Below are 57,671 nucleotides of genomic sequence, written 5' to 3' on the forward strand. Positions count from 1 at the left end.
CGACACGACGGGCGGTCAGGGCGGGTCGCGTTGCAAGGCGGCCCGTATGCGCACGATCGTGTCGTCGATCCGGGCCTTGGTGGAGACTTCCAGCCCCAGCTTGCGAGCGATGTCGTTGACGCGGGCCGGGTTGAGCGGCAACCCGCCGGCGTCGATGGCGGCGATGAGATCGAGGGCCCGTTGGCGCTCGGGGGATGCCGCCGGGCGTCGGGTCAGCCAAGCCTTGAACCATTGCATGGGCCGAGTTTAGGGCGCGCACCGCCGTTTCTGCCGCATGCATCGGCCTCTGTCGCCAGCTGACCCAGGGGCCTTCCCGCGGGCGCTTCGGCTTCGCAAGGCGTCGGACACGATCCCTACAATCGCGCAGCCGCCGCTCATGCGAACCGGCCAGCCGTGCGTCGAACCGGCGCAGCAAGACACTTACACGCCACCCGCGGCGCAGCACCGTCCGGTCCGAACCCATGATCGATTCACGAGCACATCAACAACCCGGCATCGCCCCCGAGGCCTGGCGCCTGTCGGTCGCCCCGATGCTGGACTGGACCGACCGCCACTGCCGCCACTTCCATCGCCTGCTCACGCGCCGCACCCGGCTCTACACCGAGATGGTCACCACCGGCGCCCTGCTGCACGGGGATCAGGCGCGCCACCTCGACTTCGACGCCATCGAGCACCCGGTGGCGCTGCAGCTCGGTGGCAGCGATCCGGCCGATCTGGCCGCCTGTGCCAGGCTGGCGCAGCGCTGGGGTTATGACGAGGTCAACCTCAACTGCGGCTGCCCGAGCGAGCGGGTGCAGAAGGGCGCGTTCGGCGCCTGCCTGATGGCCGAGCCGGCGCTGGTGGCCGATGGCGTCAAGGCGATGCGCGACGCGGTGGACGTGCCGGTGACCGTCAAGCACCGCATCGGCATCGACCGTGGCGAGAGCTACGACTTCGTGCGCGACTTCGTCGGCACGCTGGCGGATGCGGGCTGCGAGGTCTTCATCGTGCATGCGCGCAATGCCTGGCTGCAGGGCCTGAGCCCGAAGGAAAACCGCGACATCCCGCCGCTGCGCTACGAGCAGGTCTACCAGCTCAAGCGCGACTTCCCGCAGCTGACGATCGTCATCAACGGCGGCATCAGGACCGACGACGAGATCGCCGCGCACCTGGCCCATGTCGACGGCGTGATGGTGGGCCGTCAGGCCTATCACGAACCCTGGCAGATGGCGGGCTGGGACCTGCGTTTCTTCGGCGAGGCCGCGCCGGCGGGCGAGCGCGCGCAGGTCGAAGCCGCCTGGATGGACTATCTGCAGGCCCAGCATCTGGGCGGGCGGCCGTGGCCGCAGGCGATGCGCCATGCGCTGGGCCTCTGGAACGGCGTGGCCGGTGCGCGCAGCTGGCGGCAGTTCTGGTCCGACCATCATCACAAGTTGCGCCCGCCGCACGAATTGAGCGCGCTTTCGCCGCGCCCCGGGACGGCCGCCGGACGCGAACGGATTGCCCCTTAAACTCGCGCACGTCGCTTGATGGCACGCAGGTGTGCCGGGCTGACACAACCGGGGTGAGGACGGCATTGGTGCAAGCAGCTGGCAACTGGCGCGGAGTTTTTGCGCGCAATGAACGCATCGCCGTCCAGGCGATGCTCGAGAACCTGCGTCGGCTCTGGTGGCTGGCCTGTCTGCTGGTGCCGCTGAGCGTGTTGCACGTGACGGTGTCGTGGGTCGATGCGCCGCAGCACGCCGCGCGTTCGATGGGCCTGTCGGCCGCACCCGACGCCCGCCTCGATGCGCAGGCCGACGGTTCGGCGGCTGCGGCCGCCGCGGCCCGGGCCGCCAACGTGGCGCGCTGGAAGGAAGCCGTGGTGGTGGTGCACCTGGGCATGGCCGCGAACCTGCTGATCGTCAGCGCGATGATCTGGTGGGCGCGGCGCCAGGCGCCGCACGTGCGCGCTTTCCAGGGCGTGCTCGAAGCCTGGGGGCTGATCAGCGCGCTCGGTTTCACGATCGTCGTCGCCAGCATCGATCAGTGGATCTCGGCCGGCATCACGCCGTTCCTGATCGGCTGCGTGCTGGTCGGTTCGCTGTTCCTGCTGCGACCGCAGCGGGCGGCCCTGTTGTACGGCTGCGCGTTCCTGGTCTACGCCTGGGCGATGGGGCTGACGCAGGGCGACGACGCGCGCCTGCTGTCCAACCGCGTCGACGGCCTGATCGCGGCGGTGCTGGGCTTCATGGTGAGCCTGATGATCTGGCGCAAGCACGTGCTCAAGGAAACGCTGGTGTCGGAGCTGCAGGTCACCCGCATGGCCTTGCAGGAGCGCAGCACCGAACTGCAGTCGATGGCGGTGCGCGACACCTTGACCGGCTTGTGGAACCGCGCCGAGATCATGCGGCTGGCCCAGCGCGAGCTGACCCGCGCCCAGCGCCACGGCGGCGAGACCTGCTTCATCATGGTCGACCTCGACAGCTTCAAGCTCATCAACGACCGCTGGGGCCATGCCACCGGGGATCGCGTGCTGGCCGCGGTGGCGAGCCTGCTGCTCGAGGAGCTGCGCGCCACCGACGAGGTCGGCCGCCTGGCCGGCGAGGAGTTCGCGGTGCTGCTGCCGCAGACCAATCTCGAGGAGGCCCGGCTGCTGGCCGAGCGCCTGCACCTGGCGGTCGCGCGCTTGCGCGTGCCGCTGGGCGACGCCACCGTGCGCCTGACGGCCAGCATCGGCGCGGCCTCGCAGACCGGCCGCGCGCTGGTGCCGGTGCCGCAGCAGTTCGAGCGGCTGTTCGGCTCGGCCGAGCAGGCGCTGTCGTCGGCCAAGTCGCAGGGGCGTGACCGCGTGGTGGTCGCCCCGCCGATGGCGCCACTGGTCTGAGCGATGGGCAAGCCCGCGCCGCAGCGTACCGGTGCCTTGCACCCGCCGTTGCCGGTGTGGCTGCCGTATTTCCTGTCGGCCTTGCTGGTGACGGTGCTGGTGGTGGTGCTGGCCGGGCTTTCGCTGTGGCAGGAAAAGCTGCGCCAGCGCGAGCGCGCGGCGGTGGCGGCCCAGAACGTCGTGCGCCTGCTCGAGGCCCATGTCGCCGACGTGTTCCGCCATTGCGACACCTGGCTGCATGTGGTGAGCCGGCTGATCGCCGAGCGCGAGCCCGGCGTGTCGCTGAACTCGCCGGTGCTGCAGCGCAACCTGGAGATCGAGCAGACCGCGGTCGGCGAGTTGCGCCGCGTTCGTGTCACCGATGCCGGCGGGCAGGTGGTGGTCGGCGACACCTGGGCCGATCCGGCGGCGCGCGACCTGTCGTCGCGGGCCGATTTCCGCCGCGCGATGACGGTCGCCGATGCCGGCCTGATCGTCACCGGCCCCAAGCGTGACACCGCCAGCGGTGAATGGTCGATGAGCCTGATGCGCGCCGTGCGTGGCGCCGACGGACGTTTCCAGGGCGTGGTGGTGGCGGATCTGCCGGTGCGCCATTTCGCCGCCCGTTTCGCGGCACCCGAGCTCGGGCAGCGCGGTGCGGCGACCATCCGCACCTCGGGCCTGGCCCTGGTGCTGCGCGAGCCGTGGCCGGGCGACGACAGCCGCCTGATCGGCAGCACCGAGGTCTCCCGGCAGCTGCGCGAGGTGCTCGCCAATCCGGCCAGAGAGGGCAGCTACATCGCCGCCACCGCGCTCGACGGCATCGAGCGGGTCAACGCCTACCGCAAGTTGCGCGACTACCCGCTGACGGTGATCGTCGGCCTGGCCACCGACGACTTCGCGCCGGCCTGGAACACCATCGCGCTGATGATCGGCCTGCTGTCGGCGATGAGCGTGGGCACGGTGATCCTGGCGGCCGTGCTGCTGTACCGCGGCTCGCGCCGCCAGATCGATGCCGCGCAGCAGCGCTTCGATTCGGTCGTGCGCTACTCGCGCGATGCGATCGTCTGCAAGTCGCGCGCGGGCATCGTCACCAGCTGGAACGCCGGCGCCGAGGCGATCTTCGGCTACACCGAGGCCGAGATGCTGGGCCGACCCGTCACCGTGCTGCTGCCGCCCGAGCGCCAGCACGAGGAGGCCGAGATCCTGGCCTGCGTGGCGCGCGGCGAGCGGGTCGAGCCCTTCGAGACCGTGCGGCTGCACAAGAACGGTCAGCGGCTGGCGATCTCGATCTCGGTGGCGCCGCTGGTCGATGCCGAGCAGCAGATCGTCGGCGCCTCCAGCATCGCGCGCGACGTCACCCGTCAGCGTGCGATGGAAGAAGAGATCCGCAGCCTGGCCTTCGACGATCCGCTCACCCGTTTGCCCAACCGCCGCCTGCTGCTCGACCGCCTCGGCCACGCCCTGGCGGCCGCACGCCGCAGCCACGTCTGCGCGGCGGTGATCTTCATCGATCTCGACCACTTCAAGCAGCTCAACGACCTGCACGGCCACGCGGCCGGCGACCGCCTGCTGGTCGACGTGGCCCGGCGCCTGCGCGCCACCGTGCGCGAGAGCGACACCGTGGCGCGGCTGGGTGGCGACGAGTTCGTGGTGGTCTGCACCGACCTGGGCGCCGACGTGGCGCAGGCCCATGTCGAGGCACAGGCACTGGAGGCCAAGATCGAGGCCGCGATCAGTCACGACATGCCGGTGGGCGAGGCGGTTTTCGTCTGCCGTGCCAGCGTCGGCTACCGGCTCTTCTGCGGCGGCGACGACACGATCGAAACCCTGCTGCGCGACGCCGATGCGGCGATGTACGCCACCAAGGCGACCCACCGCGCCAGCGAGTGGGGCGGCGACGACCTGGCCGGCACCCCTCAGTCGCTGGCGCGCTGACCGGCCGGCCAGGTGGCCAGCGCGACGCCCAGCAGGGCCAGCGCAAATGCGCCGGCCTGGGCGCCGCTGACGTGTTCGCCGAGCAGGCCCACGCCCACGCCGGCGGCGGCCAGCGGCAGCATCACCGTGAACACGCCCGCCTGCGCAGCCGGTACCTGGCGCAGCCCGGTCATCCACAGCCAGACCGTGGCCACGCTGGCCGCCAGCGCGTAGAACACCAGCAGCCCCCAGGTGCCGTCGCCGACCGCGCCGAAGTCGAACGACCGCGCCTGCCACAGCCCCAGCGGCGTGACCAGTGCCAGGCCCCATGCATTGACCAGCGCGCTGATGCGCTTGGGGCCGAGCGGGCCGCTGAGCTTCTTGCCGATCACCACGTAGCTGGCTTCGCACAACACCGCGCCCATCAGCAGTAGGTTGCCGAGCAGCACCGCGTGGCCGGGCTCGGTGACGGTGTCGGCGGCAGCCGGCTTGGCCAGGCTGACGAGCATGATGCCCGCCACCGCGCAGCCGATACCCGCCAGCACCTGCGGTGTCAGCCGCTCGCGCAGGAACAGCCGCGACAGCAGCGCCACCACGCCCGGCAGCGCCGCCATGATCACGCCGGCCGCCAGCGCGGTGCTGAGCAGCACGCCGTAGAGCATGCAGACCGAGAACAGGAAGTTGCCGAGAAAGCTCTCGAAGAACAGCAGCACGCGGTCGTGGCGCGACAGCGGCTGCTCGTCGGCGGGCCGGCGCAGCCAGCCGGCCATCGCGACCGCGGCGATGCCGAAGCGCAGCCACGCCAGCAGGAAGATCGGGAACACGCCGACCAGCAGCTTGGACAGCCCGACGTAACTGCCCACCAGCGCCATGCTGGCGCCCAGGCAGGCGTAGGCCAGCCACGGCGGCAGCGGACGGCGCCTCACGGCGTCAGCCCTTCAGGGCCGCCTGCTGTTCTTTCCAGAGCCGGCGCTCGCGCTGCGCGATCAGGTAGCTCGACAGCACCACGAACACCGCGACCACCGCGATCACCACCGTGGCGAGCGCGTTGACGGTGGGGTCGAGGCCGAGCCGGGCGCGCGAGAAGATCACCAGCGGCAGCGTCGTCGAGCCCGGGCCGGACAGGAAGGCCGACATCACGACGTCGTCGAGCGAGAGCGTGAAGGTCAGCAGCCAGGCCGCCAGCAGCGACTGCGCGATCATCGGCAGCGTGACCAGGAAGAACACCTGGATCGGCCGGGCGCCCAGGTCCTGCGCGGCCTCCTCGAACTGCGGATTGAGGTCGCGCAGGCGCGCCGAGATCACCACCGTGGCGTAGGCCATGCCGACCAGCAGGTGGCCGAGCCAGATCGTCATCAGGCCGCGCTCGGGGAAACCGAAGACACGCTGCACCGACACCAGCATCAGCAGCAGCGACAGGCCGACGATGACCTCGGGCATCACCAGCGGCGCGTTGATCATCCCGGAGAACAGCGTGCGGCCCCTGAAGCGCGGATAGCGCTCGAGCGTGAACGCCGCCAGCGTGCCCAGCACCACCGCGCCGGTGGCCGAGCCGGCCGCGACCTGCAGGCTCAGGAACAGCGCGGCGCGGATGTCCTCGTCGCCGACGAGCTTCTCGTACCAGCGCAGCGAGAAGCCGCTCCAGACGTTGGGCACCGGCGACTCGGTGAAGCTGAACACCACCAGCGAGACGATCGGCAGGTAGAGGAAGGCGAAGCCGCCGAACAGCCACAGGCGGCTGACCCAGCGGGCGGTGGGGGTGGTGATCATTTGTGCGTCGCCTGCGCCTGGCTGCGGTTGAAGATGGCCAGCGGCACCAGGATCATCATGACCATCACCACCGCCACGCTCGACGCCATCGGCCAGTCGTTGTTGGCGAAGAACTCGTCCCACAGCACGCGGCCGATCATCAGCGTCTCGGGGCCGCCGAGCAGTTCGGGGATCACGTATTCACCCACGCACGGGATGAACACCAGCATGGCGCCGGCGACGATGCCCGCGCGCGACAGCGGCACCGTCACGCGCCAGAAGGTCTGCCAGGGCGTCGCGCCCAGGTCCTGCGCGGCTTCGAGCAGGCGGATGTCGAGCTTGGACAGCGTGCCGTACAGCGGCAGCACCATGAACGGCAGATAGGTGTAGACCATGCCGATCACCAGCGAGAACGGGCTGTACATGAACTGCCCCTCGGCCGGGATGGCGCCGAGCGCGAACAGCACCTGGTCGATGCCCAGCGCCTTGAGCGCCGTGCCGACCCAGCCGGTGTCGGCGTCGAGCAGGCCCTTCCAGGCGTAGACGCGCAGCAGGAAGCTGGTCCAGAACGGCAGCATCACGCCCATCAGCAGCAGCGGCTGCAGCGATGCGGCCGAGCGCGCCATGAAGTAGGCGAACGGGTAGCCGATCGCCAGGCACACCAGCGTGGTGACGCCGGCGTACAGCAGCGACAGGCCGTAGGTGCTGATGTAGAGGTCGTCGGTGAACAGCAGCTGGTAGTTGCCCAGCCGCACGGTCAGCGTCAGCTCGGTCTCGGTCCAGTGGACCAGTTCGGTGACCAGCGCGCCGTCCATCGACGACAGGCTGATGCGCAGCAGGATCAGGAACGGCAGCAGGAAGAAGATCAGCAGCCACACATAGGGCACGCCGATCACGCTGTTGCGCCCGCCCAGCGCGCGGGCCCGTTCGGCCAGGCGCGCGATGCGGGTGGTGTGGATGCTCATGGCCGGATCCTCACTGCGTCAGCACGACCTGGGCGGTCGGCGACCAGTGGGCCCAGACCTGATCGCCCACCACCGGGTTGTCGGCGGTCAGGCGCTCCTCGTTCTCGACGTTGACCTTGAGCGTCGCGCCGCTGGCCAGCCGCAGGTGGTAGATCGTGAAGCTGCCGAAGTACGACAGCGCGTGCACCGTGCCGCTGACCTGGTTGTGCGGCAGCGCCGCACGTTCGCGCGTGAGGTGGATCTTCTCGGGCCGCACCGCCACCGTGACGGGCATGCCGAGGTAGCCGGTGATGCCGTGGCCGACGTGGTGGGTCACGTCGCCGCACTCGACCTCGACCCGGTCGGGCTCGTCGAGCGTGATCTTGCCGTCCATCAGGTTGACGTTGCCGATGAAGTCGGCGACGAAGCGGCTGGCCGGCGTCTCGTAGATGTCGGCCGGGCCGCCCACCTGCAGGAAACGGCCTTCGCTCATGACGGCCAGACGCGAGGCCATCGTCATCGCCTCTTCCTGGTCGTGCGTGACCATCACGCAGGTCACGCCGACGCTGTGGATGATGTTGACCAGCTCGATCTGGGTCTGCTCGCGCAGCTTCTTGTCGAGCGCGCCGAGCGGCTCGTCGAGCAGCAGCAGCTGCGGCCGCTTGGCCAGGCTGCGCGCCAGCGCCACGCGCTGCTGCTGGCCGCCCGAGAGCTGGTGCGGCTTGCGCCTGGCGTACTTGCCGAGCTGGGTCAGGCGCAGCATCTCCTCGACGCGCTGCTCGATCTCGACGCGCGGCAGCCCGTCGCGCTTGAGGCCGAAGGCGATGTTGTCCCACACCGTCAGGTGCGGGAACAGCGCATACGACTGGAACATCATGTTGACCGGGCGCCGATACGGCGGCAGCCCGGCCAGGTCGGCGCCGTTGAGAACGATGCGCCCCGAGGTGGGCGACTCGAAACCCGCCAGCATGCGCAGCAGCGTGCTCTTGCCGCAGCCCGACGAGCCCAGCAGCGCGAAGATCTCGCCGCGCGCGACGTTCAGGCTGACCTGATCGACGGCGCGGAACTCACCGAAATCCTTCACCACGGCTTCGATCCGCAGAAAGGCCGAGTCTTCTTGTTGCTGGACAACGCTCATGCGGATTCCTCGTCCTCGGTGCGCGCGCGCCGCCTCAGCGGTTGGCCTTGAAGTTGGTGAAGGTGCGCGTGATCAGCTTGCGCGTGGCCTGGTCGGGCGTGCCGGGCGGGATCATCGTCGCCATGGCGGCCTCGTTCGGGAACACCGCCGGATCCTTGGCGATCGCCGCGTCCACGAACTGCAGCGAGGCCTTGTTCGGGTTGGCGTAGAACACCGAGTTGGTCAGCGAGGCATGCACCTCGGCGCGCAGGATGTAGTCGATGAACTTGTGCGCGTTGTCGGGGTGCTTGGCATCCTTGGGGATCGCCATGGTGTCGAAGAACAGCAGGCCGCCCATCTTGGGCAGCAGCACTTCGAGCTGCTGCGGCTTCTTGGCCTTGGCCGACTTGTCCTTGGCGATCAGGATGTCGCCCGACCAGCCGACCACCGCACAGAGCTTGCCGCTGGCCATCTGGTCGATGTAGTCGGAACCCGAGCCGGCGAAGCGCGTCACCGACGGGCGGATCTGCTTGAGCATCTCGGCGGCGGCCTTGTAGTCGTCGGCGCTCTTGCTGTGAGGATCCTTGCCCACGTACTTCAGCGCGATCGGGATGATCTCGGAGGCGGTGTCCAGGAACGACACGCCGCAACCCTTGAGCTTCTTGGCGTACTCGGGCTTGAAGACCAGGTCCCAGGCGTTCTCGGGCATGGGCATGTCGCCCAGCGCCTTCGCGACCTTCTCCTTGTTGATGCCCACCGTGGTGTAGCCCCACAGCCAGTCGACGATGTGCTCGTTGCCCGGATCCATCTTGGCCAGCTGGGCCTGGATGGCGGGGTCGAGGTTCTTGTAGTTGGTCAGCTTGCTCTTGTCGAGCTTCATCAGCAGGCCGGCCTCGATCTGCTGCTTGGCGAAGTGCGAGCCGGGGACCACGATGTCGTAGCCCGACTTGCCCGCCACCAGCTTGGCGTGCAGCGCCTCGTTGCTGTCGAAGTTGTCGTAGCGGACCTTGATGCCGGTTTCCTTCGTGAAGTTCTTGATCGTGTCTTCGGCGATGTAGTCGGCCCAGTTGTAGATGTTCAGGACTTTTTCTTCCTGCGCGTGAACGCCGGCAGAAGCGGCAACCGCCATGGCGGCCACCAGCATGTTGAGCAACTTCGTGGGCCGTGAGGACTTCAGTGTCATGAATGCTCCTGAGCAAAGGAAAAGAGAGGAAGAAAAGCCTGCAACGTGGCGGTCAGGAAGACGGATGACCGCGATCCCTGCCTTGCCGCGGCGCGAATTATGGTGCAGCGCAACGGCATTTCAGACCGGGGCTCGCCCTGCCTGCAACGCCGTTGCGCCGCGCGGGTTCAGTCGTCGATGCGCAGCCAGGTGGTCTTGAGTTCGGTGTACTTGTCGAGCGCGTGCAGCGACTTGTCGCGGCCGTTGCCACTTTGCTTGTAGCCGCCGAACGGCACGGTGATGTCGTCCTCGTCGTACTGGTTGACATGGACCGTGCCGGCTCGCAAGGCGCGTGCCACGCGATGGGCACGGTTGATGTCGTGGCTCCAGACGCTGGCCTGCAGACCGTAGGGGCTGGCATTGGCGAGTGCCACGGCCTCGGCCTCGGTCGAGAAGCGCAGCACCGACAGCACCGGGCCGAAGATCTCCTCGCGGGCGATGCGCATCTGCGGGCTCACCTGGTCGAACAAGGTCGGCTCGACGTAGTAGCCGCCGGTCTCGGCGCGCACCTGGCGGCCACCGGCTGCACACACCGCGCCTTCGGTCTCGGCCGAGGCGATGAAGCCGAGCACCGTGTTCATCTGGCCCTCGTCGACCAGCGCGCCCATCACGCTGCCAGCGTCGAGCGGATCGGCCGGCGCGTACTTCGGCATCTCGGCACGCACCGCGGCGACGAAGTCGTCGGCGATGGATTCATGCACCAGCACCCGCGACGGTGCATTGCACGACTCGCCCTGGTTGAAGTACAGGCTGGCCGCGACGGTGCAGGCGGCCAGCGCCGGATCCTGGTGGTCGGGGAAGACGATGAACGCCGACTTGCCGCCCAGCTCGTTGAACACGCGCTTGAGGTTGGAGCGGCCGGCGTACTCGAGCATCTTGCGGCCCACCCGGGTCGAGCCGGTGAAGCCGATGGCGTCGACATCCATGTGCAGCGCCAGCGCCTCGCCGGCCTCGTGGCCGTAGCCCGGCACGGCGTTGAAGACGCCCGGCGGCAGGCCGGCATCGAGCGCCAGTTCGGCCAGCCGCAGCGCGGTGAGCGGCGACTTCTCGCTCGGCTTGATCACCACCGAGTTGCCGGTGGCCAGCGCCGGCCCGAGCTTCCAGGCGGCCATGATCATCGGGTAGTTCCAGGGCACGATGGCGCCGATCACGCCCATCGGCTCGCGCGTGATCAGCGCCAGCGCGTGGCGGCCGGTGGGCGCGATCTCGTCGTAGACCTTGTCGATCGCCTCGGCGTACCAGGTGATCGTGCGCGCGGTCGACGGCACGTCGACGGCGAGCGAGTAGCGGATCGGCTTGCCCATGTCTAGGGTCTCGAGCAGCGCCAGTTCCTCGCGCGCGGCGAGGATCTTTTCACCGAAGCGCTGCAGGATCTTCTTGCGCTCGGCCGGTGCCTTGCGGGCCCAGCGGCCGTCGTCGAAGGCGGCGCGGGCCGAGGCCACCGCGCGGTCGACATCGGCCTCGCGGCAGCGCGCCACCGCGGCCAGCCGGCGGCCGTCGATCGGCGAATGGCAGGCGAAGGTCTCGCCCGCCAGCGCGTCGCGGCGCTCGCCGTCGATGACGGCGCGGCCGTCGATGCGCAGGGCCAGGGCGCGGGCGTGCCAGTCGGTGTCGGGGCTGTTCATCGGCTTGCTCCTTCGGTGCCGCGTTCAGAGCGCGCCGCGTTGGCGCAGGTCGGCCAGCGTCAGGTCGAGGCAGCGGCGGATCAGGCCCATCAGCTCGTCGATCTGCGCGCGCGTGATCACCAGTGGCGGCGCGATGATCATGCGGTCGCCGACCGCGCGCATCACCAGGCCGTTGGCGAAGCAGTGGCCGCGGCACAGCATGCCGACTTCGAGCGACGCGTCGAAGGCCACCGGCGCGCCATCGGGACCGGCCTTGTCCTTGCACAGCAGCATCGCGCCCATCAGGCCGCAGGTCTGGGTGTCGCCGATCAGCGGGTGCGCGCGCAGCGCCTCGAACTGCTGCGCCAGATACGGGCCGACGTCCTCGCGCACATGCTCGACCAGGCCGAGCTGCCGGATCAGCCGGATGTTGGCCAGCGCCACCGCGCAGGCCACCGGGTGGCCCGAGTAGGTGTAGCCGTGTTCGAACTCGCCGCCCTGTTCGATCAGGGCCTTGGCGACGCGCTCGCCGACCAGCACGCCGCCCAGCGGCACGTAGCCGCTGGTCACGCCCTTGGCGAAGGTGATCAGGTCGGGCCGCGTGCCCATGGTCTGGCAGCCGAACCAGTTGCCGGTGCGCCCGAAGCCGGTGATGACCTCGTCGCTTACCAGCAGGATGCCGTACCGGTCGCAGATGCGCTGGATCTCGGGCCAGTAGCTCGCCGGCGGCACGATCACGCCGCCCGCGCCCTGCACTGGCTCGCCGATGAAGGCGGCCACCTTGTCCGCGCCGATCTCGAGGATCTTGTCTTCGAGCCAGCGCGCGGCCTTCAGGCCGAAGGCCTCGCGGTCCATGCCGCGGCCGTGTTCGATCCAGTAGGGCTGGTCGATGTGGTCGATGCCCGGGATCGGCAGGCCGCCCTGCGCGTGCATGTATTTCATGCCGCCGAGCGAGGCGCCGGCCATGGTCGAGCCGTGGTAGCCGTTCCAGCGGCCGATGATCACCTGGCGCTCGGGCTGGCCCTGCAGATCCCAGTAGCGCCGCACCATGCGCACGACGGTGTCGTTGCCCTCCGAGCCGGAGTTGGCGAAGAACACGTGCTGGAAACCCGGCGGGCTGATCTGCGCCAGCAGCTCGGCCAGCTCGACGGCCGGTGGCGTGGTGGTCTGGAAGAAGCTGTTGTAGAACGGCAGTTGCCGCATCTGCTGCGTGGCGGCGTCGACCAGGGCCTCCTGGCCGTAGCCGACGTTGACGCACCACAGGCCGCTCATCGCGTCGAACAGCTGGTGGCCCTCGCTGTCCCAGAGGTAGACGTCGTGCGCGCGCGTGATGATGCGCGAGCCCTTCCGGGCCAGCGCCTGGAAGTCGGTGAACGGATGCAGGAAGTGCGCGGCGTCGGCGGCTTGCCAGTCGGCGGTGGTGCGGGGCGCCGCGTGGGTCGGGATGTTCGTGTTCATCGGGGTTCTCCGGGTTCGGTCGAAGGTGTCGCGTTCAGACGTGCAGGAGAAGGTGCTCCCTCTCCCACGGTGAAATCACCTTCATGAACTCGGCGTGCTCGATCTCCTTGACCTCGGTGTAGACGGTGATGAACTCGGCGCCGAGCACGTCGGCCAGGTCTTTTTCGTTGCGCAGCAGGTCGAGCGCTTCGCCCAGGCTGCGTGGCAACGCGAAGTCGCCGAGGTAGGCGTCGCCCTTGCATTCCGGGGTCGGCTCGATGCGGTTCTTGATGCCCAGGTAGCCGCAGGCCAGCGTCGCGGCGAGCGCGACGTAGGGGTTGGCGTCGGCGCCGATGACGCGGTTCTCGATGCGGCGCGCGGCCGGCGTGGCCACCGGGCTGCGGATGCCGACCGTGCGGTTGTCGGTGCCCCACTGGATGTTGATCGGTGCGGCCGTGAAGCGCGACAGCCGGCGGTAGCTGTTGACGTAGGGCGCGAACAGCGCCATCGCCGCCGGGATGTATTTCTGCAGCCCGCCGATGTACCAGTAGAACTCGCGGCTGGCCGTGCCGTCGGGGTTGCTGAAGAGGTTCTTGCCGTCGCGGCCGAGCACGCTTTGATGGATGTGCATGGCGCTGCCTGGCTCGCCGGCGATCGGCTTGGCCATGAAGGTGGCGAACATGTCGTGGCGCATCGCCGCCTCGCGCACGGTGCGCTTGAAGAAGAACACCTCGTCGGCCAGCCCGAGCGGGTGGTCGTGGAAGAAGTTGATCTCCATCTGGCCGGCGCCGACCTCGTGAATCAGCGTGTCGACGTTGAGCTCCATCTGCTCGCAGTACGAATAGACGTCCTCGAACAGCGGATCGAACTCGTTGACCGCGTCGATCGAGTAGGCCTGGCGCGAGGTTTCGGCCCGGCCGCTGCGGCCGATCGGGGGTTTCAGCGGCATGTCGGGATCGGAGTTGCGCGCCACCAGGTAGAACTCGAGTTCGGGCGCCACCACCGGGCTCCAGCCTTCGGCGTCGAAAAGTCCGCAGACGCGCCGCAGCACCGAGCGGGGCGCAAACGGCACCATCCGGCCTTCCTTGTCGTAGCAGTCGTGGATGACCTGCGCGGTCGGGTCGGTGGCCCACGGCACGATGCGCACGGTGCGCGGGTCGGGGCGCAGGTGCATGTCGCGGTCGGTCGGGTTGATGACGTCGTAGTAGGGCCCCTCTTCGGGGAACTCGCCGGTCACGCCCATTGCCACCACCGCCTCGGGCAGGCGCATGCCGCGGTCTTCGGTGAACTTCTGGCGCGGCAGGATCTTGCCGCGCGCCACGCCGGTGAGGTCCGGAACGAGGCATTCGATTTCGGTGACGCGGCGCTCGTTGAGCCAGTTTTCCAGGTCGCTGAACGTGAAGTGATCTTTGGTGAGCATGAGCAATCCCTTTGCGCGCCGCATTTGCTCGCATCGTGGGCACGATGGGCCGGGGCTGCGGCGCTGCCACCCGTCGAAGATGCATCGCCGCGGCGGGCGACGCCCCTTCAGCGGCTCGGTGGCCGGTGGGTGTCGCGGTACTCCTGGCAGGCGGCGCCGAAGGCGCGCAGCAGCGTCATCGAGACCGGGTTGTGCGCGGCCTGCCACTCGGGGTGCCACTGCACGCCCAGGCCGAAGCCGGGCGTGTCGGTGACCGAAAACGCTTCGACCAGACCGTCGGGCGCGAGTGCCTCGATGCGCAGGCCGTCGGCCAGTCGGTTGACGCCCTGACCGTGCAGGCTGTTGACTTCGAATCCGTCGATGCCTTCGCCATCGAACAGGCGCTCGAACAGACCGCCGGGCCGGATCGCCACCCGGTGCGCCGGGCCGTATTGCGTGGCCACCGGCAGCACGGCCAGCGCGCGGTGATCGAGGTGGCCGGGCAGCGTCTGCACGGCCTGGTGCAGGCTGCCGCCGAGGGCGACGTTGACCTCCTGGAAGCCGCGGCAGATTGCGAAAAGCGGAAGGCCGCGTGCCAGCGCGAGCGGGATCAGCGGCAGGGTCCAGTCGTCGCGCACCGGGTCGAGCGGCAGCGACGGGTCGTGCACGTCCTCGCCGAAACGGCTCGGATGCACGTTGGAGGGCGAGCCCGACAGCAGCACGCCGTCGGCCAGGTCGAGCAGGGCATCGATTTCGTCGTGGTGGGCCGAGGGCACCACCAGGGGCAGGGCGCCCGCCAGCCGGACGGCATCGACGTATTTCTGGCCGGCCACATGGAAGGGATGCTGGCCGAGCATCCGGTTGCAGGCCGGTACCAGCACGACGGGCAAGCGACTCATGAGCGCCTCGCGTCGAATGAATGCGTTTGCGGACTTCTTGCGGTGGGCGAGGTGCGCGGCAGGTGTCTCATTGGGCTTGCTGCAGCCGGCTTGTTGAGCCGGCGACACTGGGCTTACTGAAGTTGGGAATGTCGTTCGAATGACCTTGTGCACGGAGTGTGCCAGAGGCCTTCGAGGCCGTCCCGCGGGCTTCCACCGAGCGTGGGCCGGGTGGCCTGTGCGCGTTCAGAGCAGGTCCTTCAGGCGATACCAGGCCATGCCCAGCACCAGCGACGGCATGCGCAGCCAGCGCCCGCCCGGAAACGGCCGGTGCTTGATGCGCGCGAACACGTCGAAGCGCGAACTGTCGCCGCTGATTGCCTGCGCCACCAGCTTGCCGGCCAGACCGGTCAGCGCCAGCCCGTGGCCCGAGAAGCCCTGCAGGTAGTAGACGTTGGGCGTGCGCGCCGCGCGATCGGTGCCGACACCTGGCAGACGGCCGAAATCGGGCGCGCGGTTCATGCTGATGTCGACGAAGCCGCCCCAGGCGTGGGCGATGCGCACCTCGCTCAGGCCCGGGAACGTGCGCACCATGCGCGCCTTCATCGACTCGGCCAGCCGGCGCGGCGTGAACATGCTGTAGCTGACGCGCCCGCCGTAGAGCAGCCGGTGGTCGGCGGTGGGGCGGAAGTGGTCGAGCACGAAGTTGGTGTCGCAGACCGCCGCGCGGGTGGGCAGCAGGTCGGCCAGCAGCTCGGCCGGCAGGCGTTCGGTGCAGGCGATGTAGGTGCCCACCGGCATGATGCGCGGCTCGAGTTCGGGCGCCAGGCCCTGCTGGTGGACGTTGCCGGCCAGCAGCACCTGATCGGCCACCACCTTGCCGCGGGCGGTGTGCAGCGTGGCGGGCTGGCCGCGTTCGAGCCGGGTCACCGCGCTGCTTTCGTAGATGCGCACGCCCGCTGCACTGGCCGCCCGAGCCAGGCCGAGCGCGTACTTGAGCGGGTGCAGGTGGCCCGATCGCGGGTCGTGGATGCCGGCGTAGTAGCGCGGGCTGTGGATCCAGTGTTCGAGTTCCTGGCGTGCGATCCATTGGAACGCGTGTTCGTAGACCCGCGCCATGCGCTCGACCCAGGTCTTGAGCTCGCTGGCCTTGCGCACGTTGGTGGCCAGGCTCAGGTAGCCGCTCTGCCAGTCGCAGTCGATGCGGTGGCGCTGGCAGCGCTGGCCGATCAGGTCGATCGCCTCCAGGCTCATGTCCCAGACCTGGCGCGCCGCGCGCAGGCCGAGCTGCTGCTCGATCTCGGTCTGATCGCAGGCCAGCCCGTGGATGGCCTGACCGCCGTTGCGCCCGGATGCGCCCCAGCCGACCTGCTGGGCTTCGAGCAGCACCACCTGGTGGCCCCGTTCGGCCAGCTCCAGCGCAGCCGACAGCCCGGCCAACCCGCCGCCGACCACCGCCACGTCGCAGCGCAGATCGCCGTCGAACACCGGCCAGTGGTGGTCACGGATCGCCGTGGCGGCGTAGTACGAGTCGCTCGCGAGAGCGGTGTCGATGTCCAGCAGTCGGCCCATGCGCGTCAGGCTAACAGGATCTGCGCGGCAGTCGTTGCACCTGCGGGCGGTGGCGCGTCTGTCAGGCTGTGCGCTTGAGGGCGTCGGCGATCGTGCCGACGATCTGGTCGATCTGGGCGCGCTCGATGATCAGCGGCGGCGACAGCGCGATCGTGTCGCCGGTGGTGCGCACCAGCAGGCCGCGCTCGAAGCAGTCGAGGAACACGTTGAACGCGCGCTTGCCCGGTTCTCCCGGGATCGACGCCAGCTCGATGCCGCCCACCAGGCCGATGTTGCGGATGTCGATCACGTGCGGCGCACCGCGCAGCGTGTGCAGCGACTCGGCGAAGTAGCCTTGCAGCTCGCCGGCGCGTGTCAGCAGGCCTTCGTCGGCATAGGTTGCCAGCGTGCCCAGGCCGGCGGCGCAGGCCAGCGGGTGGGCCGAGTAGGTGTAACCGTGCGGGAACTCGATCAGGTGCTCGGGCCCGCTCATGAAGGTGTCGTGGATGGCCTGCCTGGCGATCACCGCGCCCATCGGCACGCAGCCGTTGGTGAGGCCCTTGGCCACCGTCATCAGGTCGGGCGTGACGCCGAAGGTATGTGCCGCGAACGCCTGGCCGGTGCGGCCGAAACCGGTGATGACCTCGTCGAAGATCAGCAGGATGCCGTGCTTGTCGCAGATCTGGCGCAGGCGCTGCAGGTAGCCGGTGGGCGGCACCAGCACGCCGGTCGAGCCGGCCACAGGCTCGACGATCACCGCGGCGATGGTCGAGGCGTCGTGCAGCGCGACCAGGCGCTCGAGGTCGTCGGCCAGGTCGGCGCCGTGTGCGGGCTGGCCGACGCTGTAGGCGTTGCGCGCCGGGTCGTGGGTGTGGCGCAGGTGGTCGACGCCGCCGAGCATCGGGCCGAAGACCTTGCGGTTGCCGACGATGCCACCCACCGAGATGCCGCCGAAGTTGACGCCGTGGTAGCCCCGCTCGCGGCCGATCAGCCGGGTGCGCGTGCCGTCGCCGCGGGCGCGGTGGTAGGCCAGCGCGATCTTCAGCGCGGTCTCGACCGACTCGGAGCCCGAGTTGGTGAAGAACACCCGGTTGAGTCCGGCCGGCATCAGCCGGGTCAATGCGTCGGCCAGCTCGAAGGCCTTCGGGTGGGCCATCTGGAACGGCGGCGCGAAATCCATCTCGGCGGCCTGCTGCTGGATGGCTTGGACGATCTTCGGCCGGGCGTGGCCGGCGTTGACGCACCACAGGCCGGCCACGCCGTCGAGGATCTGGCGGCCGTCGTCACTCCAGTAGTGCATGCCGCTGGCCTTGACCAGCAGGCGCGGCGCGCGCTTGAACTGGCGGTTGGCGGTGAACGGCATCCAGTAGGCGTCCATCGGACTGGCGTCGGGCATCTCGTGCGGCATCGGGCTCTCCATTCAGGTGTCTGGCCGCCAGTCTAAGCAAGTGGCGCGATGCCCCGCCACGCTCGACAGGCTCAACCGGTGCTGGCCTCTGCGAGCGCGGTGGCTCGGCGCAAGGCTCGGCCGGCCTCGGCAGCGGCCTGGGCCCGGCGTGCCTCCGGGTAGGCGATGCTTTCTTCGAGCACGATGTGCTCCTGGTAGAGCGCGGTGAAGATCCCGATCGCCTCGCGCAACATGTCTTCATCGATGCCGCCGATGCCGTCGGCCACGCACGAGATGCTGGGTGCGAGTTCGAGCCAGTCCTGCTCGAGCCAGCGGTGATCCTGCTGCAGGCGCTCGGCGTGCGCACGCACGCTGGCGTCGCTGCTGTTGAGCAGGTCGGGGAAGATGTGCTGTTCTTCGTCGGCGTGGTGGCGGCGCGCGTGTTCGCCGAAAAAGCCGTGCACCTCGAGGGCCAGGGCGCGCATCGGCTGCGCCGACAGGTCATTGCCGGCGTCGACCAGCGAGCCCAGCTTGGCCAGCATGACGACCATCTGTCGATGGTCGGCGTCGAGCACCTCCATCGGTGACAGCGCCTCGCTGGTTTCGGGTCGGGCGCGCGAGCTGGCTCGGGCGTGGAGTGCTTGCAGGGATCCGTTCGACATGTGTATCACCTCCGAAAACCAGCCGATTGTTGGGCCGGCTCCGTTGGCGATGTTGCGCCGCATCAAGGAACGTCGGCGATGCCTGCAGCCGTGTGGCGCAGTCGCCCGCCGAACTGGGCGAGGCCGGCAGCGGCATCGAGGGTTTCACCGGACTGAATGCGTTTTCACATTGTGGAATCAATACATGTTGCGGTGCCGCAAAAAAACTCCCGTCTTGAGAAAATCAGTTTCTCATCGTGAGATTTGATGTGTAAGCTGTTGATTTTATTGAGAAGTAATTTATATCTTATATAAGACATAAGTCTTGTCGAAGGCTGGCGAAGGTCGCTAAAGTTGAACCCATCGCACCCCCTGATTTCTCACTTGAACGGAGCTTCCGATGAGCAGCCTGACCCGCGAACAACAGATCGCCGCCCTGGAAAAAGACTGGGCCGAGAACCCCCGCTGGAAGCTGGTGAAGCGCGGCTACAGCGCCGCTGACGTCGTGCGCCTGCGCGGCAGCATGCAGCCCGAGTACACGCTGGCCAAGATGGGCGCCGAAAAGCTGTGGGACAAGGTCAACGGCGGCGCCAAGAAGGGCTACGTGAACGCGTTCGGCGCGATCACCGCCGGTCAGGCGATGCAACAGGCCAAGGCCGGCCTGGAAGCCGTGTACCTGTCGGGCTGGCAGGTCGCCGCCGACGGCAACACCTCCGAAACCATGTACCCCGACCAGTCGCTGTATGCGTACGACTCGGTGCCGACCATGGTGCGCCGCATCAACAACACCTTCAAGCGCGCTGACGAGATCCAGTGGGGCCGTGGCATCAACCCGGGCGATGAAGGTTTCGTCGACTACTTCCTGCCGATCGTCGCTGACGCGGAAGCCGGTTTCGGCGGCGTGCTGAACGCCTTCGAACTGATGAAGAACATGATCGCGTCGGGCGCTGCCGGCGTCCACTTCGAAGACCAGCTCGCCGCGGTCAAGAAGTGCGGTCACATGGGTGGCAAGGTGCTGGTTCCGACCCGCGAAGCCGTCGAGAAGCTGATCGCCGCCCGGTTCGCCGCTGACGTCATGGGCGTGCCGACCATCGTGCTGGCCCGTACCGACGCCGAAGCGGCCAACCTGCTGACCAGTGATTGCGACGCCAACGACCAGCCGTTCGTCACCGGCGAGCGTACGCAAGAGGGCTTCTACCGCGTCAAGAACGGCCTGGAGCAGGCCATCAGCCGCGGCATCGCCTACGCGCCGTACGCCGACCTGGTGTGGTGCGAAACCGGCGTGCCCGACATCGGCTTCGCCCGTGAATTCGCGCAAGCCGTGCACGGTGCATGCCCGGGCAAGCTGCTGAGCTACAACTGCTCGCCGTCGTTCAACTGGAAGAAGAACCTGAACGACAGCCAGATCGCCGCCTTCCAGGAAGAGCTGAGCGCGCTGGGCTACAAGTACCAGTTCATCACGCTGGCCGGCATCCACATCAACTGGTACAACACCTTCCAGTTCGCCCACTCCTACGCCCGCGGCGAAGGCATGAAGCACTACGTGGAAATGGTCCAGGAGCAGGAATTCGCTGCGCGCGACAAGGGTTACACCTTCGTGTCGCACCAGCAGGAAGTCGGCGCTGGCTACTTCGACGACGTCACCACCGTGATCCAGGGCGGCTCGTCCAGCGTCAAGGCGCTGACCGGCTCGACCGAAGAAGAACAGTTCCACTGATCTGGAACTCGGAGCGGGTCGGCTGCGATCGCGGCCGACCCGATGCACGGGCCCAGGGCGATCCCCTGGGCTTTTTGCTTAGAATCACCGCTCTCATGCACGCTCAAGGACTGGGAAAGGCGACACGGTTATGACACCGCGAACTACCACTGCGATCTCCACCCGGATCTAGTCGGTCGGCCGCCGTTCTCGTACGTCTTCACTTCCTCATGAGAAAGCGCGGCAACCACCGCGCTTTTTGTTTTTTGTTGCGGCCCGCGCAAGGGCGCACTCGAGGATGACCATGATTGCAATTCAACTGCCCGACGGTTCTCGCCGCGAGTTCGATGGCCCGGTGACGGTGGCCGAAGTGGCCGCGTCGATCGGCGCCGGCCTGGCCAAGGCGGCGTTGGCCGGACGCATCGGCACGGGCGATGCCGCCCGCCTGGTCGACACCAGCCATCGCATCGAGGCCGACGAGGCGCTGTCGATCATCACGGCCAAGGACGCCGCCGGGCTGGACGTCATCCGCCACTCGACCGCGCACCTGCTGGCATACGCGGTCAAGGAGCTGTTTCCCGATGCGCAGGTCACGATCGGCCCGACCATCGAGAACGGTTTCTTCTACGACTTCTCGTACAAGCGCCCGTTCACGCCCGACGATCTGGCGGCGATCGAAAAGAAGATGGGCGATCTCGCCGCCAAGGACGAACCGGTGGTGCGCAGCGTCATGCCGCGCGACGAGGCGGTGTCCTACTTCAAGTCGATCGGCGAAGCCTACAAGGCAGAAATCATCGAGAGCATCCCGGCCGACCAGGCGGTGTCGCTCTACGCCGAAGGCAAGTTCACCGACCTGTGCCGCGGCCCGCACGTGCCGAGCACGGGCAAGCTGAAATTCTTCAAGCTGATGAAGGTGGCCGGCGCCTACTGGCGTGGCGATCACCGCAACGAGATGCTGCAGCGCATCTACGGCACGGCCTGGGCGACCAAGGACGACCTGCAGAAGTACCTGGTGATGCTCGAAGAGGCCGAGAAACGCGATCACCGCAAGCTCGGTCGCGAACTCGACCTGTTCCACATCGACGAGCACGCACCGGGCGTGGTGTTCTGGCATCCCAAGGGCTGGACGGTCTGGCAGCAGGTCGAGCAGTACATGCGCCGGGTCTATCGCGACAACGGCTACCAGGAGGTCAAGGGGCCGCAGATCCTCGACAAGGGGCTGTGGGAGAAGACCGGCCACTGGGACAAGTACCGCGACAACATGTTCACGACCGAATCGGAGAAGCGCGACTACGCGCTCAAGCCGATGAACTGCCCCGGTCACATCCTGATCTTCAAGCAGGGCATCAAGAGCTACCGGGACCTGCCGCTGCGCTACGGCGAGTTCGGCCAGTGCCATCGCAACGAGCCCAGCGGCGGCCTGCACGGCATCATGCGGGTGCGCGGCTTCACGCAGGACGACGGTCACATCTTCTGCACCGAAGACCAGATCCTGCCCGAGTGCGATGCCTTCACCACGCTGCTGCAGAAGGTCTACGCCGACTTCGGCTTCACCGAGATTCTGTACAAGGTGGCGACGCGCCCTGAAAAGCGCATCGGCTCCGACGAACTCTGGGACAAGGCCGAAGCGGCACTGATCGCCAGCCTGCGCAATTCGGGTTGCGAGTTCGAGATCTCGCCGGGCGAGGGCGCGTTCTACGGCCCGAAGGTGGAGTACACGCTCAAGGATGCGCTGGGTCGCCACTGGCAGTGCGGCACGATCCAGGTCGATTTCTCGTTGCCCGAGCGCCTGGATGCCGAGTACGTGGCCGAGTCCGGCGAGCGCCTGCACCCCGTGATGCTGCACCGGGCCATCCTTGGCAGCCTCGAGCGTTTCATCGGTATCCTCATCGAGGAACACGCCGGCGCCTTGCCGTTCTGGCTGGCTCCGACCCAGGTGAGCGTGCTCAATATCACCGACGGACAGGCCGACTACGCCCGTGACGTGGCGCGATCGCTGCAAAAACAAGGGCTTAGGGTAGCGCTGGACCTGCGCAACGAAAAAATCACGTATAAAATACGCGAGCATTCGTTGCAAAAGGTTCCGTACCTGATCGTTGTCGGTGACAAGGAGCGGGCATCCGGGGCCGTTGCAGTGCGCGCCAGAGGCAATCAGGACCTCGGTGTGATGGCCCTGGAGGCCTTCTCCCAGAAGCTCGCTGCTGAACTTGCCACCTGAGGGTGGCGGCTCGCCGTGCTTGGTCCTGGTTGTAGCGGTGGGCACCATTCATTGATCTTGGGCGCAAGCCCCGAAGGAAACTGACCATCGCTACTTTTCTTGATCGCAGGACGCCCAATGTCGAGCGCAAGCACCGCCTGAACCGCGAGATCACCGCCCTGGAAGTCCGTCTGAACGGACTCGAGAACGAGCCTCTGGGCATCGTCAGCATCCAGGACGCCTTGCGCATGTCGGCCGAAAACGACGTGGACCTGGTCGAAATCTCTGCCACGGCTCAGCCGCCGGTCTGTCGTCTGATGGACTACGGCAAGTTCAAGTACCTTGAGCAGAAGAAGGCCGCCGAGGCCAAGGCCAAGCAGCACGTCATCGACATCAAGGAAGTCAAGTTCCGGCCGGGTACCGACGAGGGCGACTACCAGATCAAGATGCGCAACCTGCGGCGCTTCCTCGAAGAGGGCGACAAGGGCAAGGTCACGCTGCGGTATCGCGGTCGTGAAATCACCCACCAGGACATCGGCATGCGCCTGCTGGAACGCATCCGCGACGAGCTGACCGATGTCAGCGTGGTCGAGAACATGCCCAGGCTCGAAGGCCGCCAGATGATCATGGTGCTCGGGCCCAAGCGCAAGAAGTGATCGAGCAATCGATTTGAAGGATGAGGTGGTTGCGGTTTGGTCGCTGCAACCGCCCTGTGCCCCGGAGGCCACCAAGACCGCGAGCAGTTCGCGGCGCCTCACGGGAACGTTAAAAGGAGCAGTCATGCCCAAGATGAAGACCAAGAGCAGCGCGAAGAAGCGTTTTCGCGTTCGTCCGGGTGGCACCGTCAAGCGCGGTCAGGCGTTCAAGCGCCACATCCTGACCAAGAAGACGACCAAGAACAAGCGCCACCTGCGCGGTACGGTTGCTGTGCATGAGACCAACATGGGTCACATCGCGCAAATGCTGCCGTTCGCCGGTCTGTAATCAACCACGCACTGAAGGAGTCAATACATGCCTCGCGTCAAACGTGGTGTTACCGCCCGTGCTCGTCATAAGAAGGTCCTGGCACTGGCCAAGGGTTTCCGCGGTCGCCGCAAGAACGTCTATCGCATCGCCAAACAGGCGGTGATGAAGGCGGGTCAATACGCCTACCGTGACCGCCGTGCCAAGAAGCGCGTGTTCCGCCGCCTGTGGATCGCGCGTATCAACGCAGCCAGCCGTTCGCTCGGCCTGACCTACAGCAAGTTCATTGCTGGCTTGAAGAAGGCCCAGATCGACATCGACCGCAAGGTCCTGTCGGACATGGCCATCCACGATCCGGCCGCCTTCGGCAGCATCGTCGACAAGGTCAAGGCCCAGCTCGCTTGAGTTTGTCGTGCGGGTACGGGCTTGAGCCCGTGCCCCGCGTCGAGCACTGAAAGGCCGACACTTCGTTCGGCCTTTTTTTGTGCCCGAAGGGCCGCCCCGGCGGCTCCCATTTCCCCTTGAGTACCCGTCCGTGATGAACGATCTCGATACCCTGGTGAGCGCTGCGCAGGCGGATTTCGCCGCCGCCACCACGCCGGCCCAGCTTGAAGATGCCAAGGCGCGTTTCCTCGGCAAGACCGGTCGCGTCACCGAGCTGCTCAAGGGCATGGCCGCGCTGACGCCCGATGAGAAGAAGACCCGCGGCGCCTCGATCAACGAGACCAAGCAGCGCATCGAAGCCGCGCTCACGGCGCGTCGCCAGGCGCTGGCCGAGGCCGAGCTGCAGGCCCAGTTGAAGGCCGAGGCGCTCGACGTGACGCTGCCCGGTCGCCAGCGGGGTGTCGGCGGTCTGCACCCGGTGTCGCGCACGCTCGAACGCATCGAGCAGATCTTCGGTTCGATGGGTTTCGATGTCGCCGACGGCCCCGAGATCGAGACCGACTGGTACAGCTTCACCGCCCTGAACAACCCGGAAAACCACCCGGCGCGTTCGATGCAGGACACCTTCTACGTCGACATGAACGACGAGGCCGGCCGCCCGCTGTGCCTGCGCCCGCACACCTCGCCGATGCAGGTGCGTTACGCGCGCCAGCACGCCGCGCTGCACGCCGGCAAGGACACGCTGCCCGAGATCCGCGTCATCGCGCCGGGCCGGACCTACCGCGTCGACAGCGACGCCACCCACTCGCCGATGTTCCACCAGTGCGAAGGCCTGTGGATCGGCGAGAACGTGTCGTTCAAGGACCTGAAGTCGGTGTTCACCGACTTCTTCCGTACCTTCTTCGAGACCGACGACCTGGAACTGCGCTTCCGGCCGTCGTTCTTTCCGTTCACCGAGCCGTCGGCCGAAGTGGACATCGCGTTTGCGTCCGGCCCGCTCAAGGGCCGCTGGCTCGAGGTGGCCGGCTCCGGCCAGGTACACCCGAACGTGGTGCGCAACTTCGGCCTCGACCCCGAGCGCTACATCGGTTTCGCCTTCGGCATGGGCCCGGATCGCCTGACGATGCTGCGTTACGGCGTCAACGACCTGCGCCTGTTCTTCGAAGGCGACCTGCGCTTCCTGAGCCAGTTCAAGTAAACGCACGCCACCACCCGACGCAAGGTTAGAAGCAATGCAATTCCCCGAATCGTGGTTGCGCGAGTTCTGCAACCCTGAACTGAGCAGCGATGCGCTGGCCCATCTGCTGACGATGTCCGGCATGGAAGTCGAAGAGCAGCGCCCCGTCGCGCCCGCCTTCCACGGCATCGTCGTCGCCGAGATCCTCGAAGCCGAACAGCACCCGAACGCCGACAAGCTGCGCGTGTGCACGGTCGATGCCGGTCCGCACAGCCCGGACGGCCCGCTGCAGATCGTCTGCGGTGCCCCCAACGCGCGTGCTGGCATCCGCATTCCGCTCGCCACCATCGGCGCCGAACTGCCGCCGGGCGAGGACGGCAAGCCGTTCAAGATCGGCAAGGGCAAGCTGCGCGGCGTCGAGAGCTTCGGCATGCTGTGCTCGGCGCGCGAGCTCAAGCTGTCCGAGGACCACGGCGGCCTGCTCGAACTGCCGGCCGACGCGCCGCTCGGCCAGGACATCCGCCAGTTCCTGAACCTCGACGACGCGCTGTTCACGCTCAAGCTCACGCCCAATCTGGGCCACTGCCTGAGCGTCTACGGCGTGGCGCGCGAAGTCTCGGCCCTGACCGGCTCGCCGCTGATCACGCCGGCGATCGAGCCGGTTCGGCCCAGCCACGACGCCCGCCTGCCGGTGCGCATCGAAGCGCCCGACCTGTGCGGTCGCTTCTCGGGCCGCATCGTGCGCGGCATCAACCCGCAGGCCAGGACACCCGCGTGGATGGTCGAGCGCCTGGCGCGCTGCGGCCAGCGTTCGGTCAGCGCGCTGGTCGACATCTCGAACTACGTGATGTTCGAATACGGCCGGCCGTCGCACATCTTCGACCTCGACAAGATCCAGGGCGGCCTGGTCGTGCGCTGGGGCCGCGCCGGCGAAACGCTCAAGCTGCTCAACGGCAACACCGTCACGCTCGACGAGCAGGTCGGCGTGATCGCCGACGAACATGCCGGCCAGCAGTCGGTCGAGTCGCTCGCCGGCATCATGGGCGGCGACACCACCGCGGTGAGCGACGACACCCGCAACGTCTACGTCGAAGCCGCCTTCTGGTGGCCCGAGGCGGTGGCCGGGCGTTCGCGCCGCTACAACTTTTCGACCGACGCCGGCCATCGCTTCGAGCGCGGTGTCGATCCGGCGCAGACGGTCGAGCACATCGAGCGCATCACCGCGCTGATCGTGCAGATCTGCGGCGGCGCCGACACGGTCTGCGGCCCGGTCGACGACCAGACCGCGCGCCTGCCCGAGCGTCAGCCAGTGGCTCTGCGCGTGGCGCGGGCGGCCAAGGTGATCGGCATGCCGTTGACACAGGTGCAGTGCGCCGGCGTGTTCGAGCGTCTGGGCTTGCCGTTCACCGCGGGTGAGGGCGTCCTGACCGTGACGCCGCCGAGCTGGCGTTTCGACCTGCAGATCGAGGAAGATCTGATCGAGGAGGTGATCCGCGTCATCGGGTTCGACCAGTTGCCGCTGACGCCGCCGCTGGCGCCCGTGACGGCGCGCGTGCGCAGCGAGTCGCAGCGTGGCAGCCACGCGCTGCGCCGCACCGTGGCCGCGCTCGATTACCAGGAAACGATCAACTTCAGCTTCGTCGAGGAACGCTGGGAGACCGAACTGGCCGGCAACGATCAGCCGATCCGCCTGCTCAACCCGATTGCCGCACCGCTGTCGGTGATGCGCTCCAGCTTGATCGGCAGCCTGATCCAGGTGCTGCGCCACAACCTGACACGGCGTGCGCCGCGGGTTCGGGTGTTCGAACTCGGCCGCGTCTTCAAGCGCGATGCCTCGGTGCAGACCAGCGAGCAGTCGGTCGTGGGCATCGATCAGCCCTTGCGTCTCGCGGGTCTGGCCTGGGGCCCGGCAGACAGCGTGCAGTGGGGCAGCAAGGAGCGCGCGGTCGATTTCTTCGACGTCAAGGGTGACGTGCAGGCCTTGCTGGCCCCGCGTGTGGCGCGCTTTGTCGCGGCCGAACATCCGGCGATGCATCCGGGCCGCTGTGCCCGGGTGGAAGTCGATGGCACGGTCATCGGTCACGTCGGTGAACTGCACCCGCGCTGGCGCCAGGCCTATGAGTTGCCGAGCGCACCGGTGCTGTTCGAACTCGATCTCGCCAGCCTGCTCGCGCGCGAGGTGCCCGTTTACGTGCCGGTGCCGCGCCAGCAGACCGTGACACGCGATCTGGCGCTGATCGTCAAGGACAGCGTGCCCCATGACGATGTCATCGACACGATCATGCAAGCGCCCACCGGCGGCCTGATGCGCAGCGCGCGGCTGTTCGACGTCTACCGGCCGACCGCGCAGACCACCGGTCTGGCCGAGGGTGAACGCAGCCTGGCGATCCGCCTCGAGCTGCTGGATGACGAAACGCCGCTCACCGATGCGCGCAGCGATGCGGCCATCCAAGCCGTGATCGATGCGGTGCAATCCGGTCTCGGCGCCCGGTTGCGCGGCGCCTGAACCGAAGTCCGGCCCGAACACTCGCAGTTCAACCACGGCAAGCCATGGAACGCGTCATCCTCCCCACGCTGGAAACCCCGACCCTCACCAAGGCCGAACTCGCCGAGTTGCTGTTCGAGCGCCTGGGACTCAACAAACGCGAGTCCAAGGACATGGTGGAGGCCTATTTCGACTTCATCCACGAGGCGCTGGTGCGCGGTGAGGACGTCAAGCTCTCCGGCTTCGGCAACTTCCAGGTCCGGCGCAAGGCACCGCGCCCGGGGCGCAACCCGCGCACCGGCGAAGCCATCCCGATCCGGGCGCGCAATGTCGTCACGTTTCACGCCAGTCACAAACTCAAGGCGATCGTGCAAGGCGAGACCCCGCCACCCGGCGAGTTCGAGTAAAGTCTGGGGAGACTCCTGAAACCCATTGATTTCAATGGAAAATCCTCTCCCGGCCATACCGCCCAAGCGTTACTTCACCATCGGTGAAGTGAGCGAGTTGTGTGGCGTCAAGCCGTATGTGCTGCGCTACTGGGAGCAGGAATTCACCCAACTGCGGCCGATGAAACGGCGCGGCAACCGGCGTTATTACCAGCACCACGAGGTGCTCCTGATCCGCCGTATCCGCGACCTGCTCTACGAGCAGGGTTTCACCATCAGCGGGGCACGTAATCGTCTGGCGGAATTGGGCGCGCTGAATGCGCACTCGTCGCACCTCGACGACTTCGAGGACGAAGTCTCCGAGCGCGAACTGGGCTTGTCGCCCGAACGCGTTCCGGCCCCGCCCGTACCGACCCCAGCGAGTGCGGCGCTCGTGATCAAGCCTGCCGATGCGTCGACTGCGGTCGCTCCTGCTGGCCGGGTGCAGTCCATACGCGATGAACTCTTGTCGATCCGAAGTCTGCTTGAGGTCGATTTCTAAAAACTTTTTGCTTCGGCAGTAGTAATGGCTATATAATTTTAGGCTCAGTCGGGGCGTAGCGCAGCCAGGTAGCGCACTTGCATGGGGTGCAAGGGGTCGTGAGTTCGAATCCCACCGTCCCGACCATATGAATCAACGGGTTAGCTCTCTCAAGGGGCTAGCCCGTTTGGCTTTGTGGGGCCTCCGGCAACAGGATTCTGATCTTTCGATATTGCCGATCCCGATGATGTGGATCGACTCAAGATCCAAGTGACGTCCTCCATTCTCTATCGTCGGGCTTTCAGCTGACCTGAATTCAGCAAGCCCCGGGTCCGCAGTGCCGACGGGTGGTCGTTTGCGCGGGGGCACTCCAGGATGGTTCTGAAACGAAGGAGCACTTCTCAAAAGTGCGGGACGGGTCAGTTCACGGTGACGCCTGTCGCGTGTGCAAAACAGATCGAAACCCCATGCCGGTGACTACATGGTGGCGACATGAGCCCCAGAAACGACAAAGCCCCGGCTTGTGGCCGGGGCTAAGTGCTTGTTTTTATTGGTGCCGGAGAAAGGAATCGAACCCTCGACCTTCTCATTACGAATGAGCTGCTCTACCAACTGAGCTACACCGGCGAAAGACCGATATTCTAGCCTGAAGTCGGACTCTTGTGAAGATGTCCTGTCAACACGCGGCGGTGTTGCCACAGTTCCTGCCAGGTGGCTTCGAGTTTTCGGGCCAGTCGTGCGGGCTGGAACAGGGCTGCATGGTGGTGGGCCGAGTTCAGTTTCTGTCGCCAGGCCAGCAGTTCTCGCGGATGACGCAGCAGTCGCATCGCCTGGGCCTGGTGGCTGGCGGCGTCGGCACTCAGGCCTTCGGGCAGGCCGGCGGCGAGCAGCAGTGCGGCACTGTGGCGGGCGCGGTGGCTGTCGCCGGCTTGACAGAGGGCCGGGACGCCAGCGCACAGTGCATCGAGCAGGCGATCGCTGCCGTCGACGCAGGGTGATGCGTCCGGCGTTTGCAGGTAGACATCGGCCTGACTCAGTGCCATCAGCGTGCCGGTGTGTTCTGACGGGCCCGTTTCGAGCCTGAAATGAAGGCGCTGCGCAGCGATACCGGCAGCCGCCGCCGCCTGACGCAAGGCGTTGCGTGACGCCGCAAGGCCGGGTGCCAGCCACAGCACGGCAGGTGGGCAAGCTGTCATCAGGCGCATCCAGAACGACCAGGTCGCCGGGTCGATGCTGGCGTGGGGCGCCAGGCAAGCCAGTACAGGCGCCTTTTCGGGCAGTCCGAGTGCCGCGCGCAGGGCGGCGCGGGTCGGCACCGACCGGCCGCCCAGCCGCAGCAGCTCGGGCAGGGCGATCGCGCTGCGGTGGCAGTCGGGCAGCCACGAGGTGCCTGGCGGCGGCTCGATCGGGCCCGGATCGGCGGCTGGCGCGCCATCGCTGTGGCGATCGCTGAGGCGCGCGTCGAAGCCGGGCGGGAGTTGCGTGCCGGCCTGGTTCAGCCAAGCCAGTTGCAGGCCTGCCGGATGACGCATCCAGATGCCGGTGCGCGCGTGCGGGCTGATGCCGTCGAGGTCGATCAGGATGTCGATCTGGTCGGCGTGAATGCGTGCGGCGATCTGGCTGTCGCTGTGGCCCTGGAGAGTGGCGATGCCGTCGATCTCGTCGAGCGCGCCCTCGCCATCGTGAAACGGTCGGGTGCCGGACGGGCCCGAGTCGGCCGGTGCATTCCAGCGGTAGACATGCAGCTGGAAGCTGGTTTGACGGTGCGCGTCGCGCAGCGCCGCGAGCAGCGTGCCGTGACTGTGCAGTGCCGCAGCCGATCCGGCATACGCCACCCGAAGGCGGTCTGGCGCGCTCGCGGTGCGGGGCGCTCGTCCGGCCGATGCGGTGCGGGCGGTTGGATGCGCGGGCCTTTGGTGCAGCAAGGGTGCCAGCGAGCGGGCATCGAGCTGGCTGCAGAGATGCCAGAGGGCATCCGCGCTGAGCTGATGGCTGTCGACTGCGGTCGGCGTCGTCGACGGCTCGGTGCTTCGCTCGGACTGGGTCACGAAAGCGGTGGCGAGCGCGCGCAGCGCCGTGGTGTCGGGCGTGTGTGACCAATCGCACAGAGCACGCCTGAGCGCCGCGGCTTCCAGTTGCAGCAAGGCGTCGTCGGGGTGGCTGGCCAGGCAGGGTTCCAGCAGCGACCAGGCGCGGTCGTGCTGGCCTCGGCGCTGATAGAGCCGCGCCAGCGCGAGCCGGGTGTCGAGGCTCGCCGGCACGGGCAGGCCCGGTAGCGCCTGCCGATAGCAGGCCGCAGCCGCATCGGCATCGCCCTGTGCCGACGCGGCCATGCCGAGCAGCCGCAGTGTTTCGGCGTGACGTGGGTCGTCGCCATCGACGCCGCCGAGGACCTGATTGAAATGGGCCGCCGCGGCTTCGGGCTCGTCGGCGTCGAGCAGCAGCGTGCCGAGCTGGAGGTGGCAGCTGATCTCGGCCGGCTGGTGCTGCAGCCCGGCCCGGTAGAGTGCGATCGCTTGCTCGCGCAGTCCGGCCTGGCGGTACAGCTGCGCCAGTTGATGGCGTGTGGCGCTGTCGTGCGGGGCCAGTGTCATGTAGCGGGCCAGCGCATGGCTCGCGGCGTCGCGCTCGCCTTGCTGCAGGCAGAGCAGGGCGAGGCTGCGCCAGCCATCCGGGTAGGCGGGCGTGACGTCGGTGACGCGTTCGAACAGTGCACGGGCCTGCGCCAGGTCGCCGTCGTGCTGGGCCAGCAGGCCGAGCAGGCGCCAGGCGTCAGGGCGCTGCGGTTGACTGATCAGCAGTTGCACGCAGCCGGCCCGAGCGGCGGCCGTGTGGCCTCGCTGGCAGGCGGCGATCAGCTCGGTCATCGCGGCCTGGGCGTCGGCGCCGGGCAGGTTTCTGAGGGCGCCGTGCAAGGCGCCGATCTGTGTCTGGGCCCAGCTTGCGAGGGCGGCTGAAGTGGGTGTGTCGTCTTCCAGCCGCCAGACCGGCTTGCCCAGCGCGGTGGCCAGGCTGGCGGCATCGGCGTCGTCGGTCAGCAGCAGGTCGAGCAGGGCGATCTGGCGGGCGCAATGCAGCCAGCCAGGGGCGGTCGCGGCGTCGGGTGCCGGATCGCCTGGCCAGGGGCCCAGGTCGAGGTGCGGGCTGGCCGGCTCGGCGTCAGCCTGCCTCGACCATGCCGCCAGCATGACGGCGGCGCCCGGGGCGATTTCCGGCATCGTGGCGTGGCTGGCGCCGGTGCAGCACCAGCCCACCAGCAGGCGCTCGCCGCGCTGATAGCCGGCCGCGGCCCAGGCATCGAGCAGGTCCTGCATCCCGGTCGCGGGCAGATGCAGGCGTGGCGCAACGCGGGTGGGCTCGCCGTCTGCGCGATCGATCAGTTCGGGCAATGCCGCCAGGTCGATCTGCGCACCGACCGTGGCCGTCAGCGCGCCAGGGGGGGCGATCGGATCATCGACATCGGCTCGTGGCCAGACCGCCCAGACCCCCGGCGCGCGCGCCAGCAGGTCGGCATGTCGTGCCGGTGTGGCCAGCATCACGCGCTGACCCCGCCGGGCCAGCGCCGCCACGGTGCCGAGATGATCCAGGGTCGACGCCAGACTCGCGTCGGTGTGCACCAGCAGCGCGAGATCGGCGCTCAGGGTTCGACCGCGCCAGGTCGGCCAGAAGGGGTTGTGTGTCGCCATCGGCAGCCAGCCTACGGTCAGGGCGCCGTGCCGCTGCGCCGAACAACGCGGCCTTGACCCCCCAAATGCCGCCCATCGCGGCCAGCCGGTGCGCCGCGTTGCATATGCACGGTCAAGCCCATGCATATCCACCGATCGCCTCTTCAAGCCTCAGGCAACGTAGCCGATATAGCCGATAGACCAACCAAACCCCAGGCCGGAGGGCTGTTCGGGGTCGTTGTGAACAACTGCAGGAATCGCTCATGGCCACGATCGTCACCTCCCTTACCACCGCGCAGGTTGCGGGCCTGTCGACCCAGTCGATCGCTGGCTTGAACACGGAGGACTTCGCAGCTTTCAGCAGCGAGCAGATTGCTGCCCTCAACTCCGCGCAGCTGGCCGCGATCGAGACCGCCGACCTGGAGGTGATCACCACCGAAGCGCTGGCCGGTCTTGAAACCAGCGACATCCGCGGCCTGACGACGCGCCAGATGCAGGCGCTCACCACCGATCAGATCGCGGCGTTGACGACGGCTCATTTCGCCGCCATGACCACCGCCCAGGTGGCCTCGCTCACCACCTCGCAGATCCAGGCGATCGAGACCGACGACATCGCCGCCTTCACCACCGCCCAGGCGGCTGCGCTGTCGGCCGCCCAGGTGGCGGCGTTCTCGACCAGCCAGGTCGCGGCCCTCGAGACCCAGGACCTGCGGGCGATCAACACCACCGCCCTGCGTTCGCTCGGCACCGACGGCATCGACGCCTTGAGCACCGCCCAGGCGGCTGCGCTCAGCACCACCCAGGTGGCGGCGCTGACGACCGAACAGGTTCAGGCGATCGCCACCGACGATTTCGCCGCACTCACCTCGGCCCAGATCGGGGCGATCAGCACCATCCAGCTCGGTGTGCTGTCGACCAGCCAGGTCGAAGCCCTCACCACCGGCCAGATCGCCGGCCTGAGCACGCGCCAGGTCGCCGCGCTCAGCACCGACCAGGTGGTGGCCCTTGCCACCGACAACATCGCCGCACTCAGCTCCACGCAAGTGGCCGCGCTGAACACCGATCAGGCCGGCGCGCTCACCACCGAGCAGGTCCAGGCGATCGAGACCCAGGACCTGCGTGCCCTCAAGACCACCGCCCTGCAGGCGCTGGGCACCGACGCGATCGACGCGCTCACCACCGCGCAGGTCGCGGCACTGAGCACGGCCCAGGTCGCCTCCCTCACCACCACGCAGATCGAGGCGGTCGCGACCGACGACATCGCCGCGCTCACCACTGCCCAGGCCGCCGTGCTGGGGGCGGCCCAGATCGCGGTACTTGACACCAATCAGGTCCAGGCGCTGGAAACCACCGACCTGCGCGCCATCAACACCACGGCGCTGCGCTCGCTGAGCACCGACGGGATCGATGCCCTGACGACCGACCAGGCGGCGGCGCTGACCACCTCGCAAGTCGCGGCATTGACCACCGACCAGGTGCAGGCGATCGCCACCGACGACCTGGCCGCGCTCGGCACCACGCAGATCAACGCGCTGGGCACCAGCCAGATCGGTGCGCTGTCGACCGGCCAGATCGACGCGCTCGGCACCCAGCAGATGGCCGGCCTGAGCACCCGCCAGGTGGCCGCGCTGAGCACCGAGCAGGTCGAGGCCTTGCAGACCGCCAACATCGCCGCACTCAGTTCCACCCAGGCGGCCGCGCTGAGCTCCGCCCAGGTCGGTGCACTGACGACCGACCAGGTCCAGGCCCTCGAGACGCAGGACCTGCGCGCGATCAAGACCGCTGCGCTGCAAGGGCTGAGCACCGACGGCGTCGAGGCCCTGACCACCGCGCAGGTCGTCGCGCTGAGCACCGCCCAGATCGCCGCGCTGACCACCGCACAGGTCGAAGCCATCGCCACCGACGACATTGCCGTGCTCCAGACCAGCCAGGTCGCGGCCATCACGTCCACGCAGGTGCCGGCCCTGAGCACCGACCAGTTGCAGTCCATCACCACGCTGGATGTGCGCGCGATGACGACCCGCACGCTGCAGGCGCTCGGCACCGACGCCATCGACGCGCTGACCACCGCACAGGCGGCGGCGCTGACCAGCGCGCAGATCGCGGCGCTGACGACCGCGCAAGTCGAGGCGATCGCCACCGACGACATCGCCGCGCTGACCAGCAGCCAGATCGGCGCCTTCACGACCACCCAGCTGGCGGCGGTCACCACGGCGCAGATCGAGGCGCTCGTGAGCGCCCAGATCGCCGGCCTGAACACCCGCCAGATCGCCGCGCTGAGCACCGACCAAGTCCAGGCGCTGGAGACCGACGACATCGCAGCCCTGAGCTCGACCCAGGCCGGCGCACTCGCGGCGACCCAGGTCGGTGCGCTGACGACCGACCAGGTCCAGGCCCTCGAGACGGCCGACCTGCGCGCCCTCAAGACCACCGCCCTGCAGGCGCTGAGCACCGACGCCATCGACGCGCTGACCACCGCGCAGGCGGCGGCGCTGACCAGCGCGCAGATCGCCGCGCTGACGACCGCGCAAGTCGAGGCGATCGCCACCGACGACATCGCCGCGCTGACCAGCAGCCAGATCGGCGCCTTCACGACCACCCAGCTGGCGGCGGTCACCACGGCGCAGATCGAGGCGCTCGTGAGCGCCCAGATCGCCGGCCTGAACACCCGCCAGATCGCCGCACTGAGCACCGACCAGGTCCAGGCGCTGGAGACCGACGACATCGCGGCCCTGAGCTCGACCCAGGCCGGCGCACTCGCGGCGACCCAGGTCGGTGCGCTGACGACCGACCAGGTCCAGGCACTGGAAACCGCGGACCTGCGCGCCCTCAAGACCACCGCCCTGCAGGCGCTCGGCACCGACGGCATCGACGCGCTCACCACGGCGCAGATGGCGGCACTGACCAGCGCGCAGATCGCCGCGCTGACGACCGCGCAGGTCGAGGCCATCGCCACCGACGACCTCGCCGCGCTGACCACCACGCAGGCCGCCGCCCTGAGCTCGACCCAGGTCGGCGCGCTGACGACCGACCAGGTCCAGGCACTGGAAACCGCCGACCTGCGTGCCCTCAAGACCACCGCCCTGCAGGCGCTGAGCACCGACGCCATCGACGCGCTGACCACCGCGCAGGCGGCGGCGCTGACCAGCGCGCAGATCGCCGCGCTGACGACCGCGCAAGTCGAGGCGATCGCCACCGACGACATCGCCGCGCTGACCAGCAGCCAGATCGGCGCCTTCACGACCACCCAGCTGGCGGCGGTCACCACGGCGCAGATCGAGGCGCTCGTGAGCGCCCAGATCGCCGGCCTGAACACCCGCCAGATCGCCGCACTGAGCACCGACCAGGTCCAGGCGCTGGAGACCGACGACATCGCGGCCCTGAGCTCGACCCAGGCCGGCGCACTCGCGGCGACCCAGGTCGGTGCGCTGACGACCGACCAGGTCCAGGCACTGGAAACCGCGGACCTGCGCGCCCTCAAGACCACCGCCCTGCAGGCGCTCGGCACCGACGGCATCGACGCGCTCACCACGGCGCAGATGGCGGCACTGACCAGCGCGCAGATCGCCGCGCTGACGACCGCGCAGGTCGAGGCCATCGCCACCGACGACCTCGCCGCGCTGACCACCACGCAGGCCGCCGCCCTGAGCTCGACCCAGGTCGGCGCGCTGACGACCGACCAGGTCCAGGCACTGGAAACCGCCGACCTGCGTGCCCTCAAGACCACCGCCCTGCAGGCGCTGAGCACCGACGCCATCGACGCGCTGACCACCGCGCAGGCGGCGGCGCTGACCAGCGCGCAGATCGCGGCGCTGACGACCGCGCAAGTCGAGGCCATCGCCACCGACGACATCGCCGCGCTGACCAGCAGCCAGATCGGCGCCTTCACGACCACCCAGCTGGCGGCGGTCACCACGGCGCAGATCGAGGCGCTCGTGAGCGCCCAGATCGCCGGCCTGAACACCCGCCAGATCGCCGCGCTGAGCACCGACCAGGTCCAGGCGCTGGAGACCGACGACATCGCAGCCCTGAGCTCGACCCAGGCCGGCGCACTCGCGGCGACCCAGGTCGGTGCCTTGACGACCGACCAGGTCCAGGCGCTGGAGACGGCTGACCTGCGTGCCCTCAAGACCACCGCCCTGCAGGCGCTCGGCACCGACGGCATCGACGCGCTCACCACCGCGCAGATGGCGGCGCTGACCAGCGCGCAGATCGCGGCACTGACGACCGCGCAAGTCGAGGCCATCGCCACCGACGACCTCGCCGCGCTGACCACCACGCAGGCCAACGCCCTGAGCTCGACCCAGGTCGGTGCGCTGACGACCGACCAGGTCCAGGCGCTGGAGACGGCTGACCTGGCGGCCTTCAAGACCACGACCCTGCGTGGCTTGACCACCGAGGCGATCGAGGCGCTGACCTCCGATCAGGTCGCGGCATTGACGTCGACGCAGATCGCGGCGCTGACCACCGAGCAGGTGCAGGCCATCGAGACCGACGACTTCGCGGCGCTGACGACGGCGCAGGTGGCGGCCTTCACCACCAGCCAGATCAGTGCCCTCAGCACCGAGCAGATCGTGGCCTTCGATACCGCCGATGTGGAGGCGCTGACGACCGCGCAGTTGCGGGCACTGAGCACCGAGCAGATCCAGGCGCTGGAGACGAGCGACGTCGCGGCCATCACGACCAGCGATTTCGCGTCGCTCGGTACCACGCAGATCGAAGCATTCGGCACCGAGCAGATCCAGGCTCTGACGACCGAGCAGATCGCCGCCTTCACCACCTCGCAGGCGGCGGCGCTGACCACCGACGCGATCGTGGCGCTGACCACCGATCAGGTGGTGGCGCTGCAGACGAGCGACATCGCGGCGATGTCGATGACGCAGGTCTCGGCCTTCGAGACCAGCGACATCGCGGTGATGAGCGCGGCCCAGATCGACTCGATGATCGGCGCCACGCCGCTGGTGCTCGACCTCAACGGCGACGGCGTGCAGACGCTGGCGGCCGCGGACGGCGTGCAGTTCGACATCAACGCCACCGGGCAGAGCGCGCAGGTCGGCTGGGCCTCGGCGCAGGACGGCCTGCTGGTGCGTGACCTGAACGCCGACGGCCAGGTCAACGACGGCCGCGAGCTGTTCGGTGGCGGCACCGAACTGGCCAGCGGCCAGCGCGCCGGCACCGGCTACGCCGCCCTGGCCGACCTGGACAGCAACCGCGACGGCAGCATCAGCGCAGCCGACGCCGCGTTCAAGGAACTGCAGGTCTGGGTCGACGCCGACAGCGACGGCCTGGCCGATCTCGGCGAACTGCGCACGCTGGCCGACCTGGGCATCGTGTCGATGGATCTGGGCGCGCAGCTGGGCACGACGCTGGACAACGGCAACCTGCTGGGCCTGACGTCGAGCTACCAGACTGCCGACGGCAGCAGCCACCAGATGGCCGACGTCTGGTTCGCCAAGCAGGCGGATGCGGCCAGCGGTGCGGCCGCAGCGGCCACCACCGCGCCGGTGGCCCTGGGCGACGTGCTTGCCGACGCACCGGGCGCCTTGATCGGGCAGGAGCCGATCGACCCGGCGTTGCCGCCGGCCGGCGCCGGCCTGGCCGTCGACGCCCAGGCCCAGGCCGATGCCGTCGCGGTATTCGCGCAGAACAACCTGGCGCTCGACGAGCTGCTGCGCAATCAGCCACTGATCTGACGCCCGGGGGAAAACTGAACCGGTTTTCCCCGTTGCTTTCCCGCTTGGGTGCCCGGCCTGGCCGGGCACCATCTCTTCATCGTTTTGGCACTTCGGTGCGATGGAGAGCAGGGCATGGTCCAAGCGGCGCAAGCGGTCGTCACGGGTGTCGAGCAGGAGCCACCGGCAGCCCCGGCCCGGCCGGTGGTCGACCGCGCCCTGCTGATCCAGGGCATCGAGCTGCAGAACCAGGGTCAGCTCGACCCGGCGCAGCGCATCTTCGAGCTCTACCTCGACCACCATCCGGCTGATCCTGCGGCGCTCTATTCGCTGGCGGTGATCCTGCTCAAGCGACCCGAGTCCGGCAAGGCGCGGGCGCTGCTCGACCGTGCCGTGCAACTGGCACCGCACTTCGCGCCGCTGTGGTTCGCGCACGGCACCGCGCTGCAAGGCGCGGGCGAGCGCGAAGCGGCGTTGCAGAGCCTCGACCGCGCGCTGGCCATCCAGCCCGACTACACCGAGGTGCTGATCAACTCCGGCGTGCTGCTGCGCGAGTTGCTGCGCCACGCCGAGGCGCTGCAGCGTTTTCAGCGTGTGCTTGAGATCAAGCCGCAGCACGAGACCGCGCTGGCCAACTGCGCCGTGCTGCTGACCGATTTCAAGCGCAGCGAAGAGGCCACCGCGATGTTCGAGCGCCTGCTCGCCATCAACCCCGATTACGACTACGGCCTGGGCATGCTCTGCTACGAGCGCCTGCACCGCTGCGACTGGACCGATTTCGACGCCAGCGCCGACGCCATCCTGGCCGGCGTGCGCGAGGGCCGGCGCAGCAGCAAGTCGCTTGCCGTGATGGCCTTGAGCGACTCTGCCGCCGACCACCAGACCTGCGCCCGCACCTTTTCCGCGCACCGCTATCCGCCCAGCGCCCAGCCGCTGTGGCGCGGCGAGCGCTACCGGCACGACCGCATCCGCATCGCCTACGTCTCGCCGGACCTGCGCGAGCACCCGGTGGGCCACCTGATGGCGGGCATCTTCGAGCGCCACGACAAGAACCGCTTCGAGACCATCGCGATCTCGCTGGGCATCGACGACGGCAGCCGGCTGCGCTCGCGCATGCTGGCGAGCTTCGACCACTTCATCGACGCGCGGCTGATGGGTTCGCGCCAGATCGCCAGCAGGATGCGCGAGATGGAGGTCGACATCGCCATCGACCTGGCCGGCTACACCGCCGACTCGCGCAGCGAGATCTTCGCCGAGCGGCCCGCGCCGGCGCAGGTCAACTACCTCGGCTACCCCGGCACGCTGGGTAACGGCTACATGGACTACATCGTGGCCGACCGCCACGTGATCCCGCCCGAACACCAGGGCTTCTACGACGAGCGGGTGGTCTACCTGCCCGACAACTACCTGCCCGCCGCGTCGGGCGTGCAGATCGCCGAACGCACGCCCAGCCGCACCGAATGCGGCCTGCCCGAGAGCGGGCTGGTGTTCTGCTCGTTCAACCACGACTACAAGATCTCGCCGCACATCTTCGCGGCCTGGATGCGCATCCTCGCCGCCACGCCGGGCAGCGTCCTGTGGCTGATGTCGCGCGGCGCCGCCTCGCAGCGCAACCTGCGCGCGGCCGCACAGGCGCAGGGCGTGGCGCCCGAGCGGCTGGTATTTGCGCAGCGCGTGCCGCGGGTCGAAGACCACCTGGCGCGATACCGTCAGGCCGACCTGTTCCTGGACACCCATCCCTACAACGCCCACACCACCGCCGCCGACGCGCTGCTGGCCGGCCTGCCGGTGCTGACCTACAGCGGCAACGCCTTTCCGGCACGCGTGGCCGGCAGCCTGCTGCACGCGGCGGGCCTGCCCGATCTGGTCACGCACAGCCTGTCCGACTACGAGGCGCTGGCCGTGCGCCTGGCGCAGCAGCCCGCGCTGCTGGCCGACTGCAAGGCCCGGCTGGCGGCACAGCGCGAGCGCTGTGCGCTGCTCGATGCCGACGGCTTCACGCGCAACCTCGAGGCGATCTACATCGCGATGTGGCGCAACAGCCAGCTCGGCGGTGTGCGCGACGCGCTCGGTGCTTGAATCCTGATCCGATCCTGATCTGATACGCCTGCCGACCCGCCTCGCGCGGTCGCCGACCATCCAACCCCACGGAGTTTTCATGTCCTTTGCGAGCATCAACGAGATCCACCGCCGCAAGACCGGCAAGGTCAGCGACAAGTGGGCGTCCTACCTGCCGTACTACGACCAGCTGTTCGCACCGCTGCGCGAGCAGCCGATCCAGCTGCTGGAAATCGGCGTGCAGAACGGCGGCTCGCTCGAGACCTGGGCCGAATACTTCGGTGCCGCGACGACGCTGATCGGCTGCGACATCGACCCCAAGTGCGCCGGCCTGCGCTACACCGACCCGCGGGTGCAGATCGTGGTGGGCGACGCCAACCAGCGCCCGGCCTTCCAGGCCATCACCGCCATCACGACCGCGCTCGACGTGGTGATCGACGACGGCTCGCACGTCTCGCGCGATGTCATCAACTCCTTCATCAACTACTTCCCGCTGCTGCAGCCCGGCGGCATCTACGTGGTCGAGGACGCGCACTGCCTCTACATGGATGCCTACGGTGGCGGCGTGCTCAACGAGTACGGCGCCTATGCCTTCTTCAAGCGCCTGGTCGACATCGTCAGCTTCGAGTTCTGGGAGAACGACCTGGGCATCGCGCCGTTCCTGCGCACCTTCTTCGAGGCGCGTGCCGTGCCGGCCTTCATCGGGCAGGGTTGGATCGAATCGGTGGAGTTCCGCAACTCGATCATCACCATCCGCAAGGCTCAGTCGCCCACGCACAAGAAGCTCGGCGAGCGCCTGACGGTGGGCGACCAGACGCTGGTGCAGGACTGGGGCGGCAACCGCCCGGGCGCGGCCTGACTGGCCGGTCGGCGCCGAACAGTCGGGCGAAGCGGCGTTTTCTTGAGGCTTTGCCCCAGCCTGCGGCATGAAAGACTGCCCGACATGAACCACACGGCCGTCGTCATCCCGATCTACCAGCGCGAGCTCCCGGCGCTGGACCAGCTCTCGCTCGATCATTCGCTGCCGCTGCTGCGCGGGCGTGACGTCTGTTTCATCGCGCCGCACGGGCTCGACGCCGGCTATTACGCCGAGCGCTACCCGGGCGTGCCGGTGCTGCGCTTTGCCGATCACTACTTCGCGTCGGTCAAGGGCTACAACCTGCTGATGCTGTCGCCGGACTTCTACCGGCAGTTCGCCGACCACACCTTCATGCTCGTGCTGCAGACCGATGCGGTGCTGCTGCGCGACGACCTCGATCACTGGGCCGCCCAGCCCTTCGACTATGTCGGCGCACCCTGGCCCGACGGCATCGAGGTGATGGTGCAGGTCGACCGTTTCGCCGACGGCCACGGCAAGAAGGTGCGCGCGCACGTCGGCAACGGCGGGCTCAGCCTGCGGCGCATCGACAAGTGCATCGGCCTGCTCGACGAGTTTCCGCAGGCACTCGGCCTGTTTCGCCACAGCGGATCCAACGAGGACATCTACTTCGCGCTGATGGGCCTGCTGTCGCGCGATTTCGTGCTGCCCAACGAGATCGAGGCCTCCACCTTCGCGATGGAGCTCAAGCCCTCGCACTACCTGCATGCCAACGGCGGCTGCTGGCCGATGGGGGGGCACGCCTGGTGGAAGTACGAGCCGGCGTTCTGGGCGCCGCGTCTGCAGGGCGTGCCGGTGCTCGACGTGCCGGCCCTGGCAAGCGCGCCGCGGCGCAGCGGCGCGAGCAGCGCCGAACGAGCCCTCGCGCCGACCTGCTGAACGGCCGTGCTTTCCTGATCCGCTGACCCACAGGCACCTGAATGTCTTCGTCCCGCGCGTCCGATCCCGCCGCCGCTCCGGGCCCGGCCATTGCCGCCCCGGATGCCGCGCCGGAAGGTGCCGTGCCGAGCGACGACGCGCTGCTGTCGGCGGTGCTCTGGCTGTGCCGCCACCACGGCATCGACCGCACGCCGCACTCGCTGCTGTCGGGTCTGGGCATCTCGCAGCTGCTGACCCCGCCGCTGGCGGTGCGGGTGCTGCAGGAGGCCGGCTTCAACGCCAGCGTGGTCGACCGCGAGCCGCGCCAGATCCTGGCCCTGCTGCTGCCGGCGATCCTGCTGCTCAAGAACGGCGACGCCTGCGTGCTGCTCGAGCGCGTGGTGCGCGGCAAGGACCTGCGCTACCGCATCCTGATGCCGCCGGCCGACGCCGGCGATGCGCCGGTCGAGGTGCTGGCCAGCGAGGACGAGCTGCTGCAGGAGTATTCCGGCTACGTGCTGATGGCCACGCCGCGCCTGGGCGCCACCGCGACTGCCAACCGCGCCGCCATCGACGACATGCTGGTGCCCGGCCGCCACTGGCTGTGGGGCACGCTGCGGCGCTTCATGCCCTATTACCGCGGCGCCATGCTGGCGGCGCTGCTGAGCAACGTGCTGATGCTGTTCATCGGCCTGTTCACCTCGGTGGTCTATGACCGGGTGATCCCGCACAAGGCCTTCGTCACGCTGTGGTCGCTGGCCGCCGGCGCCGGGCTGGCGATCGTCTTCGACCTGATCGCGCGCCAGCTGCGCAGCCACCTGATCGACCTGGCCGGCAAGAAGGCCGACCTCGCGCTGGGTGCGATCCTGTTCCGCAAGGCGCTGTCGATCCGGCTCGAGAACCGGCCGGAATCGTCGGGCTCGTTTGCGCACCAGCTCGCGCAGCTCGAGGTGGTGCGCGATTTCTCGACCTCGGCGACGATGTCGGCGATCAGCGACCTGCCGTTCATCGTGCTGTTCATGGCCATGATCTGGTTCGTCGCCGGTGAACTGGTGGTGGTGATGCTGGTGGCGGTGCCGCTGGTGCTGTTGCTGGCGGTGGCGGTGCAGCAGGTGCTGCGCCGCTCGATGACCGCCAACCAGCGCCAGATGGCCGACATGCAGGGCCTGCTGATCGAGACCATGGAAGGCATGGAGGCGGTGCGCGCAGCCAGCGCGCAGGGCCATTTCCAGCGCCAGTACGAGGAGAGCAACGCGATGGCGGCGCAGACCTCGCTGCGCTCGCGCGCGCTGATGAGCTGGGTCAACAACGCCACGATGGTGTCGCAGCAGCTGATCACGGTGGTGATGCTGGTGTGGGGCGTGCACCTGATCGCCGACAACCAGCTGACGGCCGGTGCGCTGATCTCGGCGGTGATGTTCGCCGGCCGGGTGGTGGCACCGCTGGGTGGCGTGGTCAGCCTGGCGTCGCGCTACCAGGGCGCGCGCGCCGCGCTGCGCGTGCTCGACAACCTGATGGCCCAGCCGAGCGAACGCGAGGAAGGCCGGCGCTACCTGCCGCGCAGCGCGATCCGCGGCCAGCTGGGCCTGCGCGACGTCAGCTTCCAGTACCAGGCCCCGCAGGCGATGGGTCAGGCGCCCGGTCCGACCGTGCTCAAGGGCATCAACCTGCGCATCGAGGCCGGCGAGCGGGTGGCCATCCTGGGCAAGATCGGCAGCGGCAAGTCGACCGTGCTGCGCCTGCTGGCCGGGCTCTACATGCCCACCGAGGGCTACACCGAGGTCGACGGCATCGACCTGCGTCAGATCGACCCGGCCGACTACCGCGCCCAGGTCGGTTTCGTGGCGCAGGAGCCGCGGCTGTTCCGCGGCAGCTTGCGCGACAACATCCTGCTCAGCCGCCCGCATGCCGGCGCCGACACGCTGGCCGAGGTGCTGCGCCTGACCGGGCTCGACCGTGTCGCCGCCGCGCACCCGTCGGGCATCGACCTGCCGGTGGGCGAGGGCGGCAACATGCTGTCGGGCGGCCAGCGTCAGCTCGTCGCGCTGGCGCGCTGCCTGGTGACGCAGCCGCAGGTGCTGCTGATGGACGAGCCGACCAGCTCGATGGACGCGCAGAGCGAGGCCCAGTTCATCGCCCAGCTCAAGCAGACGATGGGCAGCCGCACGATGGTGGCGGTGACGCACCGCCCGGCGTTGCTCGAGGTGGTGGACCGCATCGTCGTGATCGACGCCGGCAAGGTGGTGATCGACGGCCCCAAGCAGCAGGTGCTGGCGGCGCTGGCCGGCGGTGGCGCGCCGCGGCAGGCGGTCGGCCAGGCGGCCGGTCGTGCCGTGGGCATGGAGGCGGCGCCGGCTCAGCCACCGAGCGCGCAGCGACCGCCGTTCAGCGTGGTGACCTGACATGGCGCGGCGCACGGCGAATCCCTGGCCCTGGTTGCAGGCACGCCTGCAGGCCTGCCTGCCGGCGCGCTGGCGGCGGGTCCAGGCCGAGCCGGTCGAGAACCCGTCTGCACCGGCCAGGAGCCCGGACGCACCGGCCGCCAAGCCGCGCAAGCCCGTGGGCATCCGCCGCGGCGGGCCGGGGCGACGCGCCACCGACGTCGACCGCCAGGAACCGCTGATGGGCCTGGAGGCCGAGCTGGCCGCGCTGCGCCGGGGCGAGCCGGTGCCCCCCGGCTCGGCCGCCCCCACGCCGCAACCGGCCGCAGCGGCGCGGGCGGCAACGCCGGCGGGGGCGCAGGTCACCCGCATCCATCCCGGCAGGGTGATGCGCGGCGACGCCGAGTTCCTGGAGGGTGTGCGCGAGGCGCAGGTCAACGAGGGCACGCCGCGTGCGCTGTGGGTGCTGTACCTGCTGTGCGCGATCGTGGTCAGCGTGCTGGTCTGGGCGACGCGGGCGCAGATCGATGTCGTCACCAAGGCCGAGGGCAAGGTCGTGCCGGACGCGCGCGAGCAGGTCATCGCCAGCCTGGAGGGCGGCATCCTGCGCGCCTTGCACGTGCGCGAAGGTGCGATCGTCGAGGCCGGCGACGAGCTGGTCCAGCTCGACCCGACCCGCATGGTCGCGCAGCAGAACGAGGGCCAGGCGCGCCAGACCGCGATGCGCGGCACGGTCGCACGGCTGCAGGCCGAGGTCCACGGCCGGCCGCTGGTGTTTCCACCCGAGGTCCGGGTCGACACGGCGGTGGTGGCGGCCGAGACCGAGGCCTACAACGCCCGCCGCCGCCTGCTCGACGAGGCGGTCACCGTGACCCGGCGCAGCATCAGCCTGATCGACAACGAGCTCGGCATGGCCACCTACATGTCCGAACAGGGCCTGATGTCGGAGGTCGAGGTGATGCGGCTGCGCCGCCAGCGCAACGACCTGCAGATCCAGGTGCAGGAGCGCATCAACCGCTTCCGCCAGGACGCCTCGACCGAGCTGCTGCGTCTGCGCACCGAGCTGACGCTGATCGGCGAACAGCAGGTGGTCAAGGAAGACGCGCTCAAGCGCACGGTGCTGAAGTCGCCGCTGCGCGGCATCGTCAAGAACATCCGCATCAACACGCTCGGCGGCGTGGTGCCGGCCGGCGGGGCGATCATGGAGATCGTGCCGATCACCGACCGGGTGCTGGTCGAGGCCCGCATCAAGCCGGCCGACATCGGCTTCATCCAGCTCGGCATGCCGGCCGAGATCAAGCTCAGCGCCTACGAGTACTACACCTACGGCGGCCTCAAGGGCACCATCGAGTACCTCAGCCCCGACGCCCTGACCGACGAGCGCGGCGGCCCCGACAGCAGCTACTACCGCGCGCGCATCCGCACCGACGCCAGCCACCTGCGCGGCAAGGGCGACCGCGCGCTGGCCGTGCTGCCCGGCATGGTCGCCAACGTCGAGATCCGCACCGGCGACCGCACGGTGATGGAGTTCCTGCTCAAGCCGATGCTCAAGGGCAGCGAAGCGTTCCGCGAGCGTTGATCAGCGCTCGCGCCCGGCGCGCCGCATCACCTGGGTGATCGGCTCCATCAGGTATTGCAGCGGCGTGCGTTCCTCGCCGTGCAGATAGACCTCGGCCGGCATGCCCGCCTGCAGCCGGGCGTGGGCCTCGCCGGTGACGGCCCGTTCGATCGCGTCGGGCGGCACGTCGATGGTGACGACGTAATAGGCCATGCCGTTGTCCTTGTCGACCTGACGGTCGGCGCCGACGTAGCTGACCGAGCCCTTGACCATCTGCGTGGTGCGGTACTTGAAAGCGGTGAAGCGCAGGTCGGCGCCCTGGCCGCGCTGCACGCGGTTGATGTCCTCGGTGCGGATCTGCGCCTCGACCACCAGGCGCGGATTGGCCGGCACGATCTCGCCGACCGGCTCGCGTGGCGCGATCACGCCACCCGGCGAGGTGATGCGCAGGCCGATCACCTCGCCGTCGACCGAGGCGCTCAGCACCTGGCGCTTGGACGCGTCGGTGGCCTTGCGCAGCTCCTGCTCGATCTCCTGCACCCGCACGTTGGCGACCTTGAGCTGGTCGCTGGCCTGCTGGCGGTAGTCGTTGCGGCTCTGGCTCAGGCGCAGTTCGATGTCGCCGATGCGCTGGTCGGCGCGCGCCATCTCGGCGCTGCGTTCGGCCATCTTGCCGCGGTAGTCGGCGATCGAGGCTTCGAGCTGCATCACCTGGGTCTCGGACACCAGGCCCTGTTTGGCCAGGCTGGTGTTGAGCGCCAGCTCGCGCGACTGCGCCTGGATCGAGTCGCGCGCGTTGCCGATCTGGGCCTGCAGCGAGGCGATCTCCTGCTGGATCTTGGCGCGCTGCTTGACCAGCAGGCCGGCCTGGCTGTCGAGCGCGTGCAGGCGGGCGGTGAACAGCGCCAGTTCCTTGTCCATGTGCTCGCGCACCACCGGGTCGTCGCGGCCGGCGGCGATCAGCTCGGGCGGGTAGGCCAGCGTCTTGCCACCGGCCTGCTCGGTTTCGAGCCGCGCCAGGCCGGCGCGTTCGGCCAGCAGGCGCTGCATCAGGCGGGTCTTGTCGGCGTTGACCGAGACGTCGCCGAGTTCGATCAGCGGATCGCCGGCACGCACCTTCTGGCCGTCGCGCACGTAGACGGCGCGCACCGTGCCGCCTTCGGCGTGCTGGACGATGCTGCGGTTGAGGTCGACCTTGACGTGGCCCGAGGCCACCACCGCCGAGGCCAGCGGCGCAAAGCTCAGCCAGGCCAGTGCCGGCAGCAGCAGCACGCCGCCGATCAGCCGGCCCTGGCGGGTGATGGCGCGGGCCTTGGCGAGGTGCTGGCCGACGAGGTCGAATTGGGCGTCACGCGGTGACGGAGCAAGAGCGGGCAGTTGCATGGTTCAGACCTTGGCTTGAGCGGCGGGGGCCGCTTGGGCTGCCTGGGCGGCTTGCGCCGCACGGGCCAGCGACACGACCTGGCCACCGGCGGGCGCGTGGCCGCCACGCAGGGCGGCGAGCACCTCGTCGGTGCGGCCGAAATGGGTCTGCCGGCCGCCTTCGATGACCAGCATCTTGTGCACGTGCTGGGTCAGCGTCTGGCGGTGCGTCACCACCACCACGGTGGCCTTGCCCTGCAGGCGCTTGAGGGTCTCGGCCAGTGCCAGTTCACCGGCGCCGTCGAGGTTGGCGTTGGGTTCGTCGAGCACCACCAGCTTCGGATTGCCGTACAGCGCACGCGCCAGCGCGATGCGTTGCCGCTGTCCGGGTGACAGCAGCGCCGCGTTCGGGTCGACCTGGGTGTCGTAGCCGTCGGGCAGGCCGAGGACGAGTTCGTGCACGCCGGCGAGCTGGGCCGCCTCGACCACCAGGCCCGGGTCGACCGGGCCCATGCGGGCGATGTTGTCGGCCACGCTGCCGGCAAACAGCTCGACGTCCTGCGGCATGTAGCCGATGTGCGGGCCGATCTGCTCGCGCGTCCAGCGCGACAGGTCGACCCCGTCCAGGCGCACATGGCCCTGGCTCGGCGCCCACAGTCCGATCAGCAGCCGCACCAGCGTGCTCTTGCCGGCGCCGCTGGGGCCGAGGATGGCGAGCGACTCGCCGGCTTCGAGCCTGATCGACACGCCCATCAGCAGCGTGCGCTCGCTGCCCTGCGGGCGAAACACCAGCCCCGTCGTGCTGAGCTGGCCGTTCGGCGCCGGCAGCGCCATCTGCGGCCGGCGGTTGAAGGCCTCGCTCATCAGCGGATCGAGGCGGCGCCAGGCCAGTCGCCCTTCGGCCATGATCTTCCAGCTGCCGACGATCTGTTCGACCGGCTGCAGTGCGCGGCCCAGCAGCATGTTCGACGCGATCAGCACGCCCGGCGTGGCCTCGCCGCGGATCACCAGCCAGGCGCCCAGCGCGGTCATCAGCACCTGCGTCAGCTGACGGGCGATGCGGGTGGCCGAGGCCATCGCCACCGAGCGCTGCGCGACCGGGTCCTGCAGGTCGGCGACCTTGGCGCTGAGCGCGTTCCAGCGCCCGACCAGCGCGTCGGCCATGCCCATCGCCTGCGCCACCTCGGCGTTGACCATGGCCTGGTCGAGAAAGCGCTGGCTGGCGCCGGCGTCCTTCTGCAGCTTCTCGATCGATTGCTTGGTCATGCGGTCGTTCGCATAGGCCAGGCCCAGCATCAGCACCGCGCTGAGCAGCGCGGCCAGCCCCAGCCACAGGTTCGCCACCGCGATCACGGCGATGAAGATCAGCGCCCAGGGCGCGTCCATCACCGCCACCAGGCCTTGCGACGAGAACAGCGCGCGCAGCCGGCCGACGTCGCGCAGCGCCTCGTTGGTGAAGGCGCCCTGGCGACGCGCGGCCACCGCCAGCGAGAGGCGGGCGATCTCGGGCGCCATCGCGTCGTTGACGATGTTGCCGAGCACGCCCTGCAGCCGGCCGCGCAGGAAGTCGAGCGCGCCGACCAGCACCAGCGCGATCGCCAGCCCGAGCAGCAGCACCAGCAGCGTTTCCTGGCTCTGGCTGGTCAGCACGCGGTCGAACACCTGCAGGCTGAACAGCGCCGGGCCGAGCCAGAGCAGGTTGATCGCCATCGAAAAGCCGGCGACGGTGCGCAGAAGTGATTTCATGCCATCCCTGTGAGCAGCGGCGAGCCCATGATGCAGACCCGCTCGGGGCGCAAGTGTCGTGGCGGCCCGTCGAGCCGGGGGATGCGGCTACTCGGGCAGGGGGCGAAATATTGCGCACCTTCGTCGGATCGATGCGGGTGGCCGCCGCAACCCGCGGTTTCACCGCCTCGGCCAAGCTCATCCGGTGAGCCTGCGGCGTCGCCTGGCGCCATGCGGCAGACCGGCACTGCCACGTTGAAGCCTTGCGCGGGGGCCGATTTCACGGCTTTCTCCGCGGCTGCGTCGGGCGCGGCAAACCGTATATTGCGGGCAGTTCCGTTTTTTCTGATTTCAGGAGTTTGCGCATGCCCCGCCGCATCGATCGATCCAGCCCTGTCGCATCCACGTCCGGCGTCTGGGCCCAGCGCCTGGGTGCCGTGACCGCCGCGGTGGCGCTGCTGCTGCCGGTGCTGGCCCAGGCCTATTGCGACGACCCGGCCGACGCCCGCAATCCCGCCCGTCCGGTGCTGCCCGACAGGGAAGCCTTCAGCGCGTCCGAGCTGTTCGACGGCCCGGCCGCCGGCAACGGCCTGGAACAGCTCGCCTCGCTGGCGCGCGAGGCGGTCGGCGCCAGCATCGACGCCCGAGGCGCCGAGCACACCCGGCGCGCCTCCGCGTTCGACCTGCAGCAGACCCAGGCCAGCGGCAAGCCGCAGATCGACCTGAACACCAGTGCCGGCATCGGCCAGTCCAGCATCGGTGGCGTGACCCAGCGCGCCGGCGGGGTCGGTTCGCTGGGGGTCAACGCCAGTGCGCCGCTCTACGACGGTGGCAAGCTCGACCAGCTGACCGACTACCGGCGTCGCCTGCTCGATGCCAGCGACAACGGCAGCGTGGCGTCGCGCGAACGTGCGGTGCGCGAGGCGGTGCTGGCGGTGATCGACCGCAACCGCTATCGCCTGCAGCTCAAGGTCTATCAACAGCAGGTCACCAAGCTGGCCTGCCTGGCCAGTTCGATCGAGCAGATCGTCAGACAGGATCGCGGCCGTGCCAGCGAACTGGTGCAGGCGCGCAAGAGCCAGCGCCAGGTCGAGATCTCCCGTGACGAAGCGCAGGCCGCGCTGCGCCAGGTCGATGCGCAGCTGCGCCGCATCGTCGGCGACAACGTCGCGCCCTGGGGCGCGGTGGGCGTGCCGCTGATCGAGCTGCCCGCGCTCAACAGCGTGCTCGAGGAGATCAACCAGAGCGCCGACGTGCGCCAGCTCAAGCTGCAGGCCGATGCCCAGGACAGCCTGGCGCGTGCCACCGCCGCCGACCGCTCGCCACAGGTGCGCTGGCAGGTCGGCGCCAACACCGGCCGCTCGGCACAGGTCACCACCCATGCCTGGAACGCCGGCGTCGCGCTGAGCTACACCCTCGACGACGGCGGCACGGTGGCGGCGGCGACCAGCGCCGCGCGTGAACGCGCCGAAGCCGCGCGCCGCGCGCTGGAGTCGGCGATCAACGAACGGGTCAAGCAGGTCAGCACCCTGCACGACGCCGCGCGCAGCGCCTTCCTGCGCGCGCGCCGCTATGCCGGCGTGCTGCAGGACAGCGACCAGCTGCGCAATTCGACCTACGAGCAGTGGTCCAAGCTCGGCCGGCGTTCGCTGTTCGACCTGATCTCGGCCGAGACCGAGCACTACCAGCTGCGCATCGCCTACGTCAACGCGCTGCACGACGGCTTCGGCGCGTCGGCGCAGTTGCGCAATGCCGGCGCGGGCCTGTTGCCCTGGGTGGCGCCGGAGCTGGCGGTGGGTCAGCCGCGCTGAACCGCCGGCCGTTCTCGCGTCAGTGGCCCGCCGCCTCGCGGTGCTCGCGGTGGTACTGGCTGACGCGCTCGACCTCGTTCTTCGAGCCCATCATCACGCTGACGCGCTCGTGCAGCTTGCCGGGCATCAGGTCCATGATGCGCTGCTCGCCGTTGGTGGCGGCACCGCCGGCCTGCTCGACCAGGAAGGCCATCGGGTTGGCCTCGTACATCAGGCGCAGCTTGCCCGGCTTGTCGGGCTCGCGCTGGTCCCACGGGTACAGGAAGATGCCGCCACGCGTCAGGATGCGGTGCACGTCGGCCACCATGCTGCCGACCCAGCGCATGTTGAAGTCCTTGCCTCGCGGGCCCTCGCGGCCGGCCAGGCACTCGTCGATGTAGCGCTTCATCGGCGGCGCCCAGTGGCGATGGTTCGACGCGTTGATCGCGAACTCGTGGGTGTCGGCCGGGATCTGCAGGTTGGACTGCGTCAGCACGAAGCTGCCGGTCTCGCGGTCGAGCGTGAACACCGCCACGCCGTCGCCCACCGTCAGCACCAGCGTGGTCTGCGGGCCGTAGACGCAGTAGCCGGCCGCCGCCTGGAACTTGCCCGGCTGCAGGAAATCCTCTTCGCTGACGCCGTGCTGGTGGCCGACCTTGCGCAGCACCGAGAAGATGGTGCCGATCGAGACGTTGACGTCGATGTTCGAGCTGCCGTCGAGCGGGTCGAACAGCAGCATGTATTCGCCCTGCGGGTAGCGGTTGGGCACGACGTGGATCGAGTCCATCTCCTCGCTGGCCATTGCCGCCAGGTGGCCGCCCCATTCGTTGGCCTCGATCAGCACCTCGTTGGAGATGATGTCGAGCTTCTTCTGCACCTCGCCCTGCACGTTCTCGCTGCCGGCGCTGCCCAGCACCTCGCCGAGCGCGCCCTTGTTGACCGAGATGGCGATGCGCTTGCACGCGCGAGCCACCACCTCGATCAGCAGCCGCAGCTGGGCCGGGATGCGGCCGTGCTGGCGTTGCTGTTCGACCAGGAACTGAGTCAGGCTGATCCGTTTGCTCATGAAAACTCCGGTAGGAAATGAGGGTCAGTCGGCCAGCGAACGACCCACGATCTCGCGGGTGTCGGGCGACAGTTCGGTGCGGGCGGCGACGCGGCACAGCGCCTCGTGGGCCGCGCTGCGGTAGGGTTCGGCCAGCACGCGCCAGCGGTCCAGGCCGCGCGCCAGTCGGGCGGCGAGCTGCGGGTTGAAGGCGTCCACCTCCACCACCTTCTCGGCCCAGAAGACGTAGCCGGCCGCATCCGCGCGGTGCAGCGCCGAGGGGTTGAGGTGGAACAGCGTGGTCAGCACGCTGCGGGCGCGGTTCGGGTTGCGCACCAGGAAATCGGGGTGATGCACCAGCGTCTTGATGCGCTGGAACACCTGTCCGTCGCGCTCGGGTGCGCCGGCCTGCAGTGCGAACCAGCGGTCGATCACCAGCGCCTCGTGCTTGAACTGGGCGTGCACCCGCGCCAGCGCCAGCTCGGCCAGCGCGTGGTGGGCGCCCAGCAGCGCGATCAGCGCGCCCTGGCGGTCGGTGAAGTTGCCGGCATCCTGGACCCGTTGATAGGCCCGTCCCGGCCAGACCGGATCGCCGCTGCGGCCGGCGTCCAGCACCAGGTGGGCCAACGCCAGGTTGGCGAGCGCGCGCCGACCGGTCGAGACCGGATCGGGGCGATAGGCGCCGTTGTCGTGGTGCGCCTCGAAGGCCCAGACCCAGTCGTCGAACAGCGCCTGGGCGAGCTGGCTGCGCATCGCCTCGCGCGCGGCGTGGATGGCCGGCGGGTCGACCGGCACGCCGGCGGCAGCCAGCTGCTCGGCGACGTAGCCTTCGCTGGGCGGTGTCAGCAGCAGGTCCTTGAAGGCGGCGTCGAGCGAGGGATCACGCAGCACGGCGCGCTGCGCGTCGATGTAGGCGGCGTCGAGCTGCAGCGGCCGGCCCGACTGCACGGCGCCCATCAGGCGCAGCAGGCCCAGGCGCTGGGCGGCTTCCCAGCGGTTGGTCGGGTCGGTGTCGTGGTGCAGCAGCGTGAACAGCTGCCGCTCGGTGGCCGCCCATTCGAGGATCACCGGCGCCGAGAAACCGCGCAGCAGCGACGGCACCGGCTCGCCGGTCAGGCCGTACAGGCCGGTGAAGACGAACGCCTGGTTCGCCTGTTCGAGCACCAGCACGCGCTCGGTGCCGCCGTACTGGGATTCGCCTTGGAGCTGCAGCAGCAGAGGGCGGCCGTCGGAGTCGAGCAGGCCCATCGCCACCGGGATCACGAACGGCAGCTTGACCGGCTGGCCGGGCGTGGCCGGCGTGTGCTGGGCGAGCGTGACGGTGTAGGTGCCGGCGCCCGGGTCGTAGTGGCCGCTGGCGCTCACGCGGGGCGTGCCGGCCTGGCTGTACCAACGCTTGAAGCTGTCGAGCCGGGTCGCCAGGTCGCTGCCCGGGTTGGCGTCGGCGATCGCCTGGGCGAAGTCGTCGCAGGTGACGGCCTGGCCGTCGTGGCGGGCGAAGTACAGGTCCATGCCGCGGCGGAAACCCTCGCGGCCGACCAGCGTCGCCATCATGCGCACCACCTCGGCGCCCTTTTCGTAGACGGTGGTGGTGTAGAAGTTGTCGATCGCCTGGTACTGCTCGGGCCGAACCGGGTGCGCCATCGGGCCGGCGTCCTCGGGGAACTGCATCTGGCGCAGCTGGCGCACGTCCTCGATGCGCTTGACCGCGCGCGCCGAGGCCACGCCGGCCATGTCCTGGCTGAACTCCTGGTCGCGGTAGACGGTCAGGCCTTCCTTCAGGCTCAACTGGAACCAGTCGCGGCAGGTCACACGGTTGCCGGTCCAGTTGTGGAAGTATTCGTGGCCGACCACCGCCTCGATGTTGGCGTAGTCGGTGTCGGTGGCGGTGGCCGGGTTGGCGAGCACGAACTTGGTGTTGAAGATGTTCAACCCCTTGTTCTCCATCGCGCCCATGTTGAAGTCGCTCACCGCGACGATCATGAAGCGCTCCAGGTCCAGGCTCAGGCCGAAGCGGGCTTCGTCCCACACCACCGAGGCGATCAGCGAATTCATCGCGTGTTCGGTCTTGTCGAGGTCGCCGGCGCGCACGTAGACCTGCAGCAGGTGATCCTTGCCCGAGCGGCTGCGCACGCACTGCTCGCGGCAGACCAGCGCGCCGGCCACCAGCGCGAACAGGTAGCTCGGCTTGGGGTGCGGGTCGACCCAGGTCGCGAAGTGGCGGCCGTTGTCGAGCGTGCCGTGTTCGACCCGGTTGCCGTTGGACAGCAGCACCGGATAGGCCTTCGCGTTGGCGCGCAGCGTCACGGTGTAGAGCGCCATCACGTCCGGGCGATCCAGGAAATAGGTGATGCGCCGGAAACCCTGTGCCTCGCACTGCGTGAAGAAGCTGCCGCCCGAGGTGTAGAGGCCCGACAGCTCGGTGTTCTTCTCGGGCGCGCAGGTGTTGCGGATCTCGAGGCTGAACGGCTCGGCCGGCAGGTGTTCCAGCACCAGCTGCTGGCCCTCGAAGCGAAACGAGATGCTCTCGCCGTTGACCAGCACGCGCGTGAGCGTGATGTCCTCGCCATCGAGGCGCAGCGGCTGGCCGGGGCGCTCGGTGTTGGGCTCGACGCTCATGCGGCTGATCACCAGCGTCTTGGCCGGATCGAGGTCGAAGGTCAGGTCGACGGTGCGGATCCAGTGCGACGGCGCGGTGTAGTCCTCACGCCGCACCACGGTGCTTGTGCCTTCACGCATGGGGATTCTCTTTTCTGGTCAGGTGAGTCGGGAGCGTGTAGCCGTTGTAGTCGGCCAGCGTGTCGATCACGTTCGGGTAGTGCGCGAAGGCGCTGCCCGGCAGCGTCGTGGTCATCACCACCGCGGCCATGCCGGCGCGCCGGGCGGCCTCGATGCCCAGCGGGGCGTCCTCGAACACCAGGCAGTTCTCGGGTGCCACGCCCAGGCGGCGTGCGGCCTCGACGAAGATGTCCGGGTGCGGCTTGCCGCGCAGGCCATCGGCCGGGCTGGTGACGGTGTCGACCAGCGCGGCGAAGCCGAAGCGCTCGAAGGCGACGGCGATGTTCTCGGGCGGCGCGGCGGTGCACACCGCCACCTTCAGGCCGCGGGCGCGGGCCTGCGCGCAGACCTCGGCGGCGCCGGCGATCAGCGTCAGCTCGCGCGCGGCGATCTCGCGGTAGAGCACCTCCTTGCGGTGCGCCAGCGCCTCGAGTTCGGCCTCGGCCCGGTCGGACCACAGGTCGCGCAGGATCTCGACGTTGGTGCGCCCGGCGGTGGCGTGGAAGAAGCCGTCCGGGTCGTCGAAGGGCAGCTCCAGCTCGGCATGCCACAGCACCCATGAACGTTCGTGCAGCGGCATGCTGTCGATCAGCGTGCCGTCCATGTCGAACAGGACCGCTTTCAACTCGTGCGGCGAACCGCTCCCGGCAGCTTCTTGCGACATCACAACCCCGATTTCAGACTGGCTTCGATGAAGGCATCCAGGTCGCCGTCCAGCACCTTCTGGGTGGCGGACGTCTCGACGTTGGTGCGCAGGTCCTTGATGCGGCTCTGGTCGAGCACGTAGCTGCGGATCTGGTGGCCCCAGCCGACGTCGGTCTTGGTGTCCTCGAGCTTCTGCTGCGCTTCCATGCGCTTGCGCATCTCGAAGTCATAGAGACGCGAGCGCAGCCGCTTCCAGGCGACATCGCGGTTGCTGTGCTGGCTGCGGCCGTCCTGGCACTGCACCACGATGCCGGTCGGGATGTGCGTCAGCCGCACCGCCGAGTCGGTCTTGTTGATGTGCTGGCCGCCCGCGCCGCTGGCGCGGAAGGTGTCGGTGCGCACGTCGGCCGGGTTGATGTCGATCTCGATCGAGTCGTCCACCTCGGGGTAGACGAACAGCGAGGCGAAGCTGGTGTGGCGCCCGCCCGACGAGTCGAACGGGCTCTTGCGCACCAGCCGGTGCACGCCGGTCTCGGTGCGCAGGTGGCCGAAGGCGTAATCGCCCTCGACCTTGATCGTGGCGGCCTTGATGCCCGCGGTGTCGCCCTCGGACTCGTCCTCGATCGTGGTCTTGAAACCCTTGCGCTCGCAGTACTTGAGGTACTGGCGCAGCAGCATGCTGGCCCAGTCGCAGGCCTCGGTGCCACCGGCGCCGGCCTGGATGTCGATGAAGCAGTTGCTCGGGTCGGCCGGGTTGCTGAACATGCGGCGGAATTCGAGCTTCTCGATCATCGCGCGCAGTTCGACCACCTCGGCCTCGATCGCGGTGATGCCGGCGAGGTCGCCCTCGTCCTTGCTCATCTCGTAGAGCTCGGTGTTGTCGGCCAGGTTGCTGCTCAGGTGGTCGATGGCGGCCACCACGTCTTCGAGCGCCTTCTTCTCGCGGCCGAGTTCCTGGGCGCGCTTGGGGTCGTTCCAGACGTTCGGATTTTCTAGCGCGGCGTTGACTTCCTCGAGGCGCTTGGACTTGTCCTCGTAGTCAAAGATACCCCCTGAGCGCCGTGGTGCGCTCGCTGAGGTCGGTCAAGGCGGTGCCGATGGCGTTGATCTGTTCGATGTCCATGGACGCGGGTCCTCTTGTGTCTTGTGTCCGCAGGCCGGGCTCCGGGTTGGCCCGGTGCCGGCCCAAAAGCACCGGATTTTCGCATGGCGCACCGCCGCCCGAGATGCCCGCGGCGCACGGTGACGAAGCGGCCGCCTCGGCAGGCCGGCCGCTCACGGCATCAGGAACGCCTCGATGTGCGCGGCCAGCGCATCCGGCTGGTCGTGATGCAGCATGTGGCCGCAGTCGTCGATCAGCACCCGGCGCAGGCGCTGCACCTCGGCCAGGCGGGTCTCGAAGTCGTCGCGCGGATAGGCCTCGGCCCACAGGTCGAACAGCCGCGTCTGCGCGCCTTCGGCCCACAGCACCGGCGCGCTGATGCGCCGCCAGCAGGCGACCGCCTCGTCCTGGCGCGCCAGCACCGGGTTGATGCGCTTGTGCGCGGCGTCGGCCAGCAGGTGGTACTGGCCGCTGTCGTCGGCGCGCGACCAGTGGCCGGCCAGCCAGAGCGCGTGAGCCGGCTGCAGGCGCGGGTTGTTCAGGCGCAGCCGCCGCGCCACCGCTTCGAGGGTCGGGTAGCTGCGCAGTTGCGGCGGCGACTTGAGGGCGTCGAGCCAGCGTTCGTAGCGCGTCGGCGCCATCGCCGCGCGGGTCGGCGGCATGCCGAAACCCTCGAGGTTGACGAGTCGGCGGATGCGCGCGGGCCGGATGCCGGCGTAGAGCATCGCCACGTTGCCGCCCATGCTGTGGCCGACCAGGTCGATCGCCTGGCCGGGCAGCAGCGTGTCGAGCAGGGCGTCGAGGTCGGCCAGGTAGTCGGGGAACCAGTAGCTGTCGGCCGGCGGCGCTTCGGTCAGGCCGAAACCGCGCCAGTCGAGCGCCAGGATGTAGCGCGGCTGCGTCAGCGCATCGACCATGAACTGGAACGACGCACCGACGTCCATCCAGCCGTGCAGCAGGATCAGCGCCGGCCGCTCGGGCGTGACCAGCGCCGGTTCGCCCCAGGTCTGGACGTGGTAACGCAGCCGATGGGCGCGCCGCACATACGGCGGATCGGCCCGCTGCTCGGGCCCGGCCACCGGCGCGGGCCGCTCGCGCAGGGTCACGAACAGCGATGTCGAGGGGCGGCTCGGCGTGTACGGCGGCAGGTCGTGGAACGTGTCGTCGGGGGTGTTCTGGGCGTCGACTGGCATGGTGCGCACTGTAGCGAGTGGCGCCAGCGTCGACACCCCGGAAGTACCGATTCGTCAGTCGACGGGGATCAGCGGCCGGGCACACGCTGGCAGCTGCGCGCGCGCTGGCGTGCCCGGGTCCGGCCGGCTCAACGAGCGCGCGACGGCATGCAGATCCACCCGGTGCAGCGTGCGGCGTTGCGCGCCGGTGCCCAGCTCGATCACGCTGTGAGGGCCCAGCGGATGGCGGGCGCTTGCGGGTGCACCGCCACGCGCGGCGCCGGGCTGTTCCCAGACGGTGTGCTCGATGTTGTACAGCCGTGGAACGATGAAACCGAAGGTGCCGCCGTCCTGGCGCACCAGCAGCACGCGCGCCGTCGCCGGGTCGGGCGGGTTCCTGCCGCCCAGCAGACTGGCCAGGCAGACCAGAGTGACCGACTGGCCACGGTGCGAAAAGAGGCCCGTCACCGCCGGATGGCCACTGATCGGGCGCCCTGTCTCGGTG

The 57,671-nt window shown here is 68.8% G+C and carries 41 protein-coding genes and 2 tRNA genes (1 of these 43 cut by a window edge); 20 read left to right on the plus strand and 23 right to left on the minus strand.

The genetic code is table 11. The annotated features are described in order from the left end of the window. Positions 1-15 precede the first annotated feature (15 nt). Complete coding sequence (locus LCHO_RS08640) at positions 16-237, minus strand: hypothetical protein (RefSeq protein ID WP_012346756.1); 222 nt, start codon at positions 235-237, stop codon at positions 16-18. 224 nt (positions 238-461) lie between these two features. Here LCHO_RS08640 and dusA point away from each other — a divergent pair, with 224 nt between their 5' ends. From dusA to LCHO_RS08655, 3 genes are all read left to right on the plus strand, one after another. Next, the gene (dusA, locus tag LCHO_RS08645) at positions 462-1,490 is read left to right on the plus strand and encodes a tRNA dihydrouridine(20/20a) synthase DusA (protein WP_012346757.1); all 1,029 of its coding nucleotides are present in this window, start codon (positions 462-464) and stop codon (positions 1,488-1,490) included. A 68-nt stretch (positions 1,491-1,558) separates the two neighbouring features. Then, entirely contained in the window at positions 1,559-2,845 is a 1,287-nt protein-coding gene (locus tag LCHO_RS22075; RefSeq protein ID WP_150105439.1) for a GGDEF domain-containing protein, read from the plus strand. 3 nt (positions 2,846-2,848) lie between these two features. Next, positions 2,849-4,762 carry a bifunctional diguanylate cyclase/phosphodiesterase gene (locus LCHO_RS08655; protein WP_012346759.1) on the plus strand — a complete coding sequence of 638 codons (1,914 nt, stop codon included), beginning with the start codon at positions 2,849-2,851 and terminating at the stop codon, positions 4,760-4,762. Here the strand turns inward: LCHO_RS08655 and LCHO_RS08660 are convergent. From LCHO_RS08660 to LCHO_RS08715, 12 genes are all read right to left on the minus strand, one after another. Next, the gene (locus LCHO_RS08660; protein WP_012346760.1) at positions 4,744-5,667 is read right to left on the minus strand and encodes a DMT family transporter; all 924 of its coding nucleotides are present in this window, start codon (positions 5,665-5,667) and stop codon (positions 4,744-4,746) included. The two genes, LCHO_RS08655 and LCHO_RS08660, sit on opposite strands and share 19 nt — an antisense overlap. A gap of 4 nt (positions 5,668-5,671) precedes the next feature. Continuing rightward, positions 5,672-6,511 (minus strand): ABC transporter permease, encoded by an 840-nt coding sequence (locus tag LCHO_RS08665; protein ID WP_012346761.1) that lies wholly within the window; start codon positions 6,509-6,511, stop codon positions 5,672-5,674. Beyond that, the gene (locus LCHO_RS08670; RefSeq protein ID WP_012346762.1) at positions 6,508-7,455 is read right to left on the minus strand and encodes an ABC transporter permease; all 948 of its coding nucleotides are present in this window, start codon (positions 7,453-7,455) and stop codon (positions 6,508-6,510) included. The genes LCHO_RS08665 and LCHO_RS08670 overlap by 4 nt, the downstream gene beginning before the upstream one ends. Positions 7,456-7,465: 10 nt before the next feature. After that, positions 7,466-8,572, minus strand: a complete 1,107-nt coding sequence (locus LCHO_RS08675; RefSeq protein ID WP_012346763.1) for an ABC transporter ATP-binding protein — start codon at positions 8,570-8,572, stop codon at positions 7,466-7,468. A 34-nt stretch (positions 8,573-8,606) separates the two neighbouring features. After that, positions 8,607-9,734, minus strand: coding sequence for a polyamine ABC transporter substrate-binding protein (locus tag LCHO_RS08680; RefSeq protein ID WP_012346764.1), 1,128 nt, complete (start codon positions 9,732-9,734; stop codon positions 8,607-8,609). Positions 9,735-9,901: 167 nt separating this feature from the next. After that, complete coding sequence (locus LCHO_RS08685; RefSeq protein ID WP_012346765.1) at positions 9,902-11,398, minus strand: aldehyde dehydrogenase; 1,497 nt, start codon at positions 11,396-11,398, stop codon at positions 9,902-9,904. A 24-nt stretch (positions 11,399-11,422) separates the two neighbouring features. Next, positions 11,423-12,835: an aspartate aminotransferase family protein gene (locus tag LCHO_RS08690; protein ID WP_012346766.1), complete on the minus strand. Its 1,413-nt coding sequence runs from the start codon at positions 12,833-12,835 to the stop codon at positions 11,423-11,425. 34 nt (positions 12,836-12,869) lie between these two features. Next, positions 12,870-14,234: a glutamine synthetase family protein gene (locus LCHO_RS08695; protein WP_012346767.1), complete on the minus strand. Its 1,365-nt coding sequence runs from the start codon at positions 14,232-14,234 to the stop codon at positions 12,870-12,872. 107 nt (positions 14,235-14,341) lie between these two features. Beyond that, on the minus strand, positions 14,342-15,112 hold the full coding sequence (locus LCHO_RS08700; RefSeq protein ID WP_012346768.1) for a gamma-glutamyl-gamma-aminobutyrate hydrolase family protein: 771 nt from the start codon (positions 15,110-15,112) through the stop codon (positions 14,342-14,344). 225 nt (positions 15,113-15,337) lie between these two features. Continuing rightward, entirely contained in the window at positions 15,338-16,663 is a 1,326-nt protein-coding gene (locus LCHO_RS08705) for an NAD(P)/FAD-dependent oxidoreductase (protein ID WP_012346769.1), read from the minus strand. Between the two features lie 61 nt (positions 16,664-16,724). Next, positions 16,725-18,050 carry an omega-aminotransferase AptA gene (gene aptA, locus LCHO_RS08710; protein ID WP_012346770.1) on the minus strand — a complete coding sequence of 442 codons (1,326 nt, stop codon included), beginning with the start codon at positions 18,048-18,050 and terminating at the stop codon, positions 16,725-16,727. Positions 18,051-18,121: 71 nt separating this feature from the next. Further along, positions 18,122-18,691, minus strand: coding sequence for a hemerythrin domain-containing protein (locus LCHO_RS08715; protein ID WP_012346771.1), 570 nt, complete (start codon positions 18,689-18,691; stop codon positions 18,122-18,124). Between the two features lie 379 nt (positions 18,692-19,070). On the opposite strand from LCHO_RS08715, the gene aceA reads away from it, so the two are divergent. The 10 genes from aceA to LCHO_RS08765 all read left to right on the plus strand — a co-directional run bounded on the left by aceA (position 19,071) and on the right by LCHO_RS08765 (position 28,625). Beyond that, positions 19,071-20,387 (plus strand): isocitrate lyase, encoded by a 1,317-nt coding sequence (gene aceA / locus LCHO_RS08720; protein WP_012346772.1) that lies wholly within the window; start codon positions 19,071-19,073, stop codon positions 20,385-20,387. A 283-nt stretch (positions 20,388-20,670) separates the two neighbouring features. Next, positions 20,671-22,584 carry a threonine--tRNA ligase gene (gene thrS / locus LCHO_RS08725; protein WP_012346773.1) on the plus strand — a complete coding sequence of 638 codons (1,914 nt, stop codon included), beginning with the start codon at positions 20,671-20,673 and terminating at the stop codon, positions 22,582-22,584. Between the two features lie 80 nt (positions 22,585-22,664). Beyond that, positions 22,665-23,219, plus strand: a complete 555-nt coding sequence (gene infC, locus LCHO_RS08730) for a translation initiation factor IF-3 (RefSeq protein ID WP_083772702.1) — start codon at positions 22,665-22,667, stop codon at positions 23,217-23,219. A 124-nt stretch (positions 23,220-23,343) separates the two neighbouring features. Then, positions 23,344-23,547 carry a 50S ribosomal protein L35 gene (gene rpmI, locus LCHO_RS08735; RefSeq protein ID WP_012346775.1) on the plus strand — a complete coding sequence of 68 codons (204 nt, stop codon included), beginning with the start codon at positions 23,344-23,346 and terminating at the stop codon, positions 23,545-23,547. A 27-nt stretch (positions 23,548-23,574) separates the two neighbouring features. After that, positions 23,575-23,931, plus strand: a complete 357-nt coding sequence (rplT, locus tag LCHO_RS08740; RefSeq protein WP_012346776.1) for a 50S ribosomal protein L20 — start codon at positions 23,575-23,577, stop codon at positions 23,929-23,931. A gap of 133 nt (positions 23,932-24,064) precedes the next feature. Further along, a complete protein-coding gene (gene pheS / locus LCHO_RS08745) occupies positions 24,065-25,108 on the plus strand; it encodes a phenylalanine--tRNA ligase subunit alpha (RefSeq protein WP_012346777.1) in 1,044 nt (347 codons plus the stop codon). Positions 25,109-25,142: 34 nt separating this feature from the next. After that, positions 25,143-27,593 carry a phenylalanine--tRNA ligase subunit beta gene (gene pheT, locus LCHO_RS08750; RefSeq protein WP_012346778.1) on the plus strand — a complete coding sequence of 817 codons (2,451 nt, stop codon included), beginning with the start codon at positions 25,143-25,145 and terminating at the stop codon, positions 27,591-27,593. Between the two features lie 44 nt (positions 27,594-27,637). Continuing rightward, positions 27,638-27,979 carry an integration host factor subunit alpha gene (locus LCHO_RS08755; protein ID WP_012346779.1) on the plus strand — a complete coding sequence of 114 codons (342 nt, stop codon included), beginning with the start codon at positions 27,638-27,640 and terminating at the stop codon, positions 27,977-27,979. 34 nt (positions 27,980-28,013) lie between these two features. After that, a complete protein-coding gene (locus LCHO_RS08760; RefSeq protein ID WP_012346780.1) occupies positions 28,014-28,499 on the plus strand; it encodes a MerR family transcriptional regulator in 486 nt (161 codons plus the stop codon). 49 nt (positions 28,500-28,548) lie between these two features. Continuing rightward, positions 28,549-28,625 (plus strand) — tRNA-Pro (locus tag LCHO_RS08765). A 404-nt stretch (positions 28,626-29,029) separates the two neighbouring features. Here the strand turns inward: LCHO_RS08765 and LCHO_RS08770 are convergent. Then, positions 29,030-29,105, minus strand: a tRNA-Thr gene (locus LCHO_RS08770). Between the two features lie 14 nt (positions 29,106-29,119). Then, positions 29,120-32,164 (minus strand): O-linked N-acetylglucosamine transferase family protein, encoded by a 3,045-nt coding sequence (locus LCHO_RS08775; RefSeq protein WP_012346781.1) that lies wholly within the window; start codon positions 32,162-32,164, stop codon positions 29,120-29,122. Between the two features lie 242 nt (positions 32,165-32,406). On the opposite strand from LCHO_RS08775, the gene LCHO_RS08780 reads away from it, so the two are divergent. The 6 genes from LCHO_RS08780 (at position 32,407) to LCHO_RS08805 (ending at position 45,568) form a co-directional block, all read left to right on the plus strand. Then, a complete protein-coding gene (locus LCHO_RS08780) occupies positions 32,407-37,836 on the plus strand; it encodes a beta strand repeat-containing protein (protein WP_012346782.1) in 5,430 nt (1,809 codons plus the stop codon). Between the two features lie 114 nt (positions 37,837-37,950). Beyond that, positions 37,951-39,894: an O-linked N-acetylglucosamine transferase, SPINDLY family protein gene (locus LCHO_RS08785; RefSeq protein WP_012346783.1), complete on the plus strand. Its 1,944-nt coding sequence runs from the start codon at positions 37,951-37,953 to the stop codon at positions 39,892-39,894. 79 nt (positions 39,895-39,973) lie between these two features. Beyond that, the gene (locus LCHO_RS08790; protein WP_012346784.1) at positions 39,974-40,732 is read left to right on the plus strand and encodes a class I SAM-dependent methyltransferase; all 759 of its coding nucleotides are present in this window, start codon (positions 39,974-39,976) and stop codon (positions 40,730-40,732) included. A gap of 84 nt (positions 40,733-40,816) precedes the next feature. Continuing rightward, positions 40,817-41,629, plus strand: coding sequence for a DUF5672 family protein (locus LCHO_RS08795; RefSeq protein ID WP_012346785.1), 813 nt, complete (start codon positions 40,817-40,819; stop codon positions 41,627-41,629). 41 nt (positions 41,630-41,670) lie between these two features. After that, positions 41,671-44,010 (plus strand): type I secretion system permease/ATPase, encoded by a 2,340-nt coding sequence (locus LCHO_RS08800; protein ID WP_012346786.1) that lies wholly within the window; start codon positions 41,671-41,673, stop codon positions 44,008-44,010. A 1-nt stretch (position 44,011) separates the two neighbouring features. Then, positions 44,012-45,568 carry an HlyD family type I secretion periplasmic adaptor subunit gene (locus LCHO_RS08805; protein WP_012346787.1) on the plus strand — a complete coding sequence of 519 codons (1,557 nt, stop codon included), beginning with the start codon at positions 44,012-44,014 and terminating at the stop codon, positions 45,566-45,568. Here LCHO_RS08805 and LCHO_RS08810 read toward each other — a convergent pair whose 3' ends face one another. Then, positions 45,569-46,930 (minus strand): HlyD family type I secretion periplasmic adaptor subunit, encoded by a 1,362-nt coding sequence (locus LCHO_RS08810; protein ID WP_012346788.1) that lies wholly within the window; start codon positions 46,928-46,930, stop codon positions 45,569-45,571. Between the two features lie 3 nt (positions 46,931-46,933). After that, positions 46,934-48,655, minus strand: a complete 1,722-nt coding sequence (locus LCHO_RS08815; protein WP_012346789.1) for a type I secretion system permease/ATPase — start codon at positions 48,653-48,655, stop codon at positions 46,934-46,936. A gap of 344 nt (positions 48,656-48,999) precedes the next feature. On the opposite strand from LCHO_RS08815, the gene LCHO_RS08820 reads away from it, so the two are divergent. After that, a complete protein-coding gene (locus LCHO_RS08820; RefSeq protein WP_012346790.1) occupies positions 49,000-50,445 on the plus strand; it encodes a TolC family protein in 1,446 nt (481 codons plus the stop codon). Between the two features lie 19 nt (positions 50,446-50,464). On the opposite strand, the gene LCHO_RS08825 is transcribed toward LCHO_RS08820, so the two are convergent. The 6 genes from LCHO_RS08825 to LCHO_RS08850 all read right to left on the minus strand — a co-directional run. Then, complete coding sequence (locus LCHO_RS08825; RefSeq protein WP_012346791.1) at positions 50,465-51,490, minus strand: class 1 fructose-bisphosphatase; 1,026 nt, start codon at positions 51,488-51,490, stop codon at positions 50,465-50,467. 24 nt (positions 51,491-51,514) lie between these two features. Further along, positions 51,515-54,208 carry an aminopeptidase N gene (pepN, locus tag LCHO_RS08830; RefSeq protein WP_012346792.1) on the minus strand — a complete coding sequence of 898 codons (2,694 nt, stop codon included), beginning with the start codon at positions 54,206-54,208 and terminating at the stop codon, positions 51,515-51,517. Beyond that, positions 54,201-54,872, minus strand: a complete 672-nt coding sequence (locus LCHO_RS08835; protein ID WP_043705040.1) for an HAD family hydrolase — start codon at positions 54,870-54,872, stop codon at positions 54,201-54,203. The genes pepN and LCHO_RS08835 overlap by 8 nt, the downstream gene beginning before the upstream one ends. A gap of 38 nt (positions 54,873-54,910) precedes the next feature. Next, positions 54,911-56,015 (minus strand): peptide chain release factor 2 gene (gene prfB / locus LCHO_RS08840; RefSeq protein ID WP_150105440.1). Its coding sequence is split into 2 segments (ribosomal slippage): positions 54,911-55,933 and positions 55,935-56,015, totalling 1,104 coding nucleotides; the frame shifts between segments, so codons are not numbered across the junction. A gap of 152 nt (positions 56,016-56,167) precedes the next feature. Further along, positions 56,168-57,187, minus strand: coding sequence for an alpha/beta fold hydrolase (locus tag LCHO_RS08845; RefSeq protein ID WP_012346795.1), 1,020 nt, complete (start codon positions 57,185-57,187; stop codon positions 56,168-56,170). A gap of 54 nt (positions 57,188-57,241) precedes the next feature. Further along, positions 57,242-57,671: the end of a chemotaxis protein CheW gene (locus tag LCHO_RS08850; RefSeq protein WP_012346796.1), read on the minus strand. The gene runs 1,115 nt beyond the window's last position; 430 of the gene's 1,545 nt are visible here — the last part of the coding sequence; its start codon lies off the right edge, out of view; the stop codon is at positions 57,242-57,244.

Origin of the sequence: Leptothrix cholodnii SP-6 (assembly GCF_000019785.1) — a bacterium.
Lineage (GTDB): Bacteria > Pseudomonadota > Gammaproteobacteria > Burkholderiales > Burkholderiaceae_C > Sphaerotilus > Sphaerotilus cholodnii.

Coding starts and splice junctions, on each gene's coding strand:
- LCHO_RS08790 (WP_012346784.1), top strand. CDS start 39,974: ATGTCCTTTGCGAGCATCAACGAGATCCACCGCCGCAAGACCGGCAAG.
- LCHO_RS08715 (WP_012346771.1), bottom strand. CDS start 18,691: ATGTCGAACGGATCCCTGCAAGCACTCCACGCCCGAGCCAGCTCGCGC.
- LCHO_RS08775 (WP_012346781.1), bottom strand. CDS start 32,164: ATGGCGACACACAACCCCTTCTGGCCGACCTGGCGCGGTCGAACCCTG.
- rplT (WP_012346776.1), top strand. CDS start 23,575: ATGCCTCGCGTCAAACGTGGTGTTACCGCCCGTGCTCGTCATAAGAAG.
- LCHO_RS08695 (WP_012346767.1), bottom strand. CDS start 14,234: ATGCTCACCAAAGATCACTTCACGTTCAGCGACCTGGAAAACTGGCTC.
- LCHO_RS08655 (WP_012346759.1), top strand. CDS start 2,849: ATGGGCAAGCCCGCGCCGCAGCGTACCGGTGCCTTGCACCCGCCGTTG.
- LCHO_RS08665 (WP_012346761.1), bottom strand. CDS start 6,511: ATGATCACCACCCCCACCGCCCGCTGGGTCAGCCGCCTGTGGCTGTTC.
- LCHO_RS08705 (WP_012346769.1), bottom strand. CDS start 16,663: ATGGGCCGACTGCTGGACATCGACACCGCTCTCGCGAGCGACTCGTAC.
- LCHO_RS08785 (WP_012346783.1), top strand. CDS start 37,951: ATGGTCCAAGCGGCGCAAGCGGTCGTCACGGGTGTCGAGCAGGAGCCA.
- LCHO_RS08760 (WP_012346780.1), top strand. CDS start 28,014: ATGGAAAATCCTCTCCCGGCCATACCGCCCAAGCGTTACTTCACCATC.
- LCHO_RS08805 (WP_012346787.1), top strand. CDS start 44,012: ATGGCGCGGCGCACGGCGAATCCCTGGCCCTGGTTGCAGGCACGCCTG.
- LCHO_RS08755 (WP_012346779.1), top strand. CDS start 27,638: ATGGAACGCGTCATCCTCCCCACGCTGGAAACCCCGACCCTCACCAAG.
- LCHO_RS08675 (WP_012346763.1), bottom strand. CDS start 8,572: ATGAGCGTTGTCCAGCAACAAGAAGACTCGGCCTTTCTGCGGATCGAA.
- LCHO_RS08810 (WP_012346788.1), bottom strand. CDS start 46,930: ATGCAACTGCCCGCTCTTGCTCCGTCACCGCGTGACGCCCAATTCGAC.
- LCHO_RS08815 (WP_012346789.1), bottom strand. CDS start 48,655: ATGAAATCACTTCTGCGCACCGTCGCCGGCTTTTCGATGGCGATCAAC.
- aceA (WP_012346772.1), top strand. CDS start 19,071: ATGAGCAGCCTGACCCGCGAACAACAGATCGCCGCCCTGGAAAAAGAC.
- dusA (WP_012346757.1), top strand. CDS start 462: ATGATCGATTCACGAGCACATCAACAACCCGGCATCGCCCCCGAGGCC.
- LCHO_RS08680 (WP_012346764.1), bottom strand. CDS start 9,734: ATGACACTGAAGTCCTCACGGCCCACGAAGTTGCTCAACATGCTGGTG.
- LCHO_RS08780 (WP_012346782.1), top strand. CDS start 32,407: ATGGCCACGATCGTCACCTCCCTTACCACCGCGCAGGTTGCGGGCCTG.
- thrS (WP_012346773.1), top strand. CDS start 20,671: ATGATTGCAATTCAACTGCCCGACGGTTCTCGCCGCGAGTTCGATGGC.
- LCHO_RS08700 (WP_012346768.1), bottom strand. CDS start 15,112: ATGAGTCGCTTGCCCGTCGTGCTGGTACCGGCCTGCAACCGGATGCTC.
- pepN (WP_012346792.1), bottom strand. CDS start 54,208: ATGCGTGAAGGCACAAGCACCGTGGTGCGGCGTGAGGACTACACCGCG.
- LCHO_RS08820 (WP_012346790.1), top strand. CDS start 49,000: ATGCCCCGCCGCATCGATCGATCCAGCCCTGTCGCATCCACGTCCGGC.
- pheT (WP_012346778.1), top strand. CDS start 25,143: ATGCAATTCCCCGAATCGTGGTTGCGCGAGTTCTGCAACCCTGAACTG.
- aptA (WP_012346770.1), bottom strand. CDS start 18,050: ATGCCGCACGAGATGCCCGACGCCAGTCCGATGGACGCCTACTGGATG.
- LCHO_RS08670 (WP_012346762.1), bottom strand. CDS start 7,455: ATGAGCATCCACACCACCCGCATCGCGCGCCTGGCCGAACGGGCCCGC.
- rpmI (WP_012346775.1), top strand. CDS start 23,344: ATGCCCAAGATGAAGACCAAGAGCAGCGCGAAGAAGCGTTTTCGCGTT.
- LCHO_RS08685 (WP_012346765.1), bottom strand. CDS start 11,398: ATGAACAGCCCCGACACCGACTGGCACGCCCGCGCCCTGGCCCTGCGC.
- LCHO_RS08690 (WP_012346766.1), bottom strand. CDS start 12,835: ATGAACACGAACATCCCGACCCACGCGGCGCCCCGCACCACCGCCGAC.
- pheS (WP_012346777.1), top strand. CDS start 24,065: ATGAACGATCTCGATACCCTGGTGAGCGCTGCGCAGGCGGATTTCGCC.
- LCHO_RS08825 (WP_012346791.1), bottom strand. CDS start 51,490: ATGAGCAAACGGATCAGCCTGACTCAGTTCCTGGTCGAACAGCAACGC.
- LCHO_RS08640 (WP_012346756.1), bottom strand. CDS start 237: ATGCAATGGTTCAAGGCTTGGCTGACCCGACGCCCGGCGGCATCCCCC.
- LCHO_RS08800 (WP_012346786.1), top strand. CDS start 41,671: ATGTCTTCGTCCCGCGCGTCCGATCCCGCCGCCGCTCCGGGCCCGGCC.
- LCHO_RS08795 (WP_012346785.1), top strand. CDS start 40,817: ATGAACCACACGGCCGTCGTCATCCCGATCTACCAGCGCGAGCTCCCG.
- LCHO_RS08845 (WP_012346795.1), bottom strand. CDS start 57,187: ATGCCAGTCGACGCCCAGAACACCCCCGACGACACGTTCCACGACCTG.